Origin of the sequence: Bradyrhizobium sp. DOA9 (genome assembly GCF_000617845.2) — a bacterium.
GTDB lineage: Bacteria > Pseudomonadota > Alphaproteobacteria > Rhizobiales > Xanthobacteraceae > Bradyrhizobium.
In genome coordinates this window covers 2,029,181-2,083,569 of the sequence record NZ_DF820425.1, presented here as the reverse complement: position 1 = coordinate 2,083,569, position 54,389 = coordinate 2,029,181, and the positions used below count along the sequence as shown (strand labels likewise).

Genomic DNA, 54,389 nt, shown 5'->3' with positions numbered 1-54,389 from the left:
GCCACCGGGGTGTTGATGATGTCCTTCTCGGACGTGAACATCACCAGGCTCGACTTGATGTCAGCCTTGGGAAACGGGAAGTCGCGGCCCTTGTCGGCGCCGCGCGTCACCTGGAGATAGACGAGGCCGTTCACGAGCTTGTTGCGCGCGATCAGCTCCTTCTGCAGCTCGGTGATGCGCTCGATGGTCTCCGGCAGCTTCAAACTGATCTCGCCGACCGACCGCTCCAGCCGCGCCAGATGCGAGGCATTGTCGACCAGCTTGCCGTCCAGCACGGCCGAGACCTCGTAGATGCCGTCGGCGAACAGGAAGCCGCGATCGAGCACCGAGATCCTGGCTTCCGAGAGCGGGACGAATGAGCCGTTGACGTAGGCGAGCGGGTCCAAGGCAGGTCTCCTGGGGAGGAAAGAGATTTGGCGCGCTTATACGCCAGTTGGAGGGATGGATCACCCCCTCTATCCGTCATTCCGGGGAGGCGCGTAGCGACGAGCTTTGATGCGCAATTGCGCATCTGAGAATCCATAACCCCTGCTGGTGGTTATGGATTCCGGGCCCGCGCCAAGAGGCGCGTCCCGGAATGACAGAGGAGCTAATGCGACAGAATCTTCGACAAGAACTTCTGCGCGCGGTCGCTTCTCGGCTTGCCGAAGAAATCGTCCTTCGCCGCGTCCTCGACGATTTCGCCACGGTCCATGAAGATGACGCGGTTGGCGACCTTGCGGGCAAAACCCATCTCGTGGGTCACGACCATCATGGTCATGCCCTCGCGGGCGAGATCGACCATGACGTCGAGCACCTCGCTGACCATTTCCGGATCGAGCGCCGAGGTCGGCTCGTCGAACAGCATCACGATCGGATCCATGGCGAGCGCGCGCGCGATGGCGACGCGCTGCTGCTGGCCGCCGGAGAGCTGCGCCGGGAATTTCTGCGCCTGCTCCTTCAAGCCGACGCGCTCGAGCAGCTGCATGCCCTTGGCCTGCGCCTTGTCGTGCCCCCTGCCCAGCACCTTCTCTTGCGCCAGGCAGAGATTGTCGATGATCTTGAGGTGCGGAAACAGCTCGAAATGCTGGAACACCATGCCGACGCGCGAGCGCAGCTTCGGCAGATTGGTCTTGGGATCGTTGACCTTGGTGCCGTCGACCAGGATGTCGCCGCTCTGGAACGGCTCCAGCGCATTGACGCATTTGATCAGCGTCGACTTGCCCGAGCCGGAGGGGCCGCAGACCACGACCACCTCGCCCTTGGTGACATTGGTGGTGCAGTCGGTCAGCACCTGGAAGGTGGGGCTGTACCATTTGTTGACATGGCTGATTTCGATCATGTGTGTCTCAAGCCCTGCGGCAGACTGGGTTCACCTCTCCCATAGGGAGAGGTCGGCGCGTAGCGCCGGGTGAGGGGGTCAGGTCTATCGGTGGAGCAAAACCCCTCACCCGGATCGCTAACGCGATCCGACCTCTCCCTCTGGGAGAGATGAAGGGCACCACGTGTCGAGAGTTCAAATCCACATCGCACCTATCGAATGATGGCGATGCGCGCCTGCAGGCGGCGGACGCCGTAGGACGCGATACAGGAAATGGTGAAGTAGACGACCGCAGCGAACAGATACATTTCGACCAGGCGGCCGTCGCGCTGCGCCACCTTGCTCGCCGCGCCCAGGAAGTCGGTGATCGACAGGACGTAGACCAGCGAGGTGTCCTGGAACAGCACGATGGTCTGCGTGATCAGCACCGGCAGCATGTTGCGGAAGGCCTGCGGCAGCACGACGTAGCGCATGGTCTGGGCGTAGGTAAGCCCCAGCGCGCTGGCCGCGGCCGGCTGGCCGCGCGAGATGGACTGGATGCCGGCACGCATGATCTCGGAGAAATACGCGGCCTCGAACATGATGAAAGTAATCAGCGAGGAGGCGAAGGCGCCAACGCTGATCGGGCGCGAGGCACCGGTCACCCACTGCCCGATATAGGGCACCAGGAAGTAGAACCAGAAGATGACCAGCACCAGCGGCAGCGAGCGCATGAAGTCGACATAGATGCCGGCAATGCGTCCGAGAATCTTGAGGCCGGACAGGCGCATCAGGGCGAGCGCCGTGCCGAAGATGAGACCGCCGAGAGCTGCAAGGAAGGTCAGCGTCAGCGTGAACGTCATGCCCTCGTAGAACAGATAGGGCAGTGCGCGGCGGATGACGTCGAAATCGAGATTGCCGAACATCGCTTATTTCCCCGTGATGTAGCCGGGGATCGCGACCCAGCGCTCGAGGAAGCGCATCGCGGTCACGACGACGGCGTTGACGAGGAGATAGAGGATGGTCGCGGCGGTGAAGGCCTCGAACACCTGGAACGAGAATTCCTGCATCGAGCGCGCCTGTCCGGTCAGCTCGAGCAGACCGATGGTGATGGCGACCGCGGTGTTCTTGATGGTGTTGAGGAACTCGGACGTCAGCGGCGGCAGGATGATGCGGAACGCCATCGGCAGCAGCACGTAGCGATAGCCCTGCGCAGTGGTCAGGCCGAGCGCCGTTGCGGCCATCTTCTGCCCGCGCGGCAGCGAGGAGATGCCAGCCTGCAGTTGCACGGCGACACGCGCCGACATGAAGAAGCCGACGCCGATCGCAGCCGTCCAGAACGGCGCGTTCGGCAATTGCTTCAGCCAGGTACCGGCGCCTTTCGGCAGCAATTCCGGCAGCACGAAGAACCACAGGAAGAGCTGCACGAGCAGCGGCATGTTGCGGAAGAATTCGACATAGGCAAAGCCGAACCAGTTCGCCCCCTTCGACGGCAGCGTACGCATCACGCCGACGAGCGAGCCGGTGATCAGCGCGATCACCCAGGCCAGCGCCGCGGTCTTGAGGGTCAGCGCCAGCCCCGACAGCAGCATGTCGAGATAGGTGCCGGTCCCCATCGGGTTCGGCTGGAAGAAGATTCCCCAGTTCCAGTTATAGTTCACGTGTCCCCCGCGCGAACGCGCCAGCCATAGATGTCCTGGCGCCTATGCAAATGTCCGGCCATTCTCCCTCCAGAAAGGCCGAATGTACCGCCTCCCCCCGCAAGCGGGGAGAGGCGGATGGTGCATCTTACTTGTAATCGTCCGGGTTCGGCGAGTCCGTCGGCTTGGCGAACTCGTTCTTCAGCTCGGCCGAGATCGGCGTGTTGAGGTTCAGACCCTTCGGCGGGATCTTCTGGGTGAACCACTTGTTGTAGATCTTCTCGGCCTCGCCGGAGGTGTAGAGCGCAGCCGTGGCCGCATCGACGACCTTCTTGAACGCCGGGTCGTCCTTGCGCAGCATGATGCCGTAGGGCTCGGGCTTGGAGAACGCGTCCTTGGAGACCTCATAATCGCCCGGCGACTTCGAGCCGGCGACGAGGCTGGCCAGCAGGATGTCGTCCATGACGAAGGCGACCGCGCGATCGGTCTCGACCATCAGGAAGGCTTCGGCATGATCCTTGGCCGGGATGATGTTGGCGCCGAGGCCCTTGGCGACGTTGGCTTCGGTGAGCTGCTTGATGTTGGTGGTGCCGGCGGTCGAGACCACGGCCTTGCCCTTGAGGTCGTCGATCGACTTCAGGCCGCTCGACTTCTTGAAGACGTAGCGGCTGGCGGTCAGGAAGTGGGTGTTGGTGAAGGCGACCTGCTTCTGGCGCTCGGCATTGTTGGTGGTCGAGCCGCATTCGAGGTCGATGGTGCCGTTGGCCATCAGCGGAATACGCGTCGCCGAGGTCACCGGGTTGAGCTTGACCTCGAGCTTGTCGAGCTTGAGCTCCTTCTTCACGGCCTCCACGATCTTGTAGCAGATGTCCATCGCGAACCCGACGGGCTTCTGGTTGTCGTCGAGATAGGAGAACGGGATCGAGGAATCGCGGAAGCCGAGCGTGATCGCGCCGGTGTCCTTGATGTTCTTCAGCGTGCCGGTCAGCTCCTGCGCCCCGGCCTGGCTGACGACGAAGGTCGCGGCGAGCGCGAGCCCGATGTGACGGAAATGTTTCACGTTTTCTTCCCCTTTCGGATGATGCGGCCCGGATGCAAGCACAAATCGGGCCGGATTAGAATGTAACTTTCGGCTGGATTATGGGCTCAGGTTAACGGGCCTGTCAGTGGTTTTTCCAACTCGCCGAGATCCCAGAACAGCCCGGCCATCACCGTCAAGGCCTCTTCGGTCAATGGCAGCAGGATGTGCTCATTGGGCGCATGCTGGGAGCAGCCGGGATAGGAATGCGGCACCCAGATCGTCGGCAGGCCGAGGATCTCGGAGAACACGTCATTGGGCAGCGAGCCGCCGAAATTCGGCAGCACGGCCGGCGCCTTGCCGGTGGTCTCCTGCACCGAATCCGCCGCCCATTTGATCCACGGGCTGTCGAAATCGGTGCGCGATGCAGCAAAACTCTGCGCCGCGCGCACCTCGACCATCGGAAAGCCTTTTGCGACCAAGTGCGCACGGATCGCCTCGATCAGCCCCTCGACCTTCGTTCCTACCACGAAACGCAGTTGCAGCACGGCGTTGGCCTGGCCCGGAATGGCGTTGGCCGGCTTCTCGATATTGCCCGAGGACATCGCCAGCACCTCGAGCGTGTTCCAGGCGTAGAGCCGTTCGGCGGCCGAAAGGCCCTCCTCGCCCCAGTTCTCTGCAAGCGCAGGCTCGTCCGCGGTCGGCACCACCTCGACGTCGGCGAGATAAGAGCGGATCTGGTTGGTCAGCCGCGGCGGCTTCAAGGCATCGAGCTGGAGACGGCCATGGCCGTCGACCAGGGTGGAGATCGCGTTGACCAGGATGGTCGCGGGATTGGCAAGCACGCCGCCCCAATTGCCGGAATGGTGGCCGCCGTCGCGCAAGTTCACGTCGAAATGGATGCGGATGCCGCCCCGGCAGCCGAGAAACAGCGTCGGCCGATCGGCCGAGAGGCGCGGCCCGTCGGAGGCCATGAACAAATCGGCCTTGAGCGCGTCGCGATGGAGATCGCAGACCTTGCCGAGATCGGGCGAGCCGATCTCCTCGCCCATCTCGATGATGAACTTGGCATTGAAGCCGAGCTTGCCGCCGCGCGCCTCGCGCACCGCGCGGAGCGCCGCCATGTTGATGCTGTGCTGGCCCTTGTTGTCGGCGGTGCCGCGGCCGTAGAGCCGCGCCCCCGCAACATTGGTGCGCCAGGGGTCGCGGCCATCACGCCACTCGCCCTCCATACCGTCGACGACGTCGCCATGGCCGTAGACCAATACGGTGGGCGCGGACGCGCTCTCGTGATGCTCGGCGAACAGGAACGGCGCCTTGCCGCTCGGGGATTCGACGATGCGGCTGGAGAAATCGAGCGCAGCGAAAGCCGGCTGCATCTCCTGTTCCAGATAGGCACGCAGCTCGGCGCCGCGCGGCGGATTCTGGCTCTCGGTCTTGTAGGCGACGCGGCGGTCGAGTTCAGCGAGGAACGCGCCGGACGTGAAATCCTCACGGGCGCGGGCGATGGCGTCGGCTCTGGTCATACTTGCTTTTCGAGACTGTGAGACGAAGGACCTTACCCGAGGCGGGCTGGCCTTCGAAAGTGGCGGGGATTTGGATAGTTCTCGGACTTGTCTTGTAGCTCTCTCGGGGATTCGTTCTTGTTTCCTGGGATCGGCCTGCCAACCGCAGCTGCGACGCTGACTCTGGCCTTGCCAAGCGCAAGCCTTTCTATTCTTGGCCCTTGCCAAGGACCAATTATATGCAAGAAGTTCGCCAAGTTGGGGCGCACATCTATCATTCGAAGAGCGCTCAGTACAGGGCGCCGAGGGACCAGCATGGCCAAACAGATCAGGCTCAACGCCTTTGCGATGAATTGCGTCGCACACCAGTCACCGGGCCTGTGGACCCATCCGCGCGACCGCACCGCCGAGTATAACCGTCTGCCCTATTGGATCGATCTAGCCAAGACGCTGGAGCGCGGCCGGTTCGACGGGCTGTTCCTCGCCGACGTGCTCGGCGTCTACGACGTCTATGGCAACAGCCCTGACGCAGCTTTGCGCAATGCAGCGCAGACGCCGTCGAACGAGCCGCTGCTGCTGCTGTCGGCTATGGCCGCGGTGACGCAAAATCTCGGCTTCGGCGTCACCAGCAATCTCTCCTTCGAGCCGCCCTACCCGTTCGCACGGCGGATGTCGACGCTCGATCACCTCACCGAGGGGCGGATCGGCTGGAATGTGGTCACCGGCTATCTCGACAGCGCCGCGCGTGGCGCCGGCAAGGACAAGCAGACCGGGCATGACGACCGCTACGACATCGCCGACGAATATATGGAGGTGGTCTACAAGCTCTGGGAAGGCAGCTGGGAGGACGGCGCCGTGCTGCGCGACCGCGAGCGCGGCATCTTCACCGACCCGGCAAAGGTGCATCGCGTCAACCATGAGGGCGCGAATTACCGCATCAACAACACCATTCATCTCAGCGAGCCCTCGCCGCAGCGCACGCCCGTGCTGTACCAGGCCGGCACCTCGCCGCGCGGCCGGCAATTCGCGGCCAGGCATGCCGAGTGCGTGTTCATGTCGGGGCCATCGGCCAAGGTGATCGCGCCACGCGTCGCCGCGATCCGGCAGGAGGCCGCCGCACTCGGCCGCAACCCGGCCGAGATCCTGATGTTCTCGATGATGACGATCATCCTCGGACGGACGGAAGCCGAGGCGAAGGAGAAATACGCCGACTATCGCCGCCACATCAGCCCCGAAGGCGCGCTGGCGCTGATGTCGGGATGGACAGGCGTCGACTTCTCCGGCTACGACCTCGACCAGCAGGTCCGCCACGTCCAGAACGATGCCGGCCGCAGCGCGATGGACAACGTCACCCGGGCCGACCCGGACCGCGTCTGGACCGTGCGCGACGTCATCGAGCATGTCGGCATCGGCGGCGCCGGCCCGGTCGTAACAGGCACGCCCGAAAGCGTCGCCGACAAGATCGAGGACTGGTTCGAGAAGACCGATGTCGACGGCCTCAACGTCGCGTTCGCGATCTCGCCCGGCGATTTCGAGGACATCGCCGACATGCTGGTGCCGGAGCTGACCAAGCGCGGACGGTACAAGCCGGAATATGCGAAGGGCACGTTGCGCGAGAAGCTGTTCGGTGGCGGACGCGCCAGGCTGGATGCGCCGCATCCGGCGGCGGGGTACCGGGTGGGGAAGAAGGGGTAGACGCTCGTCATTGCGAGCGAAGCGAAGCAATCCAGAATCCCTCCGCGGGGACAGTCTGGATTGCTTCGTCGCACGGGCTCCTCGCAATGACGGTGGAAGCAGTTTGCCTCTACACCGTCCCGTCCACCATCACCTCGATCAGCTTCGTCCCCGGCCGGCCGAACGCCGACGCCAGCGTCGCCTTGAGTTCGCGGGGATCGCTGACCTTGATCGCCTCGCAGCCGAGCGCCTTGGCGACGCCGGCGAAATCCACGGGTGGATCGACGAAATCCATGCCGACGTAATTGTCGTCGCCGTGGAAGGCGAGCAGGCGCTGCTTGATGATGCGATAGCCACCATTGTTGACGATGACGACGTTGAGCGGCAGCTTGTGGTGAGCGGCAGTCCAGAGCGACTGGATCGAGTACATCGCGCTGCCATCACCGGAAAAACACACGACCGGACGATCCGGATTGGCAATGCTGGCGCCGACCGAGGCCGGCAGGCCCCAGCCGATGCCGCCGGAGGCGAGGCCGTGATAGCCGTAGCGGTCGCGATGCGGACGGAGCGCCGTGACCTGGCGGCTGGAGGTGAGACCTTCATCGACGAGAATGGCGTTGTCAGGCATGGCCTCGATCATTTGCAGTACGAGGAAGTCCGGATCGATCGGTGAACGGCCGGCGCTCTTGCCGATCTGCTCGACCAAAGCGGCGCGGCGCGCGGTCCAGTTCTTCGGCGCGAGCTCGGCAAGACGCAGCTTGGCGCGGCTCGCGAGGGTGGCGCCGCCCATCTCCTTCAGCACCGGCATCAACGCTCGCAGCGTTTCCTTCAAGTCAGCCTTCAGCGCGATCTCGGCGCCGTAGTTCTTGGCGATCTCCCAATCGACGAGGCCGACCTGCACGATGCCGAGGCCGTCGGGCAACGCGTCGACCTCGCTGTAGACCGACATCCGCAAGGGATCACCGCCGAGCGCGATCAAGAGATCGTACGGCGCCAGCGTATCGCGGGCGGTCTTCTGCACGCGCGCGAGCGTGCCGACGAAGCTCGGGCTCTCCGACAGGAAGTGCGCGCCGTACGGCGTCGAGGACTGATAGGCCGCGGCGCCGAGCAGCTCGGCCAGTTCAGCCGCCTCCTTCAGCGCATCGCTCTTGACCACCTCGTCCATGGTGACGATCACGGGACGCTCGGCCTTGAGCAGGCGTGCAGCAAAGGCCTTCAGCGCTTCGTCCGACGGTTTCGTGCGCGCATCGATGCGGGTGGAACGGCCGAGATCGATGCCGGCTTCGCTGTTGAGGATGTCGCCGGGCAGCGAGATGAACACCGGCCCGGTCGGCGGCGTGGTCGCCACCTTGGCGGCGCGGCGCACGATGCGCGGCAGGTCCTCCAGCCGTGTCACCTCGACCGCCCATTTCACCAGCGGCTCGGCCATGCGCACCAGCGGACCATAGAGCACCGGCTCCATCAGGCCGTGGCCCTGCTCCTGCTGGCCAGCGGTCAGGATCATCGGCGTGCCCGTGAACTGGGCGTTGTAGAGCGAGCCCATGGCGTTGCCGAGGCCGGGCGCGACGTGCACGTTGCAGGCGACGAGCTTGCCCGAAGCACGGCTGTAGCCGTCGGCGATCGCCACCACCAGGCTCTCCTGCATCGCCATCACATAGGTGAGATCGGGATGGTCCTTCAGCGCATGCATGATCGGCAGCTCGGTGGTGCCGGGATTGCCGAACAGATGCGTGATGCCCTCGTCCTTGAGCAGCGCGAGAAAGGCGGAGCGGCCGGTGATCTTGTTCTTCATGTTTCCTCCAGGAGCGGACAATAGCCGCAAGGACCGAAAGCATGATGGCCGAGATGTCGGCTGAGGCGCAAGGAAGCGCGGTCATGGCTGCGTTGCCCGGCCGCGGCGCTACATCTCCTCGCGCCCAAGCTCGAACGGGTCCTCGCCGCCAGCGCGCTTCTTCTTTTTCGAGCGCTGCCAGACCACGCCGGGAAAGCCCTTCAGCGGCACCAGGGGCTCACCGGCATAGGCCCATTCCTGCAGCTCCTCGATGGCGATGTGATAGAGCGGCTGGCGGCCGGTGCGCTCGTTGAACAACGCCCGCGGGATGTTGATCATGTGGGGGCCGCGCGGGCGCTCGTACATGACCGGCGTGCCGCAATGCGAGCAGAAGCTGCGCGCGGTCTTCGTCGCCTTGTCCTCGTAGCGGGTCAGCGCGGCCTTACCGGAGGTGATGCGGAAGCGCTTCTTCCAGCTTCCGACATAGGTCGCGTACGCCGCGCCGTGAGCGCGGCGGCTGGCGGCGGAATGATCGTGCCAGGCCCAACGCGCGGGCACGTCGATCTCGAAGGCGACCTTGCCGCAGAGGCATTGGCCGGTGGCGATCCCTGCGGCGGCTGCGGCTTTGGCCATGATAGGTCCCTCCGTCGTCATTGCGAGCGCAGCGAAGCAATCCAGAGTCTGTCCGTGGAGGCAGTCTGGATTGCTTCGCTGCGCTCGCAATGACGGAAGTTGTGGTGGCGGTCGCGCTACAAATCAAGCTCGTCATTCCGGGGCGATGCGAAGCATCGAGCTTTGATGCGCAATTGCGCATCAGAGAATCCATCCCACGTCTAGGTCATGCAGCCCGATGGATTCCGGGTTCGCGACCTCCCGGAATGACAGATCAGGCCAGCGTCAGCTCGTCATACACCGGATAATCCGTGTACCCCTTCTCCTCGCCGCCATAGAACGTCGCGCGGTTGTACGGCGTGATCGGGTAGCCGTGCTCGAGGCGCCGCGGCAGATCCGGATTGGAGATGAAGATGCGGCCGAAGGCGATGATGTCGGCGTGGCCTTCAGCGATCGCCGCGTTCGCGGTCTCGCCGGTGAAGCCGCCGGCCGTCATCAAGACGCCGCTGTAGAGCGGGCGGAACAGCACCATCGCGGACGGCACGTTCTCCCAGTGAACGTCGGCGCGGCCGGCACCGCTGGAGCGCGGCTCGATGAAGTGCAGATAGGCAAGACCGAGCTTGTCGAGCGCCTTCACCACGTGGGTATAGAGCGGCATCGGATCGGGCTCGCCGGAATCATTGGCGATGCCGTGGGGCGACAGCCGCACCGCGACGCGGTTTGCGCCCCAGACGTCGATCGCGGCCTGCGTGACTTCGAGCAGAAGGCGCGCGCGGTTCTCGATGGAGCCGCCATATTGATCGGTGCGCTGGTTGCTGCGCGATTGCAGGAACTGCTCGAGCAGATAGCCGTTGGCGCCGTGGATCTCGACGCCGTCGAAGCCGGCGGCGAGCGCGTTCTTCGCGCCCTGCCGGAACGCCTCGACGATGTCCTTGACCTCCTCGGTCTCCAGCGCGCGCGGCGTCTCGTAGTCGGCGATCTTGCCGTCGGCCGTCATCGCCTTCATGCCTTCGGCCTTGATCGGAATGGCCGAGGCCGAAACCGGCAGCTCACCGCCATGGAAGGAAGAATGCGAGACGCGGCCGACATGCCAGAGCTGGAGGAAGATGATGCCGCCCTTGGCGTGCACCGCGTCGACCACCTTGCGCCAGCCCGCGATCTGCGCCTCCGAATAGATGCCCGGCGTCGCCGGATTGCCGCGGCCGTGCGAGAGCACCGGCGAGGCTTCGGCGATGATCAGGCCGCCCTTGGTCGCACGCTGGCCGTAATACTCGGCGTTGAGCGGCCGCGGCGCAAAAGTGTCGCGCTCGGCCCGCATGCGCGTCAACGGCGCCATCGCAACGCGATGCGCGAGCTTGTAGGGACCGACCTGCAACGGCCGAAACAACGCTTCGAATTTCATGCTGGCCTCAACTGGAGCTTGGTAAGATGACGATCATATAGAGGGGGCGACACCCGGAAAAGGTGCCGCCCCACCAAGGAAATTCCTCCCCGCGAAACGCAGGAGGGACACTAGGCCGTCTTGATCCAGACGGCCTTTACGTTGAGATATTCCTCGACATGCTGCTTGCCGGATTCGCGGCCATAGCCGCTCATCTTGTAGCCGCCGAACGGCACAGCCGGATCCATCGCCTGGTAGCAATTGACCCACACCGAGCCGGCGCGCAGCGACTTCGCCACCGCATGGGCCTTGCTGACATCTCGCGTCCACAGCCCGGAGCCGAGGCCGAACGTGGTGTTGTTGGCGCGCTTGACCAGCTCGTCCATGTCCTTGAACGCGATCGCGGAGATGACGGGGCCAAAGATCTCCTCCTGCGCGATGCGCATGTTGTCCTCAACGCCCGCGAACACCGTCGGCGAGACGAAGAAGCCCTTCGACAACGCGCCTTCGGTGACGCGGCCGCCGCCGGCGAGCGCCTTGGCGCCTTCCTTCTGGCCGATATCGAGATAGCCGGTGACGCGCTCGAGCTGCTGCTCGGAGACCAGCGGGCCGATCTGCACGTTGGGATCGAGGCCGTTGCCGACCTGCAGCTTCTTGCCGAACTCGGCGACGCGGCCGACGAACTCCTCGTAGATCGACTGCTCTACGAACAAGCGCGTGCCGGCGCTGCAGATCTGCCCCGAATTGGCGAACACCGCCATCGCCGCGCCCGGCACGGCGGCATCGAGATCGGCATCGGCGAACACGATGTCCGGCGACTTGCCGCCGAGCTCGAGCGAGACGCGCTTGAGGTTGCCGGCGGAAGCACGGATGATCGATTGGCCCGTCACATGCGAGCCGGTGAAGGCGACCTTGTCGACGTCGTGATGCGAGGCGAGCGCCGCGCCCGCGGTCTCGCCATAGCCAGGAACGACGTTGACGACGCCGGGCGGCACGCCCGCTTCCATTGCGAGCTCGGCGATCCGCAGCGAGGTCAACGGCGCTTCTTCGGCCGGCTTGAGCACCACGGTGCAGCCGGTCGCGATCGCCGGGCCGATCTTCCAGATCGTCGCGGTCAGCGGACCGTTCCAGGGAATGATGGCGCCGACGACGCCGACCGGCTCCTTCAGCGTGTAGGAGAAGATCTCACCGGGCAGCGAGTTCTCGATGGTCTCGCCGTGAATCGCGGTGGTCTGGCCGGCGTAATAGCGCAGCATGCCGACGGCGCGCAGGCGGTAGGCACGAGTGCGGCTCAGCGGCGCGCCCATGTCGAGCGTGTCGAGCTGCGACAATTCGTCGAAATTCTTCTCGACGAGGTCGGCGAGCCTCAAAAGCAGGTTCTGCCGCTCGAACGGCTTGACCTTGCTCCACGGACCTTCGAAGGCGCGGCGCGCGGCCGCGACCGCACGATCGATGTCTTCCTTGTCGCCTTCGGCGACGGTTGCGAGCAGTTCGCCGGTGGCGGGATTGCGGGTCTCGAAGCGCTTGCCCGAGGCTGCATCGACCCACTTCCCGTCGATCAGCATCTGCTTGTAGGACCCGTTGGCGAACGGATGGCGCGCGATCGGAATAGCCTGCGACACAGCCATGGCTGCACTCCCTGTCAGGTGATTGGTTGGTTCGATCTGGGCGGGATCGTTGTGCAGAGGATACAGCCGTGCCTGATCAGCGTAAAGGCAGCGCGGAACGAAGACCTCCCATGCCGACTTGTGCAGGGTCGCATCACTGCCATGTTATAGCTCGACTGAGGGCCTTCCACGGAGACGATCCATGTCACATCCCGCCATCGTCAAGGACAATGTTGCCGTGATCACGGGTGGCGCAGCCGGCATCGGATTTGCCGCCGCCGCAGCCTTTGCGCGCGCTGGAATGAAGGTGTGTATCGCGGATGTCGACGAGACGCGCCTGGCAGAAGCTGCAACAAAACTGTCATCCCTCACGTCTGCCGCAAACGTGATGAGCTCGGTCGTCGATGTCAGCAGGATCGAGAGCGTGACGGAACTCGAGCGCGCCGTCCGGGAGCAGTTCGGCGGCACCGACGTCCTCATGAACAATGCCGGTATTCAGCCCGGCAGCACGTTGTTCGACGCGCCGGACAATTGGCAGCGCATCATCGCCGTCAACATGTGGGGCATCATCAACGGCTCGCGCATCTTCGCGCCCAACATGATCGCGCGCGGCAAATACGGCCTCATCATCAACACCGGCTCCAAGCAGGGCATCACCACGCCGCCGGGCGATCCCGCCTACAACGTCTCCAAAGCGGGCGTGAAAGCGTTCACCGAAGCGCTCCAGCACGAATTGCGCAACACGAAGGACTGTCGCGTCACGGCACACCTCTTGATCCCCGGCTTCGTCTTCACCGGCCTCACCGCGAAGGGCCGCACCGAGAAACCGGCCGGCGCCTGGACGCCGGAGCAGACGGTCGATTTCATGCTGGCGCGGCTGGAGGCCGGCGATTTCTACATTCTCTGCCCGGACAACGACGTGCCGCGCGCGCTCGACGAGAAGCGCATGCTGTGGGCAGCCGGCGACATCGTGGAGAACCGCCCGCCATTGTCGCGCTGGCACCCGGATTACGCCGATGCGTTCGCGAAGTTTGTGACGCGAGAGTAGGCCCGCACCGCTCTGTCGCTCGCCCCGGGTGAGGGAGGATCCCGGCCACCCGGCTGCGCCCCACCTTGACTCCCCCAAAATTCGTTATACAACATAACTATTCTGACAAGGACGCAAATGACACAGGGAAACGCCGAGACCGCGAACGCGGGCGCCTCCGGGCTTTTGAGCATCGAGCGGACGGACCGGGTTCTGACCGTGGGTCTGAACCGGCCGGCCAAGCGCAATGCGCTCAATGACGGCATCATCCTGGAAATCGGCGAGTGTTTTGCGAACCTGCCTGAGGATATCGGCGCGGTCGTCATCCACGGCATCGGCGACCATTTCTCCAGTGGCCTCGACCTCTCGGAACTGACCGAGCACGACGCCACCGGCGGGCTGCTGCACTCCCAGATGTGGCACCGGGTGTTCGACCGCATCCAGTACAGCCGCGTGCCCGTGATCGCAGCGCTCCGGGGCGCCGTGATCGGCGGCGGGCTGGAGCTTGCCTGCGCGGCCCATATCCGCGTCGCCGAGCCCTCGACCTATTTCGCGCTGCCGGAGGGGCAGCGCGGCATTTTCGTCGGCGGCGGCGGCTCGGTGCGGCTGCCACGGCTGATCGGCGTTGCCCGGATGATGGACATGATGCTGACGGGACGCGTCTACAGCGCGACTGAGGGCGCGTCCTACGGCTTCGCGCAATATCTGACGGAGGCCGGCAACGGGCTCGGCAAGGCGCTGGAGCTTGCGACCAAGGTGGCGTCAAACGCCCCGCTGACGAATTTCGCCGTGCTCCAGGCGCTGCCGATGATCGCGGAGGCCAATCCGCAGGCCGGCCTGTTGATGGAGTCGCTGATGGCCACCGTCGCGCAAAGCGACAAGGAGGCCAAGCGGCGGATCCGCGAATTCCTCGAGCATAAGACCGCGAAGGTGAAGCCCAAATCATGAGCCCAAAGTCATGAGCGCGCAGCCGTCCTCTTCCGGCATGGAGCGCGGCGCCGGCAATTTCCCGCTGCGGCCCATCTCGTTCGGCGATCCCGTCGTCAACATCGAGCGGCGCGACGACGGCACGATTTACCTGCGGCCGAAGCAGCCGCTCGGCGACTATCCGGTCCGCATCACCGACCGCCTGCATCACTGGGCAACGACGACGCCGGACCGCGTCTTCATGGCCGAGCGCGAGGCCGGCCGCGGCTGGCGCAAGATCACCTATGCCGAGCTGCTCACCGCGAGCCGGCACATCGCCTCGGCATTGATCCAGCGCGGCCTGTCGGCGGAGCGGCCGGTCGTCATCCTCTCGGGCAATTCGATCGACCACGCGCTGCTGGCGTTCGGCGCGTTCTACGCCGGCGTTCCGTTCTGCCCGGTCTCGCCGGCCTATTCGCTGGTGTCGAAGGATTACGGCAAGCTGTCCTATCTGATGAAGCTGCTGACGCCGGGCCTCGTCTTCGCCGACGATGCCGACAAGTTCGCCGATGCGCTCGCCGCCAACGTCTCGCTCGGCACCGAGATCGCCGCGTCCTATGGCCACGTGCCGGGCCGCGACATCACCCTGCTCGCCGATCTCATGGCGACGCCGATCCGTGGCGATCTCGACGACGTCCATGGCAGGATCGGCCCCGACACGATCGCAAAATTCCTGCTGACCTCGGGCTCGACCGGCAATCCCAAGGCCGTCATCAACACCCAGCGCATGATCTGCGCCAACCAGGTGATGCTGCGCGAGACCCTCGCTTTCCTGAAGGACGAGCCGCCGGTCATCATCGATTGGCTGCCGTGGAACCACACCTTTGGCGGCAATCACAATATCGGCCTGACGCTCTACAACGGCGGCTCGATGTATCTGGACGCCGGCAAGCCGGTGCCTGGAGGCATCGAGGAGACCGTGCGCAACTTGCGGGAAATTTCGCCGACGGTCTATTTCAACGTGCCCAAGGGCTACGAATCGCTGCTGCCCTATTTGCGCGACGACCAGGGCCTGCGCGCCAAGTTCTTCGACCGGCTGCATGCGATGTTCTTCTCCGGCGCGGCGCTGTCGCCGTTCGTCTGGAACAGCCTCGATGAGCTCGCGGCGAAGGAGAAGGGCTATCGCGTGCCGATGCTGACCGGTCTCGGCGCGACCGAGACCGCGCCGTTCTTCATGTCGGTCAATCCGCGCACCAGCCGCTCCGGCCATGTCGGCCTGCCCGTCTCCGGCAACGACGCCAAGCTGGTGCCGAACAACGGCAAGCTGGAGGTGCGCGCCAAGGGGCCGAACGTGATGCCCGGCTACTGGCGCCAGCCCGACATCACCGCAAAATCCTTCGACGAGGAAGGATTTTACATGATGGGCGACGCGCTCAAACCGGCCGACCCCGATGATCTCAATGCCGGCTTCGACTTCGACGGCCGGGTTGGCGAAGACTTCAAGCTCGCCAGCGGCACCTGGGTCAGCGTCGGCCCCTTGCGCGCGCGCCTCACCGCGGCCTGCGCGCCGCTGGTGCGCGACGTCGTCATCGCCGGCATCAACCGTGACGAGATCTCTGCCCTCGTCGTGCTCGATCTCGACGGCTGCCGGCTGATCAATCCGACGCTACCGACCGACGATCTCGTCGTCGCCACGCGCGACCGGCTGGTGCGCGAGGCGTTTCGCGAGCGCCTGACCCGTTTCCTCAGCCAGGCCACGGGCTCCTCGACACGGATCACGCGCGCGATCCTGATGGACATGCCGCTGTCGATCGACAAGGGCGAGGTCACCGACAAGGGCTCGATCAACCAGCGCGCCGTGCTGGAGCACCGCACCGAATTGATTGAGGAGCTCTACGCTGCCAATCCGTCGAACCGTGTGATATCGGTCGCCTAGAAAAATATCGCCAAAGGAGAACGCCATGTTGTTGAAGGATCAGGCAGCCATCGTCACCGGCGGTGCATCGGGACTTGGCGCGGCTACCGCAAGAAAGCTGGCGGCGCAGGGCGCCAAGATCGCGGTGTGCGACCTCAACACCAAGCTTGCGGAATCCGTTGCCGCCGAGATCAAGGGCGTCGCCGTGACCTGCGACGTGTCGGATGCCGCCTCCGCTGAAGCCGCGATCGCGCAGGCGACCAAGGCCCATGGCCCGGCGCGCGTCCTGGTCAATTGCGCCGGCATCGGCGTTGCCAAGCGCGTGGTCGGCCGCGACGGCCCGATGGCGCTCGCCGATTTCGACAAGGTGATCAAGGTCAACCTGATCGGCACCTTCAACATGCTGCGCCTTGCCGCCACCGAGATGTCCAAGCTGGAGCCGCAGGCGACCGGCGAGCGCGGCGTCATCATCAACACCGCCTCCGTTGCCGCCTATGACGGCCAGATCGGCCAATCCGCCTATTCGGCCTCCAAGGGCGGCATCGTCGGCATGACGCTGCCGATCGCGCGCGAGCTGGCGCAGTTCGGCGTCCGCGTGCTGACGATTGCGCCCGGCCTGTTCCTGACGCCGCTGCTGGCCAACCTGCCGCAGGAGGCCCAGGACTCGCTCGCCGCCGCCATCCCCTTCCCGCGCCGGCTCGGCCAGGCCGACGAGTTCGCCGCGCTCGCGCTGCACATGGTCGAGAATGCCTACCTGAACGGCGAAGTCGTGCGCCTCGACGGCTCGCTGCGCATGGCGCCGAAGTAAGGCGCCGCCCATGTTCGTGAACCGGCGCGAGGTCCAGATCCAGTGGGGCGATTGCGACCCCGCCAACATCGTCTATTACCCGCGCTATTTCGCGATGTTCGACGATTCGACCTCGACCCTGTTCGAGGTCGCCGGCTTCTCCAAGCAGGACCTGGTCCGCAAATACGGCCTGGTGGGCATCCCCATGGTCGACACGCGGGCCAAGTTCTACATTCCCTCGACCTATGGCGACTGGATCACCATCGAGACCAGGATCGAGAGCATCAAGCGCTCGAGCTTCGAGGTGAAGCACGACGTCTACAAGGGCGAGGCGCTCGCGATCGAGGGTTTCGAGACCCGCGTCCTGGTCGGCCGCGATCCCGATAACCACGACAAGCTGAAATCCGCACCATTCCCGGCGGAAATGGTAGCCAAGTTCACGGGGAGCTAAGTTCGGAGCTAAATCGCCCCATCACCAAAAGAGGGGGCTGAATTACCCCGCGATTTCTGCTTTCAAATAAACACGTCAAGGGAGGAATAGATGAAACGCTTTTATTTGACCGCTGCCATCACTGCGGCTGCGCTGGCCCTGCCGGTGCTGCCCGCGCTGGCCCAGACCAGCGAAGTCACCATCGGCATCACCACCACCACGACCGGCCCAGGCGCGGCACTCGGCATTCCCGAGCGCAACGCGCTGGAATTCGTGCCGAAGGAGATCGGCGGCGTGCCGCTGAAGGTGATCGTGCTCGACGACGGCGGCGACCCCACCACCGCCACCACCAACGCCCGCCGCTTCGTCACCGAATCCAAGGCCGACATCATCATGGGCTCGGCGCTGACGCCGCCGACCATCGCGGTCTCCAACGTCGCCAATGAGGCCGGTATCCCGCACTTCGGTCTGGCGCCGTTCCCGATCACGCCGGAGCGCATGAAGTGGTCGGTGGCGATGCCGCAGCCGATTCCGATCGTCGGCAAGGTGCTGTACGACCACATGAAGGCCAAGGGCGTGAAGACGCTCGGTTACATCGGCTATTCCGATTCCTACGGCGACCTGTGGTTCAACGACCTGAAGGCGCAGGCCGTGCCAATGGGCATGACCATCGTCGACGAGGAGCGCTTCGCCCGTCCCGACACCTCGGTGACCGGCCAGGTGCTGAAGCTCGTCGCCGCCAATCCCGACGCCATCCTGGTCGGCGCCTCCGGCACCGCGGCCGCGCTGCCGCAGACCGAGCTGCGCGAACGCGGCTACAAGGGCCTGATCTACCAGACCCACGGCGCGGCCAGCATGGACTTCATCCGCATTGCCGGCAAAGCGGCGGAAGGCGTGCTGATGGCCTCGGGTCCCGTCATGGCCCCCGAGGAACAGCCGGACAGCGCGCTGACCAAGAAGCCGGGCCTCGCGCTGAACTCCGCCTACGAGGCCAAGTACGGCCCCAACAGCCGCAGCCAGTTCGCCGGCCATTCCTTTGATGCGTTCGAGATCCTCAAGCGCGTCATTCCGGCGGCGTTGAAGACGGCCAAGCCCGGCACGCCGGAATTCCGCGAAGCCATCCGCCAGGCGCTGCTGACGGAGAAGGAGCTGGCGGCGAGCCAGGGCGTCTACAACTTCACCGAAAAGGATCGCTACGGCCTCGACGACCGCTCGCGCATCCTGCTCACGGTGAAGGACGGCAAGTACACGCTGGTGAAGTAAGCGTCGTCAAGATTTGAGACGACGAGAGCCGGCCCGATGGGCCGGCTCTTTTGCTTCTAGGCTTGCACTGAGATCGTCATGGCCGGGCTTGTCCCGGCCATCCACGCCTTGTCACGCGACGCGAAGAACGTGGATGCCCGGGACAAGCCCGGGCATGACGAAGCGGATGCGTCGCGCCTCAAGCCGCCTGCCGCAGCGGGGTCCAGGCGAACTCGGGATAATAGTCGTCCATCATGCGGTCGACATAGGCTGTGAGGTTCGGAAATCCCTCGGCGCGCTCGCGCAAGGCGGATTCGAAGAACGGCGAGAGAACGCCGGCGAGCATGCCGAAGGCCGTCGCGTCGACGCCGCAGGGCCTGTTGCCCATCAGGTACGCCTTGTCGCCGAGCTGCACCGACAATGCGAACAGCGAACGCACGGCGAGATCGACGTCGTCATCCGGCGCATGGCGGCCGAGGCCGGAGAGCAGATAGTTCTCGGCGACGCGAAACTGCGCATCCTCGCGCAGTTTCTCGCGATTGTGCTCCGGCGCGCCGTCGAAGAAATGCGCGGGCCCCTTGGCGAAATTGACCGGATCGACCCAGCGCGCGCCGACCAGCGCCCAATAGACGTGATGCTCGATCATGCGCTCGAAGGCCCAGGCCTGCGCGCGCTCGGCCAGGGAGAGGCCGGCGTCGAAATCGAAGCCGTAGCGGCGCTCGATATGGGCCCGGATGAAGGTGGAATCGGCCACCGCTTCGCCGCCATCGTCGATGAAGGGCAGCTGTCCCTTGGGCGAGGCCGGCGGCATCGCCCGCTCTTTCCGGTAAGGCAGTCCCGACATCTTGAGCTGCACCTCGGTCTTGGTGACGAAGGGGCTGATTTCCGGCAGGCCGAAGCCGGCGCCGAAGCCGTAAAGCGTGATCATGCAAGCTCTCCTGAACCTGTCGAACGAGTGGAAGGAACCTAGCGGCCGGCTGCTGCCACCATGGTGGCAGCAGCCGTGATATCTTCTGCGAAGCGGGCCCCGCGCCAGGCGCGGCCCATCACATGGCGGACCAGCGCATCCGCGGCATGGACCAGCGAGCGCGTCGCGGCGGTCGCGAGCGCAAGGCGGAGGTCGACAATTGTCGTGGCATCAAGCGAGACGAGGCGGCTGAATGCCCAGGCCTGCCATGCCTGGACGTGGAATGGCTGGCTCCGCCACAACGGGCCGGCCTGGCCGAAATGGGTTGGAATGATCATGGACAAATCCTCTTCAGTCGATGTGTTGTCCCGGTATAGAACCCCCCTGCTGCCAACATCCTGTCAGCAGCCGCGCGCCGATTTCTGATCCATCGTTCGAGAAGAGAATTGTCATGAGACGCGCCGACCGGCTGTTTCAAATCATCCAGGTGCTGAGACGCACGCGTAAGCCTCTGACGGCGGACGCGATCGCGGCCGAGCTGGAGACTTCGAAGCGCACCATCTATCGCGACATCGCGACCCTAATCGGCCAGCGCGTGCCGATCCGCGGCGAAGCCGGCATGGGCTACATCCTGGAAAAGGGTTTCGACCTGCCGCCCCTGATGCTGACGCCCGACGAGATCGAGGCAGCCGTGCTGGGCGCGCAATGGGTCGCGGGGCACGCCGATTCCGCGCTGGCCCGCGCGGCCGAAGACTTGATGGCCAAGATCGCCGACACCGTGCCGGAGCGCCTGCGCCCCTTCGTGCTGGAGCCGGCGAGCCGGGCCCGGCCGAGCTGGAACCGGGAACCGGACCGCCTGGACATGGCGCGCACCCGCACCCAGATCCACGAAGGCAAGAAGATCATGCTGCGCTATCGCGACGAGCAGGGCCGCCCCAGCGAACGCATGATCTGGCCGATCTCGGTCGGCTATCTCGAAGCGGTCCGGCTGCTGGCGGCCTGGTGCGAGCTGCGCGGCGACTTCCGCAGCTTCCGTACCGACCGCGTGGTCGAGGCGACTTATCTCGACGAGAAATATCCTGAAAGGCGCGACGTGCTGCGCGCGAGATGGCGGCAGAGCCTGGTCTGGGGTCCGCCAAAGGACACGTGAGGACGATGGACGAGAGCGAGCTGTCGAGCTGTTGCCAGGGCTGCGGTGCCTGCTGCGGCTATTCGCAGAACTGGCCGCGCTTCTCGATCGAGAGCGAGGCGGAGCTTGCGCTGATCCCGGCGACGCTCGTCAACGACCGGCAGTCGGGCATGCGCTGCGAGGGCGATCGCTGCGCGGCGTTGCAAGGCGAGATCGGAAAGATGACGGCCTGCGGCATCTACGACGTGCGGCCGGAGGTGTGCCGCACCTGCATGCCGGGCGACGCCGAATGCGCGATGGCGCGGCGGAAGTTCGGCCTGCCCGTTATCGAGATCTCTTAGGCCGGAACCGCTTCGCCAATCTCGTCGTCGAGCTCGTCATCGAGCGGTGCGAGCACCGAGAGCGGCTTGGTCGACAGCGTGATCGGCTTGCGCCCACCGGTCAGCGACGTCGAAGCTTTCGCGGTGCCTTCGCGCGACAGCGCGAAGAGCGTCGAGCCGACCCGGCCGCCGTGCTCGATCAGGTCGCGCTCGCTGCAGCTCGCTGCGATCGCGACCGCCAGCGAGTGCAAATGGCTGCGGCGGTAGCAGAACAGCGCCAGCCTGGCGCGTGCGTCAGGGGAAACACTCTCAACCAGCCTCGGCAGGCCACTCTCACTGGCGCGATACATCTCGCCAAGGAGCTCGTCGCGGACCGGGCAGAAATCGCTTTCAAAGGCGTCGCGGCTTGAAAACATTGCAGTTCTCCCTCGTGTGCGGAAGATGCAGCGCAATTCTCTAACGAAAGGTTAACCACGCCGGGCGGTAGTCACCCGGGGTGGTTGCGCGTCGGCCGCGAACGGAGGGGACGCAGTGGAGCGCAGCGCAAACGCCACCACAGCGTCATGGCCGGGCTTGTCCCGGCCATCCACGCCTCGCCGCGCGGCATGAAGAACGTGGATGCCCGGGACAAGCCCACGGCTGTCCGGTTTAAACTTGGCATAGTCTTAGGCTCATCTGGCGGTCATTTTTGATAATTGGGGGCGGTGGGTCGAGAAGGTGATCGATCCGCCGCCGCTGCATGAGATTTTGAGCGACCAGGCGGGTGAAGATCAGAAGGTTCTCGACGCTTTGTTGTGCTTTGTGGGCCGCACGCAAGAGCAGGAAGGCGATCAGCGCGATGGCGATCTGGATGCGCACGGCTTTCTCGGACGTGCCGAAGAAGTGACGGATTTTGAGAGTGTGCTTGACCCAGCGGAAGAACAGCTCGATCTGCCAGCGCCTCTTGTAGAGTTCAGCAATCTCGTCGGCCGGGGCATCGAGATCATTGGTCACGATGCGCAGGATCTTGCCGGTCTCGGTGCGAACCGTGATCTCGCGCACCGGATCCCTGAAGGGGTTTTTGCGGGACTTTGCTTGCCGTGCAGGCAACAGACCTATGCGGTCGGAGAGCGCGCAGGAGCCTTCAGGCAGCTTGTTCTCGATCGTGTCGCTCAGGGGCGTGTTGACCTTGAGCCGTGTCACCAGGCGGCATCCCGCAGCGTCGAGCTCAGCCCACCAGCCATAATCGTAGTAGCCGAGGTCGAAGATATAGGTGGCCCCGGGGCGGATCGGCATGGCCTTGGCGACGGTGATGTCGTTGACGTTGGCGGGCGTCAGTTCGGCGAAGCTCGGACGCTCACTGTCGGGATTGTAGACGATATGCAGCTTGACCCCATGCACGCCGGAGCAAAACCGCGCCCAATCGGAACTCAGAGAGTTCAGCCGAAAGCCGGTCGAATCGACCAGATACACCGCTTCGGCCAGTTTATCGGCAAGATCACGTTCGCAGCGGCCCATCAGCACCGCCAACAGTTCGGCAAAGACCGCGCTGGACCGCCTGGCGTTGGCGTCAGCCAAGGTCGAGCGCGACAGCTCTTTGGTTCCGAGATGGTAGAGCCGTGCGGCATGGCTCTCGAAGGATGCTTCGATCGATCGGAGGCTCTGGGCGTCCGAAAGCTGCGCGTACAGCATCGCAACAAACTGATCCTGTGTGCTGAGCCGCCGCACCCGCTTATTGGCCTGGTACCTGTCCACAAGCCGGTCCAGAACACCCCACGGCACCAAGTTCAGAATGCCGTGAAATACTGTATTGTGGTGGCGCATGGCGGGACTCTCCTGGCGTGTCTCGAACATTTGGCGATGCTCAAGACCGTAGAAGAATCCACGCCATGCGCCCTGTCCACGAAAATTAAACCGGACAGCCGTGGGACAAGCCCGGGCATGACGAGCGTTTTGTACCGACGCTGATTGCCCTGCACTGGGCCGCAGCAGTCAGTTCGCCGCCATGAAGATGGAGAGACCGAAGCCGGTCAGGTGATGCAGCGCCTGGTCGACGCCGATCAGGGTCCAGAACCAGGGATGGGCGAGGTCGACGCCGAAATTGGCCGAGACGAATCCCTTGGCGCGGTCGATCGTGATGTGGATCACGAAGTCGATGAAGGCGACGAACCAGAATCTCGGCGCCACGATCACGATCAGCGGCAGCGCGACGGCCAGGTGGACCAGGCAGTGCACCAGGAGCGGCAGGGCCCAGCCATGCTTCTGGTCCTTGCCGTGCGCCATCCAGGCGGTCTGAAGAACGAAATCGGCGATGACGTGCTTGAAGGTGAGCAGCAACATCCAGCCAATGAGCGCTTCGACCGGAATCGCCGATGACATGGATGGGAACGACAAGCTGACGCCTCATTGACGTGACGAGAAGAATTGGAGCGTTCAGCGCAACTTCTTCTTGGACCGGTCAAATCGCCGGGACGCGTGATTTATGACATCTCCCGCGACGGAATGCAGCCGGGTGGAACCGGAAAATCGCCAAGTGTGGCTAACTGGTGATAGGATGACCAATCGCCGCGTCCGGATCGAGTAACGTTACCTCCGGCTCGAAATTTGCATTCCGCTGCCTCCGCGCTATCATCGGCCATCGAGAATATCGTTATTTTTTCAGGCGTTTACGAATTGCCGGGCCCGCTGCGCCTCCAAGCACGCGCCGCCGCCAGCCAAAGGCCAGAGTGCCATGAGTACTGAAGGCCCCATTGCATCGCCGACCGGGCCGCCGCCCCGGCGCCCCAAGGTGATCAAGACCAACCAGCAGCAGGTTCTGCTCTACGTCGTGCTGACCCTGCTGCTGTCGCTTGCCACCGTCTGGGCCGGGCGCACGCTGGTGCACAATTCGGAGACGCTGACCTTTGCCGTCGGCGGCCCCAACAGCGACGAGGCGCTGTTCGCGGCCAAGCTCGCCGCCCTCCTGAAGAACAACGCATCGCGCTTCCGGATCAACATCGTCAGCAACCCCGACAATGCCAAGGCGCTCGCGCAGTTCGACCGCAAGCAGGCCGACCTCGCCGTGCTGCGCACCGACGCAAAGGTGCCGCTGCGGGCGCGCACGCTCGCGATCCTCGAGCGCGATCTCGTGCTCCTGCTCGGTCCCGGCAACAGGAAGATCAAGTCGCTGGCCGAATTGAAGAAGAAGAAAGTCGCTGTCGTCGCCGACAACGAAGCCTCGCTCGCCTTCGTGCGCAGCATCCTCGACGTCCCCGAGGGCCCCGAGGCTGCGAAAATCCAGATGGCGCCGCAGGGCGCAACGCTCGACAAGCTGTTCGCCCCGGCAAACGGCTTCAGCGCGGTGATCGCGATCGTCCACACCTCGAAGGCGATCCGCGACAAGTCCTATGAGCAAGCCGCCAAGCGCGGCGGCTTCACGCTGAACGCCATCGAGGAAGCCAAGACGCTGGCGCGCAGATTTCCCGGCATTTCCGACGAGACCGTGACCGCGGGCTCGATATCGACATCCCCGCAGATTCCCGACGACGATCTCGACACGATCGGTCTCGAATGGCTGCTGGTCGCGCAATCCCGGATGTCCCCGACCACGGCCGGCGAGCTCGCCCGCATCCTCTACGAGAACAAGTCGGCGCTCGGACTCGACAACGGCTTTGCCACCAGGATCGAGCCGGCCTCGGTGGAGAAGGACGCCTTCGTGATCGCGCATCGGGGCGCCGCCGACTACATCAACGACGACACCAAGTCGTTCATGGATAAGTACAGCGACCTGATGTATCTGGGCGCCGTAGCGCTCAGCGTCATCGGCTCGATCTTCGCCGCGATCTACGCCAAGATAACCCGCATCGCGCCGGAGAAGGCGAGCGAGCTCTCGACCGCCATCCTCGACATCGGCGAGCGGATCGAGCACGCCCACTCGCTGGATCAACTCGAATGTCTCCAGGATGAGCTGGAGACCATCTTGCGCGGTGCCGTCATCGGCCTCAGGGACGGCACGATCAGTACCGACGGGCTCGACACCTTCAAGCTCGGCTACGAATTCGTCCGCGACGAGATCGGCATGCGCCGCGACTATCTGAAACGTCATGCCGGCGAGGCTGACAAGACGGTGCGCGATGCCGTCCCGGCCCCGCCGGACGACAGCAATGTCGTGGTGGTGAAGACCGCCCAGAGCGCCTGATCCGCGGGATTGGGCAACGAGAAACTTTCGTGTTCCGGACAAGCTGCAATGCCGAAGTCCTTGCAGCACCGAGCCGGGGACCCAGGAACCGACCACGGTATCTGTTGCCACATGGGCCCCGGCTCTGCGGCGCATCACCATAGCGCGTCGAAGACGCGCGTAAACGCGCTTGTGGTGCTGCGCCGCGTCCGGGGGACGACAAGAAGGCCTTCGAATCGCCGGCTGGCCGTCTGGAACCACCGCGAGCTGCAACCGTTGGTTTCCGGTTGCAACCGGAGAACGCGGCATGCGTGCACTCCTCATTATTCTCCTTCTGGCAATGCTCGGCGCGGCCGGGTACTTCGCCTATTCCGCAATGGCGGTCGAAGGTGAGCCGATCCCGACGGAAGGCTATGTGGCATTGGCGCTCGGCGCGGGGTTTTCCGTCATCGTCGGCGTCGGGCTGATGGTGCTGCTGTTCTTCAGCAGCCGCCGCGGCTACGACGAGCCGCCACATTTCAGGTAGCAGCCGGCCGGCGGCGGCGGCAATGACGACAGGCCCGGCGCACCGGCGCCGGCGAAGCGGCCTGCGGCGTCGTTGACGACCTCCGCCCGGGCGGGCACTTTGGCGCCGACAATGGAGACCAGAATGTCGGACACAGCCGAGGCAGCATCCAGCCCCGTGCTCGAAATCACAGGCGCCCGCGCCACCATCCGCCTCAACCGGCCGAAGCATCTCAACCGGCTGCAGGCTGAGGATCTCGACGAGCTCGTCAGACTGTTCGACCGGGTCGAGACCGATCCCGATGTTCGCGTGCTGGTGCTGACCGGAACCGGGCACGCCTTCTCCGCCGGCTACGATCTCAATTCAGTGGCGGAACGCGCGGTCAGCGCGAGCGAGCAGCAGAGCGCGGGCTCGGCCTTCGAGGCGGTGGTCAACCGGCTCGAGGATCTCGGCGTGCCGACGATCTGCCGGCTCAATGGCGGCGTCTATGGCGGCTCGACCGACCTCGCACTCGCCTGCGATTTCCGCATCGGCGTCGATACCGCGGAAATGTTCATGCCGGCGGCGCGGCTGGGGCTGCATTACTACCCGAGCGGCATCAAGCGCTACGTGACCCGCCTCGGCGTCGACAATGCGAAGAGGCTGTTCCTGACCGCCACGAGGATCAGCGCGCCGGAGATGCTGCGCATCGGCTATCTCACCGCGATGGTGCCGGTGGACTTCCTGGACGAGGAGGTCGACAAGCTCGCCGGCGTCCTCGCCGGCAACGCGCCGCAGGCGATGCGCGGCATGAAGCGCGCGATCAACGAGTTCGCCCGCGGCGAGCTCGATGAGGCCGCCGCCGACCGGCGCCACCGCGACAGCATGCGCGGCGACGAGATCAAGGAGGGCATCAAGGCGTTCGCGGAGAAGCGGGCACCGCGGTTTTAAGGCGCCCTCTCATCCACCCGCCGCAGCCGCATGCTGCGCCGCCATCTCGGCGTCGGCGGCATTGATGCGCTGGAACGCCGGACGCGCCGTCATGCGCTCGGCATAGCGGACGAAGACGTCCTTCTTCGGCACGATGCCGAACATCATGGTCCAGCTGAAGGCGACACCCCACAATATGTCGGCCGCCGTCATGCGCTCGCCGAGCAGATAGGGTCCCTTCGCCAGCTGGGCCTCGAGCGCGCCCAGCATCGTATCGTAATCGGCATAGGGCGATTGCGTGATCGGCGCCGGCTCACGCCCCATGAACTTGTCGATCAAGGCCGGCTCGAACGACGACCCGTAATAAGCGATCCAGCGCAGATAAGGCCCGCGCGTCGGATCGTTCAGGCCTGGCGTCAGCCCCGCCTTCGGGAACAGATCGGCGAGATAGATGGTGATCGCGACCTGCTCGGTCACCAGCGCCTCGCCGTGACGAATCGCCGGCACCTTGCCGAGCGGGTTGATGGCGAGATAAGCAGGCTGGCGCTGATCTCCGGCCTTCATGTTGAGGACATGGAGATCGTAAGGTGCCCCCAGCTCCTCCAGCAGCACCCGCGTGCCGGTGGCGCGCGTCTGGGGCGAATAATACAGCGTGATGCGGTTCGAATCGGTCATGGCCGGTCTCCTTGGTACCGTCTGGCGATGGCGCCGCTTGTAGACGACCATACCTGACATCTTGTGTCAGGTATGGTTTAAGGGATCATGCGCGCGAGCCGGATGCTGTCGATCCTCACCACCCTCCAGGCCAGGGGACAGGTCACCGCGCCCGAGCTCGCGGAGGCCTGCGAGGTGTCGGTGCGCACGATCTATCGCGACATCGACGCGCTCGCGGCGTCGGGCGTTCCCGTTTACGCCGACCGCGGTGCGGAAGGCGGCTATCGCCTGCTCGACGGCTATCGCGTGCGGCTGAACGGGCTGTCGCAGAGCGAGGCCGGCGCGCTGTTCCTGGCGGGATTGCCGGGCCCGGCCGCGGCGCTCGGGCTCGATGCCGCGATGATCGCCGCCCAAAACAAGCTGATGGCGGCCCTGCCTCCGAATTTGCGCAAGGATGCCGGCCGGATGCAGGAGCGTTTCCACCTGGACGCGCCCGGTTGGTTCGGCGAAGCGGAAGACCCGAAGCACCTGCGCACCATCGCCGGCGCGGTGCTGCGCGGGACGCTGATCGGGATTCGGTACCGGAGTTGGCGTGCCGAGAAGCAGCGCCGCGTCGCTCCGCTCGGCCTCGTGCTGAAGGGCGGCAGCTGGTATCTCGCAGGGCAAGTCGACGGCAGCGTGCGCACCTATCGCGTCGCACGCGTGCTCGACTGCACGTCGCTCGATGACCGCTTCAACCGCCCCGCCGATTTCGATCTCGCTGCTTACTGGCACGCTGCGACACTTCGTCTCGAAGCCGAGATGCATCCCAATGTCGCGATCGTCCGGCTGTCGCCGTTCGGCGTCAAGCTGCTCGACGCGCTGAGCCAACCCTACGTCAAAGCGCGCACGCAGCTCGAGGAGACGACCGATGCGGAGGGTTGGCGCATTGCGCGCGTGCCGGTCGGCAAGACATCCTGGCACGCAGCGGCCGAACTGCTGCGGCTGGGCCCGGAGGCCGAAGTGCTGGAACCGGCCGATCTCCGCGACAAGATGGCCGAGCTGACGCAGGCGATGGCTGTGCGCTATCGCGCGGCGCGCAAAGCCTGATCGCGGCACATTGTGCCGCAGCCCACGAAACAATCCTGAAACACGATTCTTCCCGCTCGCCATGAACGCGATCGCGTCTCGTCTCGACCGAAATGCAGGGACGCAACAATGGCCCTAGCGCCGAATGGAGAATGAAGATGTTTCGTAAGCTTGCACTTGGTCTGATTGCCGCCGGTACACTCGGCGTTGCCGCTCTCGCCCCCACCGCCGCTTCGGCCGGCGGCTTCCATCATCACCACTGGGGTCATCACTGGGGTCCCGGCTTTGGCTTCGGCGGCGTCTACGTCAACACCGGCGTCAGCAATTGCTACCAGGAGCGCCTGGTCCGGACCCGTCACGGCCTGCGCGTGCGCGTCGTGAACGTCTGCGCCTACGGGATCTACTGATATCTCGCCTGGACGACAAAGCTCCGGTCGCATCGCGGCCGGAGTTTTGCGTTGAGCTGGAGCATGATCCGGAAAAGTGCGTAGCGGTCTTCCGAAAAGACCATACTCAAAAAAATAGCCTAAAGCGCGATGACGATTCATCCTGATCGCATCGCGCTTTAGTCCGCCCGGAGCTGCCGGCGAAACCAGGCCCAGGTCTCGCGCGTCGTTCTGATGTAGCCGCGGCCGCGATAGACGATCTCGCCATCGACGATCGCGTTGAGCTTCGGAAGGGCGTGAAAGGGGATCGAGGGATAAGCGTGGTGCTCGACGTGATAGGGCATGTTCCACGCGAACCATTTGACGATGGCGCCGGTGTAAGTGGTGCGGGTGTTCTGAAAGGCGCTGCGGGTGCGGTCGCAGCCGGTGTGCTCGGCGTAGAGATAAGGTCGCAGGAAGAACTGCCCGATGATCAGCGGCACAATCCAGACCCAGAGCAGCAGCGCTGAAGAGAACCACAGCGACAGCGCGAGCAGCAGGGCGTAGAGCGCGACATAGGCGCGCGCCTCGGCCACGATAGTGCTGCGCTTGCCCTCGGGAATCCATGGCACGACGACCTTGCCGGTGACCGCATGGCCGAGCATCAGCCGCAGACGGCCGGCAACCTGGAGCAAGCCGCTATAGGCGAGCGCAAGCTGCGCATCGGACGTCGGCTTCACGCCAACGATCAGCTCGGGATCCCTTTCCGGATCCTGCGTGTAGCGATGATGGTCCCAGTGAAACAGGCAGTAATATTCGTAAGGCAGCCCGATGATGAACGCCGAGAGATAGCCGACACCGAGATTGAGGCCCCGGCTCCTGAACGCGGTCTTGTGCGCGGTCTCATGCACCGCCATGAACAGGAAGGCGACGACATAGCCCTGCACCACCATCAGCGGCAGTGCCCAGAGCACGCCCCAGCGCGAGGAAACGAGCCAGATCAGCGTGCCCACCAGCACGATCACGCCGTAATGGCCGAGGCTTTGCATCGCCCCGCTGAGGTCGGAGCGAGCCGACAATTCGCGCAGCATGGCCGGCGTCAAGGGCTTAAGGCGATGTCCGGTGTCTGAAACGGTTGCGTCGCTCATGATCTGTTGCGTGCCCTACTTGCGGAGAAGGTCGGCGACCTCGGCCTTGATGAAGGCCTGGTCGCGCGGATTGTTGACCGGGTTGCCGGCGCGATGGCCATGCAGCGACGGGATCGGATGCAGCACTGCCGATCTCGCATTGACGAGCTTGCCGAGCTCGTCCTCGTTATCGCGGAAGTCGAAATAGCGGTCGGTCGCGCCCGGCATCAGCAGCATGTGGGCCGTGATCGCCGCCAGCGCGCGATCGAGATCGCCGCCGAATGCCGCACACCGCCCGATGTCGCCACGCTGCCAGATACCGATCTGCGTCAGGAGATCGTTGGCATCGCGCCGCGCGAAGGTCGCATCCCAGGCGCGGACGAGATAATCTTCCAGCGAGGTGAAGCCGGCCTCGCGCCAGAGCTCGTCGCGATAGAAGCCGTGCGACATCGCCCAGCCGGCATAGACGCGCCCCATGGCACGATAGCCGGCGACAGGTTTTTCCACGAAACGGCCGCCGCGGAAAGCGGGATCGGCCGTGAGCGCGGCCTTCACGCTTTCGAGGAAAACATAGTTATAGGGTGCGCAGCGAGCGCTGCCGCAGACGATCGCGGCGCGCTCGACCATGTCGGGATGCAGCGCCGCCCAGTGATAGGCCTGCATGCCGCCCATCGACCAGCCATAGACCAGCGCAAGCTTCGTGATGCCGAAGCGCTCCGCGAGCAGCCGGTGCTGGACCGCGATGGCATCGTGATAGCTCACCTCGGGGAAGGGCGCGGGCGTGTTCGAGGGTGACGACGAAAGGCCGTTGCCGAACAGGTTCGGGATGATGATGAAGTAACGCGTGGGATCGAGCACGCCGTCGGGACCGATCAACCATTCAATGTCGGTGTGCTGGGCGCTGAACGAAGTCGGATAGAGGATGACATTGTCCTTGGCCGCACTCAACGTGCCAAAGGTCTTGTAGGCGAGCTTCAGCGCGGAAAACACGGTCCCGGACTGAAGCGTGACATCGCCGGCCTCGAAAATCTCGTCATCGCGCTGCGCCGTCATGCACCCAGCTCCCGCTCACGGAGACCTTCTCGGCGTCCGCGATGCATCGATCATGCCGGCTTTGGCAGACGCGTCCGCCGTCATATAATGTACTTATAATACAGTTATTCGACGTCGGCAAGATAGATCATCCAGCTCAGGCGATGACCGCGAGATAGCGCGCCACCGACGCAGCAAACGCCGCCTTGGCACTGCTGGCGATGTTGCGGCCCCACCAGGCGCCGTAGATCCGGTCGAAGGCGAGCGGCTCGACGGCCGATGCAATCCGCCGCACCGCGGCGGCATTGAGCGGAATGTAATTCGGATAGGAATACATGAAGCTGACGAAGCGCCGGTCCATCGTCACCTGCGCGATATCCCCCGTGAGCAGCGCGCCCTTGCCGTCCGCCCCACGCGCATGATGCAGCACGGTGGCCCCGGCGAAGTGGCCGCCGGTGCGCAGCAGCAGCACGTCGTCGGAGAGGCGATGGCTTTCGCCGGTCCAGTGCACGATCGCCGGATGTGGCCGCGTGACGAAGGCGCGATCGTCGGCGTGCAGATAGATCGGCACGCCGCCGAACGTGTCGCTCCAATCGGCGACTGCGCCATAGTAATGCGGATGCGAGATCGCGATGGCCTTGAGGCCGCCGAATGCTGCGACGTGAAGGACGGCCTCGTCGGTCGCGAGCGGAATGCAATCCCACATCACGCAGCCGTCGCCGTCAGGCACCAATAGTGCGCGCTGGCCAATGGCAAAGCTCGGCTCCATCCCGATCCCGGTCAGGCCGAGATCGTCGCGCACCACCAGCCGGTGCTTGCGCGCGAGCTCCTCGCGCGTGAGGAAGGCTTGACCGTCCCAGCCGACGAACTGGCGCTCGTCCTCGCAGATCGGACAGGCCGCAGGGGGTTTTCCGCTATCCGGGAATTGAGCGCCGCAGGTTGCGCAGGTCCAGAGGGGCATCGCGGTGATCCATCATGGGTCCATTCTGCAAGACATGACGTCGCAGCCGCCCGATCGCAAGAGCAGCCGGAACCAACGCGATGAGCACAGGTTAGGTTCTGGTCCGCCCCGGGCACCCGCAGCGCCCGCCGAGCCCGTCTCATGCGAGTCGATTCGATCGGCAGCATCAAGTTCAGCGTCTCGATGACATCGCGCCCTTCAACGTCTCGCATCTGGCCCCTGTACGCGCTCAACTTCTTCATGGCCGACATGCAGTCGGGCATTGGGCCGTTCGTCGGGGTATTCCTCCAGGAGCGCGGCTGGGCCAGCGGGCTGATCGGCACCGCGATGACCATCGGCAACGTCGCGGGCATGCTGATCACCACGCCGATCGGCGGCATCATCGATTCCAGCCGCAACAAGCGGCTGTGGGTGGTCATTCCCGGTATCTGCGTGGTGGCGGCATCCGCGATCATCCTGATCTCGCAAAACTTCTGGGCGGTGACGTTCTCGCAAGTCGCGCAATCGCTGGCGAGCGCCGCGATCATGCCGGCGGTCATGGGCATCACGCTCGGCATCGCCAAGCAGAAGGGCTTCAATGCACTCAACGGCCGCAACCAGGCTTTCAACCATGCCGGCAACATGGTCGGCGCCGCATTGTCGGGCTATCTCGGCTACAAGTTCGGCTACGTCGCCGTGTTCGCGCTGGCGGCCGTGTTCGGTGCCATCGCCATCGCCTGCGTGCTGATGATTCCCGCCAAGGCGATCGACGATCGCGCCGCGCGCGGCAGCAAGGAGGACGATTCCAAGGCGCCGCCGGATGCGATGACGATGCTGCTGAGGCACAAGGCGCTGCTCGTGCTGGCTCTCGCCCTTGCACTGTTCCATCTCGGCAATGCCGCGATCGTGCCGCTGTACGGACTTGCCGCGGTCGCCGAGGGACAGGCCAACGGCCCGAGCTTCGTCGCAACCACCGTGGTGATCGCACAAGGCGTGATGATCGTGACGTCGCTGATTGCGATGAAGGCCGCGAGCAAGCGCAATTACTGGCCGGTGATCCTGGTGTCCTTCATGTTCCTGCCCATCCGCGGCGTGCTCGCCTTCTTCGTCACGGGATGGTGGGGCGTGGTGCCGATGCAGGTGCTCGACGGCATCGGCACCGGACTGCAAACGGTCGCCGTCCCCGGCATGGTCGCGCGCTCGCTCAACGGCACCGGGCGCGTCAATCTCGGCCAGGGCGCCGTGATCACGGTGCAGGGCGTCGGCGCGAGCCTCAGTCCCGCCCTCGGCGGCTGGATCGCGCAATGGATCGGCTATGGGCCGACCTTCCTGCTGCTGGGCGGCTTTGGCCTGGCGTCGATCGCGCTATGGCTGGCCTTCGGCGCGACGGTGAAGAAGTATTGAGCCAGAGCGCCGTACAGCGGTCGCGGCGCAAGGTACCCGCCTTCGATCTGCCCAATAAGCAGGCTGCGGCACCTGGTCGCTGGCTCCGCGCGTAGTTGCGAGTGGTTTTTCGCGCAATCTGGCACTTTTTGAGTTGCCGCATCCCCGGCGCGCCTACGAAAGTATGTACCGCAATGAATCGGCAATAGGCGTTCCAGCGATCGATGACCCAGCCGCAGCTCTCATTCAGCGGCGATCCGACGGGACCGGCCTATGAGGGCTGGCGCGAACAGTTCTGCCGGCAGGTGATGGGGACCGATTTCGTCCCGATCGGAGACGGCCCAGTGCACCGGACCATCAGGCCCGCCATCCTTCCGCGCGTGAGGCTGTCCGCCTCCCACGGTACGCCGATGAGCTTCGTGTCCATGGGTACCAACGACGAATTGGTGGTCGTCATGTCGCCCAATTCGGCGCTGAGCGGGGCCATGGGAAGGCGCCCGCTGGAGGTCGCCGCCGGAGACATCACGATCGGTGACCCCTCGATCAAGGGTGCATGCATCACCCAGATCGCGCACGGCAATTTTCAGACCGCGTTGCTGCCGCGCAAGGCGCTGCTGCGCGCGTGCCCGAACGCCGAGGACCTGATTGCACGGGCGATCCCTGGCGCCAGCCCGATCACGTCGATGTTCCTGCGGTATTACGACCTCGCGCATGCGCACGCGGACAAGCTCGCGCCGGCAGAGCTGGATGCGGTCTCGCAGCACCTGTTCGACCTCGCCGTGCTGATGATCGGAGCGCGCGGCGATGTCGCCGAGGAGGCGCGACTGCGCGGCCTCGCGGCAGCGCGCTTCGAAGCCATCAAGGCCGACATCCTGGCGCAGCTGGACAGCGCCGCATTGTCGCTGTCCGACCTTGCAGCCACACACAGAATCAGCGCGCGCACGATCCAGTTGCTGTTCGAGAAGGCCGGCATCACCTTTAGCGGCTTCGTTCTGGAGCAACGATTAGTGCGCGCCGAACGGTTGCTTCGGAACCCGAGCCTGCGCTCGCGCAAGATCATCGAGATCGCGCACCTCGCTGGATTTCACGACGTCTCCTACTTCCATCGCGCGTTTCGCCGCCGTTTCGGAGCGACGCCCGACGATGTCAGGAAGCTGGCTGGCGAGGCCGAGTAGGCGAGTTCCGCCGCGACGGCGCCGGAACGGCGCTTGCTACGTCCCAAAGCTCTTCTGCACCGCCTTGTCGAGCGTTTCGCCGCCGACGAAGCGCTGGCGCAGCTCGCGCTTGAGCAGCTTGCCGCTCGGATTCTTCGGCAGGGCGTCCACGAAGATCACGCGCTTGGGCACCTTGAAATGGGCCATATGGCCGGCGCAATGCCTGATGACGGTGTCTTCGTCGAGCTTTGCCCCGGTCTTGACCACGACGATGGCGGTCACCGCCTCGATCCAGCGCGGATCGGGCAGGCCGACCACCGCGACCTCCGAGACGGCGGGGATGCGGTAGACCATCTCCTCGACCTCGCGGCTCGCGACGTTCTCGCCGCCGGTCTTGATCATGTCCTTGACGCGGTCGACCACGGTGATGTGGCCTTCCTCGTCGACGGTGGCGAGATCGCCGGAATGAAACCAGCCGCCGGAGAACGCCGCCGCGGTCTTGACCGGATCGTTGTAATAGCCGGAGAGCAGATGCGGCGAGCGATGCACGATCTCGCCGACTTCACCGACCTCGACGTCCTCCATCGCCGTATTGACGACCCGCGTCTCGACATTGATCACGGGCTTGCCGGCGGAGCCGGCCTTGCGCAGCTGATCCTCGGGGCGCAGCACGGTCGCGAGCGGCGCGATCTCGGTCTGGCCGTAGAAATTCCAGAACTTCACGGCAGGCAGCCGGCGCTGCAATTCGAGCAGCACCTCCACCGGCATGATCGAGGCGCCGTAATAGCCCTTCTGCAACGTCGACAGATCGGTCTTGTCGAAGTTCGGCGAGCGCAGCATCGCGATCCAGATCGTCGGCGGTGCGAAGAACGAGGTGATCCTGTGCGCCTGGATCAGCGCCAGGATGTTGTCGGCGGTCGGCTTGCCGGTGATGACACCGGAGGCGCCGAGATACACCTGCGGCCCCAGGAACACATCCAGCTGGGCGCAATGATAGAGCGGCAAAGCGTGCAGGACCTTGTCGTCCACACTCATGCCGCCGTCGATGATGCAGCTGACATACTGCCACATCACGGCTTCATGGGTCAGCATCGCGCCCTTGGGCAGCGATTCCGTGCCTGAGGTGTAGACGATCTGCGCGAGATCGCGGCTATCGACCGAGGCGTCCAGGAACGAGCCGTCGGGATGCAGGAGATCGTCGAAGCTGGTGAGGCCTGCGGGCGGCGCGGCTGGATCCTCGCCCGGCAGCCAGATCATCTTCTCGACCGCGCAATCCTTCGCGCTCGCCGCGCGTGCCGGCTCGACGAAGTCGGGACCGGTCGCGAGCAGCTTGGCGCCGGAGCTCTTCAGGATGAAATTGATCTCGTCCGGATTGAGCATGAAGTTGATCGGCACCAGCACCGCGCCGATCCGCGCCGCCGCGAAGCGCAGCGCCGCGAAGGCGTGCGAGTTGCGCGAGAGCACGGCGAGACGGTCGCCCTTGTTCACGCCGAGCCCGAGCAGGCCGCGGCCGAGCCGGTTGCAGATCGCGTCCATCTCGGCAAAGCTCCAGCTGACTTCGCCGCAGCTCACCGCGAGCTTGTTCGGCTCGCGGCCTGCGGAGCGGCGCAGGAGATCGCCGATGGAATGCTCGCGCGCTTTCGAGATGGTGACGGCGGTGTCGACGGTCATTTCTTCCCCGTGGAATTTTCGCTCGCCACAAAGGCTGCGCTCTTTCGTGTTCCGCGGAGCGTAATCGGCGCTGTCAGCGCCGTCAAATTGCACGCGGCAGGCTCAGGGCTTGCGCCCCTTCTGCCGGAGCGACTCGATCAGGCGCAGCTTCAAGTCGTCGGCGACCTTCTGGCTGACGTCCTGACCGACCTGCGCGCTCGCCTGCGCCAGCGCATCCGACTTCGCCAGGAATTTCTGCCCCGCGGGCTGGGCATAGAACGCCTCGATCTGGCGCAGCTCGTCGACGCTGAAGCTCGCAGCATAGAGCGCGGCGATCTGGTCGGTGATCGCCGCAAGGGCCGGGGCGTAAATCTCGGAGCCGGCGGCCGTCATCGCGTCATAGTCGCGCTCGATCTCCGGCCGGTCCTGCGCAACCACCGGGCGAAGCTTGAGCACCAGCTGCGGCAATAGCGCGCGATAGGGGTCCGCGATCTTCAAGGTGACCACGAGCTTGCGGGCCGCGTCCATTGCCTCCGGCGAGGGGGTCTGTGCCGTTGCAGCGCAGGTGAGGAGCAGCAGGACGCCGGCTATGGTCAACGCACGTCTCGACATGAATCTCTCCTTCGCCCCATGGAAGCCGGGTGCGCGATGTTTCAACGAGCCGCAGGCACTGCCGCGGCCGTCGCCGCCGGCGAGCTCTCCAATGCCGCCTCCTCGACCTCCGTCACCTTCACGAACAGGTCCGGCACCTGCTTGGCCCGGTCGAGCAGCCAGGCCGCGCCAATCATGATGAGGATGCCGGCGATGGAGACGGCAAGCTGCTCCCAGACTCCCTTGTTGTACTGGGTCAGGATCCAGTGCGCCGAGAACGACAGGAACACGCCCAGGCAGAAGATCGGCAGCGAATGCTGGCCGCAGAGGATCACCGGGCGCAGCCAGCCGCGATACAGCGGCCGCCATTTGCGCGAGACGAAGTAGGTCACCCAGATCGCCAGCGCCAGGAAATGGGTGAAGCGCAGCATGTCGAGGTCGGTCTTGTCGATCGGGTAGATCGCCTTGATCATCCATCTCGGGATCAGGGCTTCGAGCGCGTGGACGTGCCAGGTCATCACGATCAAAAGCGCGAAGACGAGCCAGGCCGCGGCCAGCGCCATCGCTGGCTTCGACCATACCCATCGGGCGATCTTGTCGATCTGGCCGATGCCGCACCAGGCCGCGAACACGAACATCAGCTGCCAGCAGAACGGATTGAAGTACCAGTGGCTGCCGGGCGGATAGGACGCCACGTTCCAGTCGAACCAGCGCGACAGAATGTAGAGCACCACCGAGCCGGCGAGCGTCAGGTTCGGCCGCCGCACCAGGCACCACACGATGAAGGGCGCGGCCAACACCAGCGTGATGTAGAGCGGCAGCACGTCGAGATTGACCGGCTTGTATTTCAGCAGGATCGCCTGCCCGATCAGCTCGTCCGGATGCGCCAGGAAATTGAACACGTTGAACTCGTGCGCGTACATCGGATTGTCGAAACGGCGCGCGGTGCGGGCGATCTGCGCAGTGAACAGCAGGAACAGCATGATGTGGGCGACGTACATCTCCGCCGCGCGGCGCCACAGCCGCTTGAGCGCGGCGAGGAACCAGCCGCCGGCGACGATCGGCCCGTAGATCCAGCCGACGAGATAGCCGGAGATGAAGAGGAAGAACTCGGCGGTATCGCTGAAGCCGAAATTGCGCAGCGTCAACCAGGCCACGACATCGTGCGGGATGTGGTCGAGGAAGATCATCCACAAGCCGATGCCGCGGAAGAGATCGAGCCGCAAATCGCGCTCGACCGGCGCCAACAATGCCGACTGGTCCCGTGTGATCATGGCCCCGCCTCGTTCGCTGGGCGTCGCGCCAAAAGCGGCGCCGAACAATCGGATGCTAAAAAACGTGAATCAAAACGTCGACTGCCGCAATGGCTAGCCCCGCAACGGTAGCCGACCCCGGGAGGCACGCAAGGGACTTGTGGGGCAGCAAACCGCGCCTTCGCGCTGCAACAGGCGGGCCCGACCTCAAAACTCGCGAAAACAACCCCATGCACAGTAGACGATGGTTGCAATATCAATGGGTTAGGTGGGCGGCGGGATGAGGTGCGGGTCGGGCAGGAATTCAAGAGCCAAAAAGCCGGGAGATCGTGGTCTGAATCGCCTGTCCGGCTCGCCCACGCGAGCCGAAGAGAATTGGCCGCGATCGTTGCCGCCCATTCCGAAAGACGTCTCCCGTGATTTGCTTTGTCGGGCAGAACAGGAGCATAGTGGCATCATCGCAGCAGGTCGGACAGGCCGGGGTCTGGCTGCGCCTTTCGGCGGCGAGCGACTTGCGCGGTCGAGGCTCGTCAGGACTTTTGTTTTCTCCGGCGGTGGCCGATGCACGGTCGGAGTTTGGTGCGGTCCAGCACCGTCACCGTAATGCGCGCCGACCAAGCCCCACGATCACGATTATCGATCAGGTCGCGGGGTTGGCACTCCCACCTCAATTGCCCCGCTTGACCAGCGGGCATTCACTGTCAGCCAAGGAGGCGTAGACTTCGCCGCTTGGGATTTTCTCGAGCACGTTATAGTACTCCCAGGGCGCCTTGACCTCGGACGGATCCTTCACCTGCACGAGGTAGAAGTCGTGCACGAGCTTGCCGTCCTCGCGCAATCTCGCGCCGCGTGCGTAGAAATCGTCGACGGGCGTCGCACGCATCTTCTCCAGCACTGGATCCGTTGCATCCGTGCCTACGGCAGCGATGGCTTTCAGATAATGGCTGACGCCGGAATAGACGGCGGCCTGCGGCGCCGTGGGCATGGCGTTACGAAGCTTGAAGAAGCGCTGGCCGAACGCCCTGCTCTCGTCATCCAAGGCCCAGTACCATGCCGTCAGCGTGGTCAGCCCCATGGCGGTTTTCGGCCCCATGGCATGAACATCGGTGTCGAACATCAGCTCGGCCACGGGCTTCTGGCTTCCCGTGTTCATGCCGAACTCGTTCCACTGCTTCATCAGGTTGACCAGCTGGTCGCCGGCATTGGCGAAGGCGATCGCCTTCGCGCCAGAGGCCTTCGCCTGCAGGATGAACGAGCTGTAGTCCGCGTTGCCGATCGGGTGATACACCGCGCCGAGCGACTTGCCGCCGGCCGCCGCCAGCACGCGCTGCGATTCCGACACCATGTTCTTGCCGAACGCGTAATCGGCCGCGATGAAGAACCAGGTGTCGTAACCCTGGCTGACCAGGGTGCGGATCGGTCCCGACACCAGATTGTAGGAATCGTGCAGCCAGGCCAGGCCGTTTCGCGAACATTGCTTGCCCGTCAGCTCGGTGGTCGCCACCGCCGAATAGACCGCGATCCTGTTCTTGTCGCGCGCCAGCGACTGGATCGCCAGCCCCACCGCCGAATTGGAGATGTCGGCGACCATGTCGACGCCGTCGACGTCGAACCATTTCCGCACAATGCCGACGCCGATATCGGGCTTGTTCTGGTGGTCGGCGGCCAAGATCTCGACCTTGATCGACGGCACCAATTTCTGAAAATCTTCCGCCGCCATCTTGGCTGCCGCAACGGAGCCCGATCCCGACAGGTCGGACAATGGCCCGGTCTGGTCGTTGATGATGCCGATCCGGACCACGCTGCCGGAGAGCTCGGCGGCGCGCGTGGGCGGACAAGATGCAATGAAGGTCCCAACGACGAGAAGGGTAGCGATGCGGCCGTGCCAGTTCATGCGAACACCTTTCTAACAGCGTGTGTGGCCTTCCTCCCTGTTGCGAACGAGCTTAAGCCGCCGTCGCTTTCGCCTTGAGCTTGGAAACCGCCTTCTGCACCGCGGCTGCGCGCTTTTGCAGCCAGGGTTCGGCCTCGCGGCGCATGCGGGAAATCAGCTCAGGCGGCGCATTCTGCACGGTGATGTCGAACGGCGGCTGCGGCTGATATTCCAGCATCAGCTGGAGGTTTTTCGCAACGTCTTCGCCGCAGAGCTCGGCGGCGACCTGAAAACCGAAATCGATGCCGGCAGTGACACCGCCACCGGAAATGCGGTTGCGGTCGACCACGACGCGTTCGTCGACGGCGATGGCGCCAAAGGCGGCAAGCTGGTCGCTCATCAGCCAATGGCAGGCTGACCTGTATCCATCGATGAGGCCCGCGGCGCCGAGGATCAGGCAGCCGGCGCAAACCGAGGTGATGTAGCGCGCCGATCCACCCTTGTCGCGAACGAACGCAATCACCTCGTCATCGTCCATGGTGGCGACCTGTCCCGGGCCGCCGCCGATGCAGAACACGTCCAGATCCGGGCAGTCGGCGAACGTCGTGGTTGGCAGCAGCGGCAGACCGACGTCGCTGACGACAGGCTCGATCCGCTTCCACAACAGGTGCATGCGGACGTTCGGCAGACGGGCAAACACTTCGAAAGGTCCGGTGACGTCCAGTTGCGTCATCCCGGGATAGTACAGAATTCCGATTTCGATCCGCTTGCCGGACATGGAGCCCTCCACCGATGGATAAGCCATGTTGACAGCGGAGGGCATTTGCCGAAATGTCATAACACACGCAATTCCTGCCAAGCCGTCCCTGGTAAAGGCGCTGCCAATGGCCCGTTCCGCCCCCCGCCGCGTGGTCTTCGTGCTGTTCGACGACTGCCTCTTGCTCGACTTCGCCGGGCCGCTCCAAGCCTTCGAGCTGGCCTGCGAAACGTCCAAGGCGGGGCAAGCGCCCTATGTCTGGCAGATCTGCTCGTTGAAGGGCGGGCCGGTCAAAACCTCGTCCGGTCTGGAGGTGATGACGACCGCCCTCGCCGATTGCGACCACAAGACCATCGACACCCTCATGGTGGGTGGCGGCCCCGGCGTCCATCGCGCCGCCGCAGAAGCTGCGCTGGTCGATTGGTTTCGCCTGGCAGCGCCGAAGGCAAGGCGCGTCTGCTCGGTCTGCACGGGCACATTCATCCTGGCCGCAGCCGGGCTGCTGCGCGGGCGGCGCGCGGTCACCCATTGGGGCTCCTGTGACCTGCTGCGCGCAAAACATCCCGACGTTTCGGTTCAGGTCGATCCGGTGTTCGTGCATGACGGCGGCATCTGGACATCAGCAGGCGTGACGGCCGGCATCGATCTGGCGCTCACGCTGCTGGAAGACGATCTCGGCCATCGCGAGGCCATGCGCATCGCGCGCCGGCTCGTCGTTTTCCTCAAGCGGCCGGGCGGGCAGGCGCAATTCAGCGTGCCGCTGTCAATGCAGGCCTCGGAAGACCGGGCTTTCGAAAAGATTTCGAGCTGGATGCAGGACAATCTCGGCCGCGATTTGCGCGTCGAAAGTCTCGCCGAGCGAGCGGGCATGAGCCCGCGCACCTTCGCGCGCGTGTTTCGCCAGAAGACCGGCCGCACCCCCGCCAAGGCGGTGGAAGAGCTTCGCGTCGAGGCAGCCCGACGCGCGCTGGAAGAGTCCGCCTCTCCCATCAAGGAGATCGCCGCGCGCGCAGGCTTCCAAAGCGAGGAGCATCTGCGCCGCGCGTTCCGCCGCCGCCTGAACGTGCTGCCGCATGACTACCGGGTTCGATTCCACCAGGGGTAAAGATAATCAGCGACAGGGGGGTTAGCTCGACGTTTCCGCGATTACCTCGGGTGGGTCTTTATCTGGGCAGTCATTGGTGGGTCTTTATCTGGGCAGTCATTAAGCTGCCAGCGCGCTAAGTCTGTGAACCCGTGCACCTACAGTACTCATTTCTCCGGCGGCCCCAGTTCAGCCAGCAGCGCCGTTGCGCGCTCGCGCAATGACGGCAGCATCGTTGTGACGATCTCCCACACCCGACCGTCGTCGATCACCGCCTAGCCGTGGATCAGCAGATTGCGGAAGGCAATGATCTTCCGCACGTCGGGCACTCGGCTTGCGACTTCCGGCGCCTCCTTCGATAGTCGGTTCAGCGCCTCGCCAATGATCTCGAATTGCCGTTCCACTGCCGAACGGATCAACGGGCTCGCCCGATAGCCTGCGGCATCGAAGCCAGCCGTGAACTCGGTGATCGCCGCGGCAGCCTGCTGCACGTCCCAGAGACAGGCGCGCGGATCACGCTGCATAAATGAGCTCTCTCGACCGTTCGATCGTTGCGCGCACGTACGGGTTCTTGACGGCCGAAGCTTCCACGAGATCGACTGGCCGTCCGAGCAGCCGCTGCAACGCTTCGGAGAAGCCGAGAAATTGGTCGAACGCCGAGAGGCCACTGTCTTCGCCGAACGCGACGAGGAAATCGGCATCGCTTGTTGCAGGATCGAAATCGGCGCCGCGTGCGGCCGAACCGAACAGTTCGAGCCGCACCACGCGGTAGCGCTGACACAGCGCCTTCAGTGCTTTCCGGTGCTTTTCGATCTCCGTGTGCATGCCAATCTCCCGTCGGCGCGGAGAATACACGTTACAAATCCTCGCACCAAGCCTTCGATGAGAATTCGCGAGCGCGGGGCGCCCCCGGGGGCAACACCCGTCGGTTGCGAAATTACAGCGACAGGCGATGCGGTGACAGTGTTGGACTGTCACTTAGTTGATTGCCGCCCAACGCGCGCCTCCAAACCTACCCCTCCAAAATCGCGACCGCCCGCGTCCATCCCGCCGAGGCTCGCTCGATCTTTACCGGGAAGCATGACACCTTGAAGCCTGACGGCGGCAGCTGTTCGAGATTGTGCAGCTTCTCGAGATGGCAATAGCCGATATGGCGTCCGGCCTTGTGGCCTTCCCAGATCAGGCTGGCGTCTTTGGTCTCGGCGTATTTCTTCGCGGTGTGGACGAACGGGGCGTCCCAGCTCCAGCCGTCGGTGCCGGTCAGGCGTACGCCGCGCTCGAGCAGGTACATGGTGGCTTCATAACCCATGCCGCAGCCGGAGGTGACGTAGTCCTGCCGGCCGTATTTGGCGCCGGCGCTGGTGTTGACCACGACGATCTCGAGCGGCTTCAGCTCATGGCCGATGCGCTTGAGCTCGGTCTCGACGTCCTTGGCCGTTGCGACATAGCCGTCCGGCAGGTGCCGGAAGTCGAGCTTCACGCCTGATTGAAAGCACCATTCCAGCGGCACCTCGTCGATGGTCCATGACCGCTCGCCGCGATTCATGGTCGGGTGAAAATGCCAGGGCGCATCGAGATGCGTGCCGTTGTGGGTGGAGAGACTGACCTGCTCCACCGCCCAGCCCTGGCCATCCGGCAGATCCTCGGCCTTCAGCCCGTCGAAGAACTGCAGCATGCGCGGCAGGCCCTGCTGGTGATCGATATACTGGATGGTCGGATGATTGCCGGGCGGATCGGCTGGCACGTCGTTCTGGAGGGGGACGGAGATGTCGATCAGCTTGCTCGTCATGGCGCTTCCTCGTTGTTGTTTTATTTGGCAGCCGTCAGGCTTCACTTCAGATGTCTTGCCGCTCGACGCGGTTCTTCAAGATGCCGATCTTCTCGACCTCGAGCTCGATCGTATCGCCATGCTCGAGAAACCAGCCGAGCTCGAGGCCGCAGCCATTGCCGACCGTGCCGGAGCCGATGAATTCGCCGGGCATCAGCGTCTCGTCCTGGGTGACGTGGGCGATGATCTCCTCGAAGGAGAACAGCATGCCCTCGGAGACGCCCTTCGAGCGGGTCTCGCCGTTGACGCGCGCTTCCATCTTCAAACGATAAGGATCGCCGATCTCGTCCGGCGTCACGATCCAGGGCCCCATCACGTTGCCGCCGTCAAAACTCTTGCCCTTGGCCGGGCCGAGCCGTCCCTCCATCTCGATGCGCTGGGCGTCGCGCGCGGAGAAATCGTTGAAGATGGTGTAGCCGAAGATGTGATCCCCGGCTTTCGCAGGCGTGATGTTGGCGCCCTTGTTCTTGGTGATGATCCCGAATTCGAGCTCGTAGTCCATCACCTTGCTGTAGCGCGGCCATGTCACCGTGGTGTTGGTGCCGCGGACGCTGAAGCGGTTGGTGATGTAGAAGATCGGCTGCTTGCGATAGACCTCGGGCAATTCGCCGAGCGGCTCGGCGTCGATGCGCGCCAGTTCGGCCAGGTCGCCCTTGGCGCGCGCTACGAGCTTTTGCTGCCCGCGCGGCGCCTGCAGGATGTGCAGGGGAAACGACATGCCGTCGCGCATTTGCCGGGGCTCCGGCACCGGTGCGAGAATGTCGACGGCGCCGACCGGCGCCGACAGCGTCGCGTCCTGGGCGTGCTTGTCCAGCAGAGCCCGAGCCCGATCCAGCGCGCGGGGCCCTGCGTCGATCAGCGCCAGCATCGAGCCGAAAGCCGGATCGGCGCCGCCGTCCCGCGCGGCCGCCGCGGCGAGGTCGAAAACCTGGCTGTCATTGCTGTGGACGGCGCCGATCTTCTCCTGACCGGCCGATCTGAATGTCGCGAGCTTCACCTTGGGCACCCCTTGCTATCGTTTCGAATATATGATCAGATAAAATATCGATAAACAAGCCAGAAAAATATAAACGAGGGAGAACGCGGTGAGGCGAACGCAGATAAGGAGCGTGCTGGCAGGTCTGACGCTCGGCGTCGGGGTGTCGGTTGCCTTGACGGCGACAGCGCTGGCGCAGGCCAAGATCCAGATCGGCTGCACGGCGACGTCCGATTGCGCCTCGGCCATGGTCGCGGTCGACGAAGGCATTTTCAGAAAGCACGGGCTGGACGTCGAGATGACGCCGATCGCGATCAACTCCAACATCCCGGCGGCGATCCTGTCGAATTCGATTCAGGTCGGCGGCCCCACCTCCACCGTCTTCCTGCAGGCCGTCGACGGCGGCCTCGACCTCGTCGCGATCGCCGGCGCCTCGGTCATGAGCCCGACCTCGAACACCGCGATCGCCGCCTTCGTCCGCAACGGCATCACCATCAAGGAGCCCAAGGATTTCATCGGCAAGAAGGTCGGCGCACCCGGCCTGAACGCCTTTCTCCACGTGCTGTTCGTGAAATGGCTGGTCGAAAAGGGCGTCGATCCCAAAAGCGTCAATTTCGTCGAAGTCACCTTCCCGACCATGGCCGACATCATCAAGTCAGGCGGCGTCGATGCCGTGCTCACGGCCGAGCCGTTCGTTACGCGCATGATCAATGCCGGGATCGGCTCGGTCGGCGTGCGCTACGGCGCCGAGCTCGGCCGCACCGATCCGATCATCTTCTATGCCGCATCGCGCGATTGGGCGGAGAAGAATGCCGCGATCGTGAAGAAATTCCGCGAGGCCATCGCGGAGGCCGCAATCATCGTCAACATCGACCGCGAGAAGGCCTCGGCCTCGATCGCCAAGTTCACCAAGCAGCCGCTCGAGCTCGTCAAGGCGACGCCGCCGAACCAGTCCGAGCCGAACCTCAAGCCGCAAAACCTCGGTTGGTGGATCGAGGTGATGTCGTCGCAGAAGATGCTGCAATCGAAGCTCGACACCACCAAACTGGTGCTGAACTAGAGGATATCGACGATGCCTGCTCCCGAGCGCACTCTCGAACGCCCGCCGGCTGAGGCCGGAACCCTGAGCGAGCGCGCAGCAAGCCTGATCGAGCAGGACATCCTGGCCGGACATCTCGCGCCGGGATCGCGGCTCGGCATCGTCGATCTCGTGCAGCGCTACGAGATCGGCGCTACCCCCTTGCGTGAAGGCCTGTCGCGGCTGATGTCGCGCGGCCTGATCGTCGGCATCGGCCAGCGCGGCTTTCGCGTCGCCGAGGTCAGTCGCGAAGATCTCGCCGACATCACCTGCATGCGGACCGCGGTCGAGATCGAGGCGGTCAGGCTCGCAATCCTGCACGGCGATGCCGCCTGGGAGGCCGGCATCATCAGCGCGCTGCATCAGATGCGCCGGCACATCGAACGCACCGGCGATGAATTCCGCGAGGGCGCTGCGGAGTTCGACCGGCTGCACAAGGGCTTTCACACCGCGCTGCTCGCCGCCTGCGGCTCGCGGCGCATGCTGGCCGCCCATTCCGACCTCTACGACCAGGCCTACCGCTATCGCCGCGTGATGATGGGCGCCATCGACAGCGGCGAAAGGTTCATCCGCAGTCACCAGATGCTTGCCGACCTCGTGCTCGCCCGCGACCTGCCCGCCGCGCAGAAGATGCTGGCGGCGCATCTGCACTCGACCATCAATTTCGTCTATCCGCAGATGCGCGGGGAGCAATCATGAGCGTTGTTGCCAAGCTCGATGAGGCGCGCGCCGCGCGGCGGCAGAAAACGCTGATCGCGTTCAACGCCGCGACGCTGCGGCTCGGCGGCAAGACCATCATCGAGAATCTCGATCTTCAGGTGCGGCCGGGCGAATTCCTCTGCATCGTCGGCGCCTCCGGCTGCGGCAAGACCACGGCGCTGCGGCTCGCCGCCGGCCTCTATCGCCCCACGAGCGGCGCGGTGACGTTCGACGGCGAAGAGATCACCGAGCCGCGGCGCGAGGTCGCGATCGTGTTCCAGGATTACGGCAAGGCGCTGTTGCCGTGGCGGACCGCGGCCGGAAACATCTCGCTGGCGCTGGAAGCCTCGCGAGTCCCGGCACGCGAACGCGGCGCGCGCATCGAGGCGCTGCTGCGCAAGGTCGGATTGCCCGGCCATGCCGACAAATACCCCACGGAAATGTCGGGGGGCATGCAGCAGCGCCTGCAGATCGCGCGCTGCCTTGCGCAGGAGCCGACCACGCTCTTGATGGACGAGCCGTTCGGCGCGCTGGATGCGATGACGCGGCAGGGCTTGCAGGACGAGGTGCTGTCGCTGACAGAGGCGAGCCAGACCACCGTGATCTTCGTGACCCACGACCTCGACGAGGCGATCTATCTCGGCGACCGCGTCATCGGCCTGTTGCCGCATCCGGGCCGGATCGGGATCGAGCTCGACGTCGATCTGCCGCGTCCGCGCGACCAGCTCGCCACCCGCGAGCATCCGGAATTCCTGCGGCTGCGCCGGCAATTGTTCGACTTCATCAAGGCGACCGAGCATTGAGCCTGGACCGCACGAAGCCCTTGCTGCTGCCGCTGGCGCTGATGCTGGCGTTCGAGCTGTGGGCGCGCCTCATCCATCTGCAAAGCGACAGCCTGGCACCGCCGAGCGCAATCCTCGCGGCGCTGGCCACGGCGCTCGCCGATCTCTCGATTCCGATCGCGACCCGCGACACGCTGTTCGCCGCCTTTGCGGGTCTCGCCATCGGCAGCGCCATCGGGCTCGCGCTCGGCATCGCCTTCGGCATTTCGCGCCCCCTCGACCGGCTGATGGAGGTGACGGTCGAGGCGATCCGCCCGATTCCCTCGATCGCGCTGCTGCCGATTGCGCTGATCGCGCTCGGCTTCGGCTACCGCATGGAGATCGTGATCGTGGCGTTCGCCTGCGTCTGGCCGATGCTGATCATGACGCGCAGCGCGGTGCGCAGCATCGAACCGCGATTGATGGAGGTGTCGCGCGCCCTGCGGCTGAGCGCGCCGCAACGGATCGCGAAGATCGTGATCCCGGCCGCGCTGCCGCGGATCTTCGTCGCCTTCCGCCTGTCGGCCGGCATCGCCCTGATCGTCGCCGTCACCGTCGAGATCGCCATCAACCCGATCGGCCTGGGTGCCGGCATCATGCTCGCGCAGCAGGCGCTGCGCGCCGACCTGATGCTGGCCTATCTCGTCTGGATCGGCGCGATCGGCTACGCGCTGAACATCCTGTTGATCGCGGCCCAGCGCCGCCTGTTCGGCCGCGCCGCGCTCGCCGGAGACCATCCATGAACCGCACTGCGATCCTCTGGCGTGTCGCAAGCGTCCTCGTCGCAGCCAGCTTCATCGCGGCGTGGCAGCTCGTCGCCGACCTGCGCCTGGTGTCGCCGGTGTTCCTGCCCGGTCCGGACCGCGCCTGGGCCGCTTTGGTGCGCGGCTTTTCCAGCGGCGATCTCGCGGGCAAGCTCATCGGCACGCTGGAGCACATGGCCTATGGCTGGCTCGCCGCCTCGATCGCCGGCATTGCGCTCGGCGCGCTGATCGGTTCGTCCAGGACGATGCGAGCCTATGTCGCGCCGTCGCTGGAATTCTTGCGGCCCCTGCCGGTCTCGGCGATCATCCCGGTCGCGATCGCGATGCTCGGGCTGACGCAAGGCATGGCGCTGTTCGTGATCGCCTTCGGCGCGATCTGGCCCATCATGCTCGCAACCGTTCACGGCTTTGCCGCAGTCGAGCCGCGGCTCTACGAGGTCGCCCGCTCGCTGCAGATGTCGCGCGCCGCAATCATCGGCAAGATCGCCCTGCCATCTGCATTGCCGGATATCCTCGCGGGCATGCGGCTCAGCCTGACCGTCGCGCTGATCCTCTCGGTGGTCTGCGAGATCCTGGCCGGCCTCGACGGCCTCGGTCACTGGGTGCTGCTCTCGGCGCGCGCGTTCCGATCCGCCGACCTCTTCGCCGGCGTCATCCTGCTCGGTGCGACCGGATATGTGACGTCGATTGCGATGTCACTGGTCGAGCAGCGGCTGCTCGCCTGGCAGACCGCGGCGAGGTAGCGCGGCGGTCCCATCGCCAAACAAAAACGGCCCGCATCAAGCGGGCCGTTGTCGTCTCGGATCCGGTCAATCCGAATTTGGTTGCGGGGATAGGATTTGAACCTATGACCTTCAGGTTATGAGCCTGACGAGCTACCGGGCTGCTCCACCCCGCGTTAAACCTTTGCGCGCCTTCGGTCACGTCCTGGGACGGTCGGTTGAGGCCGGCGCTGGGCGCGCTGGCTTTTCGCTTCCGTCCCAAAGACTTCCTTGGAAGGCAACCCCGGGGCAATGCCCGTTGGGTGCGGGGGGTATGTATCAAGGCGGGGTGCCTTTGGAAAGGGCTGCGGGAACGTTTTTTTCGACTTTGTGACAGGGGGATGGACGAATTCCGCACCGTTCTGCGCGCTCTTGTCAGAAGTTCCACAAAGGGCCAGCTTGCGGCAACAAGATAAGGCTGAAAGGCCGGGGGTCATTCCGGGTTTGCGCTTCGCGCGCCCCGGAATGACGAGAAAAAGGGGGGGAAACCACATTGCCCGATGCATTCGATTTCGTCGTCGTGGGCGCGGGCTCGGGCGGCTGCACAATAGCGGGGCGGCTGTCGGAGGATCCGGGGACATCCGTCGCGCTGCTCGATGCGGGGGGACGGAACGATACCTGGCGGATCACGACGCCATTCGGGCTCGCGTTGCCCTACGCCGCAGCCAACTGGGCCTTCGATACCGTGCCGCAAAAGGGGTTGAACGGCCGCATCGGCTATCAACCGCGCGGCAAGGGCCTCGGCGGCTCCTCGGCGATCAATGCCATGGTCTATATCCGCGGCCACAAATGGGATTACGACCACTGGGCCGCGCTCGGCAACGCCGGCTGGTCGTATGCGGACGTGCTGCCCTATTTCAAGCGGTCGGAGAACAACGCCGATTTCGACGGCGAATATCACGGCAAGGGCGGCCCGCTGCATGTCAACAGGCTGCGCTCGGACAATCCGATTCACGACGTCTTCCACCAGGCCGCACGCGAGGCGCAATTCCGCATCCGCGAGGACTTCAATGAAGAGGACCAGGAAGGGCTCGGCAGCTACCAGGTGACCCAGCGGGGCGGCGAGCGCTGGAGCGCGGCGCGCGCTTATCTGGATCCCCATCTGGGCAAGCGGCCGAATCTGCGGGTCGAGACCGGGGCCCAGGCAACGAAGATCCTGTTCGAAGGTGGGCGCGCGGTCGGCATCGAATATGTGCAGGGCAACCAGAAGAAGCAGCTGCGCGCCCGCCGCGAGGTGATCCTCGCCGCCGGCGCCTTCCAGTCGCCGCAGCTCCTGATGCTGTCGGGAGTAGGCGACGCCGATGCGCTTGCCGCGCACGGCATCGGCGTCGTGCATCACCTGCCGGGCGTCGGGCGCAATCTGCAGGACCATCCGGATTTCGTGTTCGTCTATGCCTCCGATTATCCGCACTTCGTTCACGCCTCGCTCGGTCGGCTGCCCTCCCTGCTGCGCGGTATCCAACGCTATCGCCGCGAGCGGCGCGGCATGATGACCACCAATTTCGCCGAGTGCGGCGGCTTCCTGAAAACCCGGCCCGATCTCGACGTACCTGACATCCAGCTCCACTTCGTCATCGCGATGCTCGACGACCACGGCCGCAAGAAGCACAAGGAGGCAGGCTTTTCCTGCCATGTCTGTCTGCTCAGACCGAAGAGCCGCGGCAGCATCTGGTTGAGAAGCGCCGATCCGCTGGCAGCACCGATGATCGACCCGAATTTCCTCGGCGAGGACGAGGATGTCGAGAGGATGGTGGCGGGCTTCAAGACGACGCGCCGCTTGATGGAGACGCCGGCGCTGCGCGCATTGCAGAAGAAGGACATGTTCACATCCGACGTGAGAACGGATGACGACATCCGCGCCATTTTGCGCGCGCGGGTCGACACGGTCTATCATCCGGTCGGCACCTGCAAGATGGGCACGGATGCGATGGCCGTGGTCGATCCGGCGTTGAAGGTGCATGGCGTCGCGGGATTGCGCGTCGTCGACGCCTCGATCATGCCGACGCTGATCGGCGGCAACACCAACGCGCCGACCATCATGATCGGAGAGAAGGCGGCGGATATGATCCGGGCGGAGATGCGGTAGTTGTTCTCCCGTCATTGCGAGCGCAGCGAAGCGATCCAGAGTCTTTCCGCGGAGGGATTCTGGATTGCTTCGCTGCGCTCGCAATGACGATGTGGATAGGGCGGGGAATGCCGCTCAACTCAGCAAGAACCCGCCGTCCACGGTCACGACGCTCCCCGTCATGTAGCGCGACGCGTTCGACGCCAGCAGCATAATCGCGCCGTCGAGATCGGACTCGGCGCCGACGCGGCGTTGCGGGATGCGCTTGGCGAGGCGTTCGCCTGCCGGCGTCGACCAGAAGGCGTGGTTCATCTCGGTGTCGATATAGCCGGGCGCGAGCGCGTTGATGCGGATGTTCTGGCCCGCGAGCTCGAGCGCCATCGCTCTCGTCGCCTGGATGATGCCGGCCTTTGAGATCGCGTAAGGCGAGAGCGCCTTCAAGACGCCGGTGCCGAGCACCGAGGCGATGTTGACGATGTTGCCGGGCTGCTTGCGCGTGATCATGCGGCGCGCCACTTCGGTCGCGAGGAAATAGGCGCCCTTGAGATTGGCGCCGATCACCGCATCCCAATCCGCCTCGGTCTGCTCGGTCGCGAGCTTCTCGATGGCGATGCCGGCATTGTTGATCAGCACGGTGACGGGGCCGAGCGCGGCCTCGGCAGCATCGACCGCCTTGGCGATCGAGGCGGTGTCGGTGACGTCGAGCGCGACCGCAACGGCGCGGCCGCCCTTGCCGCGGATCTCCTCTTCCAGGCTCCTCAATTTGTCGGTCTGCCGCGCAGCGAGCGCGACGGCCGCACCATGCGCCGCCAGCACACGGGCAAACTGCCGGCCCAGCCCCTGGCTCGCACCCGTGACGAAGATGGTTTCCTGACTGACGTCGAATAGGTCTGACATGACGCGTTCCTTGCGCGGTTCCCTTGAGCTTTGGAGACACCAATACAGACGATTTTAACGATCTGAAACCGGAATGATCGGACTTGCGTTCACTTGCTCCATCAAGGCAAGGTTGTGCGCATGAACAGTTTCGATTTCGCCGTCTACGCCGCACTCGCCGTCGCGGTCGGCTTCGGCTTCCGGACCGGGCTGCTGCGCAGCGCCATGACCATCCTCGCCTATCTGCTCGCGGCGCCGATCGCGGTGGCGCTGATGCCGCTGATCGCACCGCAGATCGCCGGCAATCCGAACTCGCCGCTGCTGCAGAACTGGATCTGGTTCTTCGCCATCTTCGTGGTCGTCGGCGTGCTGTTCGGCCACATCGGCCGTATCGCGCTGAACGACACGATCGGCGAGGCCGGCATCGGCGACCGGCTCGGCGGCGCCGCGCTCGGCGCCGCCAGGGTCGGCCTCGTCGCCACCACCCTGGTGCTGGTGTTCGACCAGATCGTGCCGACGAACCGCCAGCCGCCCTTCCTCGCCGGCTCGCATCTGCGGCCGCTGTTCTCGACCGTGGGCCAGATGGGCTTCAAGTCGCTGCCGCCGGAAGCCGCCGCCGCGATCGACCGCCTCAAGCACGAGCGGCGGATCTGATCTGGCGCATTTGCATCGCTAGCCGCGAGGCGCATGCATTTTGGTGCGGGCCGATCCCTTATCAGCGGCATCACAGTTGGCTAAGGTAGCCGCCGTCCAAAACCTACCTGACAGTTACGGGAGTGAAACAGTGGATCTTGGGATCAAAGGTCGCCGCGCCATCGTCTGCGCATCCAGCAAGGGCTTGGGGCGCGCCTGCGCCATCTCGCTGGCCGAGGCCGGCGTTCACGTCACGCTGACCGCGCGCGGCACTGATGCCCTGAAGAAGACCGCCGATGAGATCCGCAAGGCCTATCCCGATGTGACGGTCACCGAGATCGTCGGCGACATCACGACGCCGGCGGGCCGCGAGGCAGTGCTGAAGGCCTGCCCCGAGCCCGACATCCTGATCAACAATGCCGGCGGCCCGCCGCCGGGCGATTTCCGCAACTGGACCCGCGACGACTGGATCAAGGCGATCGACGCCAACATGCTAACCCCGATCGAGCTGATCAAGGCGACGGTGGATGGCATGATGGCCCGCAAGTTCGGCCGCATCGTCAACATCACCTCGGCCGCCGTGAAGGCGCCGATCGACATCCTCGGCCTCTCCAACGGTGCCCGCGCCGGCCTCACCGGCTTCATCGCCGGCCTGTCGCGCAAGACCGTGATCAACAACGTCACCATCAACGGTCTGCTGCCGGGCCCGTTCGAGACCGATCGCCTGACCAGCACCGCAAAGGGCGAAGCCGACAAGCGCGGTGTCACACCGCAGCAGATCCTGGCCGAGCGCGCCAAGCTCAACCCCGCCGGCCGCTTCGGCCAGCCCGACGAGTTCGGCTATGCCTGCGCCTTCCTGTGCGGCGCCAAGGCCGGCTTCATCACCGGGCAGAACATTCTGCTGGATGGCGGTGCGTTCCCGGGGACGCTGTAAGCAGTCCTCTCCCTCTCCCCGTTCTTGCGGGGAGAGGGAGACATAGTCACCGCTGCCTGGTCGGCTCGTCCTCGTCCTGCTGGCTCGGGGCGGAGGAATCGGCGGTCGTGCGCTCATCGGTCCAGTCGACGCCGAATTCGTCGAGCCCGTTCGCGAGCAGGTCGCCCAGCATGGGCTCGCCGAGCAGATAGTGCACGGTTTCGCGGCGCGGGCTGCCATACTCACGCCGCGCCTCCACCGCGCGGGCGCGCAGATCGTCCCATTCATCGATCGAGCCGTCGCCGCGGCCGAGCCAGGTCAGCGCGACGAGATCGAGCTGCTCGTCCTCATTCAGCGCGATCATGAAGCTGCCGAGCTCCTGGACGACGGGGTCAGAGCCGTCGTCGTCGAGGACGTCCATCATATCGTCATCGGCCGCGTTCGAGCCGGAATCGGGATCGGAAGCCCCCTCCTTGACGTCGAATTCGCGCGCCTTCTCGATGATGAAGGCGACCTTCTCCGCGGAAATCGCAAGCTCTGGCATGGCTTCCTCGTCGGCGTCTGTCTCAGGTTCCGGCAATAACGCCGCACCGCGTCAGATGATCCATTGCGCCCGATGGCAGAAGATGGGCATGTTCCAGCGCAAGAGCAAGAACACAGGGAGGCGCCGGATGCAGTGGAAGGTCGGCAAGGTCAAGATCACGAAATTCGTCGAAATGGAGACGGTCGGCTCGACCCGCTTCATCCTGCCGGCAGCCACCAACGACGAGATCCGGAAGCTGCCCTGGCTGATCCCGCATTTCGCCACCGAAGAAGGCCGGCTGAAAATGTCGATCCACTCGCTGGTGGTGGAGACGCCGTCGCGCCGCATCGTGGTGGATACCGGCCTCGGCAACGACAAGCAGGGCCGCGGCGTACCGACCTGGAACAACCGCAGCTCGCCGTTCCTGGAGACCATGATTGCGGCGGGTTTTCCGCCCGACAGTATCGACACCGTGCTGTGCACCCATCTTCACGTCGACCATGTCGGCTGGAATACGCGACTGGTCGACGGCCGATGGGTGCCGACCTTCCCGAAGGCGCGCTATGTCTTCGGCAAGACCGAATATGAGCATTGGCGTGATGACACGGCCGAGCCGGACAAGGTTGCGGTGTTCAACGATTCCGTGAAGCCGGTGGTCGATGCCGGCCGGGCCGAGCTGGTCCCGAGCGACCACCGGCTCTGCGAGGAGATCGGGCTGATCCCGACCCCCGGTCACAGCCCGGGGCATATGAGCGTCCTGATCGAATCCGACGGCGAGCAGGCGCTTCTGACCGGCGACGTCGCCCATCATCCCTGCCAGAT

At 64.7% G+C, this 54,389-nt stretch carries 57 protein-coding genes and 1 tRNA gene (2 of these 58 running past the window's edge); 26 read left to right on the top strand and 32 right to left on the bottom strand.

The window, feature by feature from the left end; genetic code table 11:
- From BDOA9_RS09635 to BDOA9_RS09610, 6 genes are all read right to left on the bottom strand, one after another.
- Nucleotides 1-386, bottom strand: the 5' portion of a protein-coding gene (locus BDOA9_RS09635; RefSeq protein WP_025033727.1) for a D-amino-acid transaminase. The gene continues 475 nt to the left of window position 1, outside the view; the window shows 386 of its 861 coding nt (coding positions 1-386); the start codon lies at nucleotides 384-386; the stop codon falls past the left edge of the window.
- A 203-nt stretch (nucleotides 387-589) separates the two neighbouring features.
- Entirely contained in the window at nucleotides 590-1,321 is a 732-nt protein-coding gene (locus BDOA9_RS09630; protein ID WP_025033726.1) for an amino acid ABC transporter ATP-binding protein, read from the bottom strand.
- Between the two features lie 191 nt (nucleotides 1,322-1,512).
- Entirely contained in the window at nucleotides 1,513-2,205 is a 693-nt protein-coding gene (locus BDOA9_RS09625) for an amino acid ABC transporter permease (RefSeq protein WP_025033725.1), read from the bottom strand.
- Nucleotides 2,206-2,208: 3 nt separating this feature from the next.
- The gene (locus tag BDOA9_RS09620; RefSeq protein WP_008544007.1) at nucleotides 2,209-2,940 is read right to left on the bottom strand and encodes an amino acid ABC transporter permease; all 732 of its coding nucleotides are present in this window, start codon (nucleotides 2,938-2,940) and stop codon (nucleotides 2,209-2,211) included.
- A 127-nt stretch (nucleotides 2,941-3,067) separates the two neighbouring features.
- Entirely contained in the window at nucleotides 3,068-3,979 is a 912-nt protein-coding gene (locus BDOA9_RS09615) for an amino acid ABC transporter substrate-binding protein (protein WP_025033724.1), read from the bottom strand.
- 86 nt (nucleotides 3,980-4,065) lie between these two features.
- Entirely contained in the window at nucleotides 4,066-5,463 is a 1,398-nt protein-coding gene (locus BDOA9_RS09610; protein WP_025033723.1) for a M20 family metallopeptidase, read from the bottom strand.
- Between the two features lie 294 nt (nucleotides 5,464-5,757).
- Between BDOA9_RS09610 and BDOA9_RS09605 the strand changes: the two genes are divergently transcribed.
- Entirely contained in the window at nucleotides 5,758-7,137 is a 1,380-nt protein-coding gene (locus BDOA9_RS09605) for an LLM class flavin-dependent oxidoreductase (RefSeq protein WP_025033722.1), read from the top strand.
- Nucleotides 7,138-7,246: 109 nt separating this feature from the next.
- Here the strand turns inward: BDOA9_RS09605 and BDOA9_RS09600 are convergent, their stop codons facing one another.
- From BDOA9_RS09600 to BDOA9_RS09585, 4 genes are all read right to left on the bottom strand, one after another.
- Nucleotides 7,247-8,908, bottom strand: coding sequence for a thiamine pyrophosphate-binding protein (locus BDOA9_RS09600; protein WP_025033721.1), 1,662 nt, complete (start codon nucleotides 8,906-8,908; stop codon nucleotides 7,247-7,249).
- A gap of 108 nt (nucleotides 8,909-9,016) precedes the next feature.
- Nucleotides 9,017-9,520: a GFA family protein gene (locus BDOA9_RS09595; protein ID WP_025033720.1), complete on the bottom strand. Its 504-nt coding sequence runs from the start codon at nucleotides 9,518-9,520 to the stop codon at nucleotides 9,017-9,019.
- Between the two features lie 253 nt (nucleotides 9,521-9,773).
- A complete protein-coding gene (locus BDOA9_RS09590; protein WP_025033719.1) occupies nucleotides 9,774-10,901 on the bottom strand; it encodes an alkene reductase in 1,128 nt (375 codons plus the stop codon).
- Nucleotides 10,902-11,011: 110 nt separating this feature from the next.
- Entirely contained in the window at nucleotides 11,012-12,508 is a 1,497-nt protein-coding gene (locus tag BDOA9_RS09585) for an aldehyde dehydrogenase family protein (protein ID WP_025033718.1), read from the bottom strand.
- Between the two features lie 181 nt (nucleotides 12,509-12,689).
- Between BDOA9_RS09585 and BDOA9_RS09580 the strand changes: the two genes are divergently transcribed.
- The 6 genes from BDOA9_RS09580 (at nucleotide 12,690) to BDOA9_RS09555 (ending at nucleotide 18,815) form a co-directional block, all read left to right on the top strand.
- Nucleotides 12,690-13,535: an SDR family NAD(P)-dependent oxidoreductase gene (locus BDOA9_RS09580; RefSeq protein ID WP_025033717.1), complete on the top strand. Its 846-nt coding sequence runs from the start codon at nucleotides 12,690-12,692 to the stop codon at nucleotides 13,533-13,535.
- A gap of 117 nt (nucleotides 13,536-13,652) precedes the next feature.
- Complete coding sequence (locus tag BDOA9_RS09575) at nucleotides 13,653-14,462, top strand: crotonase/enoyl-CoA hydratase family protein (RefSeq protein ID WP_025033716.1); 810 nt, start codon at nucleotides 13,653-13,655, stop codon at nucleotides 14,460-14,462.
- 10 nt (nucleotides 14,463-14,472) lie between these two features.
- Nucleotides 14,473-16,356, top strand: coding sequence for a feruloyl-CoA synthase (locus BDOA9_RS09570; RefSeq protein WP_025033715.1), 1,884 nt, complete (start codon nucleotides 14,473-14,475; stop codon nucleotides 16,354-16,356).
- 25 nt (nucleotides 16,357-16,381) lie between these two features.
- Nucleotides 16,382-17,143: an SDR family NAD(P)-dependent oxidoreductase gene (locus tag BDOA9_RS09565; protein WP_025033714.1), complete on the top strand. Its 762-nt coding sequence runs from the start codon at nucleotides 16,382-16,384 to the stop codon at nucleotides 17,141-17,143.
- Between the two features lie 10 nt (nucleotides 17,144-17,153).
- Entirely contained in the window at nucleotides 17,154-17,573 is a 420-nt protein-coding gene (locus BDOA9_RS09560) for an acyl-CoA thioesterase (protein ID WP_025033713.1), read from the top strand.
- Nucleotides 17,574-17,663: 90 nt separating this feature from the next.
- Nucleotides 17,664-18,815 (top strand): ABC transporter substrate-binding protein, encoded by a 1,152-nt coding sequence (locus BDOA9_RS09555; protein WP_025033712.1) that lies wholly within the window; start codon nucleotides 17,664-17,666, stop codon nucleotides 18,813-18,815.
- 178 nt (nucleotides 18,816-18,993) lie between these two features.
- On the opposite strand, the gene BDOA9_RS09550 is transcribed toward BDOA9_RS09555, so the two are convergent.
- Nucleotides 18,994-19,722 (bottom strand): glutathione S-transferase family protein, encoded by a 729-nt coding sequence (locus BDOA9_RS09550; RefSeq protein ID WP_025033711.1) that lies wholly within the window; start codon nucleotides 19,720-19,722, stop codon nucleotides 18,994-18,996.
- Nucleotides 19,723-19,760: 38 nt separating this feature from the next.
- Nucleotides 19,761-20,039 (bottom strand): hypothetical protein, encoded by a 279-nt coding sequence (locus BDOA9_RS09545; RefSeq protein WP_025033710.1) that lies wholly within the window; start codon nucleotides 20,037-20,039, stop codon nucleotides 19,761-19,763.
- A 113-nt stretch (nucleotides 20,040-20,152) separates the two neighbouring features.
- Between BDOA9_RS09545 and BDOA9_RS09540 the strand changes: the two genes are divergently transcribed.
- Together BDOA9_RS09540 and BDOA9_RS09535 are read left to right on the top strand one after the other, a co-directional pair.
- The gene (locus BDOA9_RS09540) at nucleotides 20,153-20,851 is read left to right on the top strand and encodes a helix-turn-helix transcriptional regulator (protein WP_025033709.1); all 699 of its coding nucleotides are present in this window, start codon (nucleotides 20,153-20,155) and stop codon (nucleotides 20,849-20,851) included.
- 5 nt (nucleotides 20,852-20,856) lie between these two features.
- On the top strand, nucleotides 20,857-21,171 hold the full coding sequence (locus BDOA9_RS09535; RefSeq protein ID WP_025033708.1) for a YkgJ family cysteine cluster protein: 315 nt from the start codon (nucleotides 20,857-20,859) through the stop codon (nucleotides 21,169-21,171).
- Here BDOA9_RS09535 and BDOA9_RS38755 read toward each other — a convergent pair.
- From BDOA9_RS38755 to BDOA9_RS09520, 3 genes are all read right to left on the bottom strand, one after another.
- The gene (locus BDOA9_RS38755) at nucleotides 21,168-21,566 is read right to left on the bottom strand and encodes a hypothetical protein (protein ID WP_025033707.1); all 399 of its coding nucleotides are present in this window, start codon (nucleotides 21,564-21,566) and stop codon (nucleotides 21,168-21,170) included. The genes BDOA9_RS09535 and BDOA9_RS38755 overlap by 4 nt on opposite strands.
- A 232-nt stretch (nucleotides 21,567-21,798) precedes the next feature.
- Entirely contained in the window at nucleotides 21,799-22,953 is a 1,155-nt protein-coding gene (locus BDOA9_RS09525; RefSeq protein ID WP_025033706.1) for an IS4 family transposase, read from the bottom strand.
- Nucleotides 22,954-23,121: 168 nt separating this feature from the next.
- Nucleotides 23,122-23,469, bottom strand: coding sequence for a DUF3307 domain-containing protein (locus BDOA9_RS09520; protein WP_042336451.1), 348 nt, complete (start codon nucleotides 23,467-23,469; stop codon nucleotides 23,122-23,124).
- Between the two features lie 391 nt (nucleotides 23,470-23,860).
- Between BDOA9_RS09520 and BDOA9_RS09515 the strand changes: the two genes are divergently transcribed.
- Nucleotides 23,861-25,306, top strand: a complete 1,446-nt coding sequence (locus tag BDOA9_RS09515) for a TAXI family TRAP transporter solute-binding subunit (RefSeq protein ID WP_025033704.1) — start codon at nucleotides 23,861-23,863, stop codon at nucleotides 25,304-25,306.
- 286 nt (nucleotides 25,307-25,592) lie between these two features.
- Nucleotides 25,593-25,811 carry a hypothetical protein gene (locus BDOA9_RS09510; protein WP_025033703.1) on the top strand — a complete coding sequence of 73 codons (219 nt, stop codon included), beginning with the start codon at nucleotides 25,593-25,595 and terminating at the stop codon, nucleotides 25,809-25,811.
- Here the strand turns inward: BDOA9_RS09510 and BDOA9_RS38750 are convergent.
- Nucleotides 25,784-25,945 (bottom strand): hypothetical protein, encoded by a 162-nt coding sequence (locus BDOA9_RS38750; protein ID WP_192859549.1) that lies wholly within the window; start codon nucleotides 25,943-25,945, stop codon nucleotides 25,784-25,786. The genes BDOA9_RS09510 and BDOA9_RS38750 overlap by 28 nt on opposite strands.
- Between BDOA9_RS38750 and BDOA9_RS09505 the strand changes: the two genes are divergently transcribed.
- Nucleotides 25,935-26,720: an enoyl-CoA hydratase/isomerase family protein gene (locus tag BDOA9_RS09505; protein WP_025033702.1), complete on the top strand. Its 786-nt coding sequence runs from the start codon at nucleotides 25,935-25,937 to the stop codon at nucleotides 26,718-26,720. The genes BDOA9_RS38750 and BDOA9_RS09505 overlap by 11 nt on opposite strands.
- Before the next feature lie 9 nt (nucleotides 26,721-26,729).
- Here BDOA9_RS09505 and BDOA9_RS09500 read toward each other — a convergent pair whose 3' ends face one another.
- On the bottom strand, nucleotides 26,730-27,374 hold the full coding sequence (locus BDOA9_RS09500) for a glutathione S-transferase family protein (protein ID WP_025033701.1): 645 nt from the start codon (nucleotides 27,372-27,374) through the stop codon (nucleotides 26,730-26,732).
- Between the two features lie 87 nt (nucleotides 27,375-27,461).
- Between BDOA9_RS09500 and BDOA9_RS09495 the strand changes: the two genes are divergently transcribed.
- Complete coding sequence (locus BDOA9_RS09495) at nucleotides 27,462-28,442, top strand: helix-turn-helix transcriptional regulator (RefSeq protein ID WP_025033700.1); 981 nt, start codon at nucleotides 27,462-27,464, stop codon at nucleotides 28,440-28,442.
- 137 nt (nucleotides 28,443-28,579) lie between these two features.
- A complete protein-coding gene (locus BDOA9_RS09490; RefSeq protein WP_025033699.1) occupies nucleotides 28,580-28,828 on the top strand; it encodes a hypothetical protein in 249 nt (82 codons plus the stop codon).
- A 158-nt stretch (nucleotides 28,829-28,986) separates the two neighbouring features.
- Here BDOA9_RS09490 and BDOA9_RS09485 read toward each other — a convergent pair whose 3' ends face one another.
- The 3 genes from BDOA9_RS09485 to BDOA9_RS09475 all read right to left on the bottom strand — a co-directional run bounded on the left by BDOA9_RS09485 (nucleotide 28,987) and on the right by BDOA9_RS09475 (nucleotide 31,906).
- Nucleotides 28,987-29,934, bottom strand: coding sequence for a fatty acid desaturase (locus BDOA9_RS09485; RefSeq protein WP_025033698.1), 948 nt, complete (start codon nucleotides 29,932-29,934; stop codon nucleotides 28,987-28,989).
- A gap of 15 nt (nucleotides 29,935-29,949) precedes the next feature.
- Nucleotides 29,950-30,966, bottom strand: coding sequence for an alpha/beta fold hydrolase (locus BDOA9_RS09480; protein ID WP_025033697.1), 1,017 nt, complete (start codon nucleotides 30,964-30,966; stop codon nucleotides 29,950-29,952).
- Between the two features lie 136 nt (nucleotides 30,967-31,102).
- Nucleotides 31,103-31,906 (bottom strand): MBL fold metallo-hydrolase, encoded by an 804-nt coding sequence (locus tag BDOA9_RS09475; protein ID WP_025033696.1) that lies wholly within the window; start codon nucleotides 31,904-31,906, stop codon nucleotides 31,103-31,105.
- A 183-nt stretch (nucleotides 31,907-32,089) separates the two neighbouring features.
- On the opposite strand from BDOA9_RS09475, the gene BDOA9_RS09470 reads away from it, so the two are divergent.
- Both BDOA9_RS09470 and BDOA9_RS09465 read left to right on the top strand, forming a co-directional pair.
- Nucleotides 32,090-33,289 (top strand): MFS transporter, encoded by a 1,200-nt coding sequence (locus BDOA9_RS09470; RefSeq protein WP_025033695.1) that lies wholly within the window; start codon nucleotides 32,090-32,092, stop codon nucleotides 33,287-33,289.
- 203 nt (nucleotides 33,290-33,492) lie between these two features.
- The gene (locus BDOA9_RS09465; protein ID WP_025033694.1) at nucleotides 33,493-34,443 is read left to right on the top strand and encodes an AraC family transcriptional regulator; all 951 of its coding nucleotides are present in this window, start codon (nucleotides 33,493-33,495) and stop codon (nucleotides 34,441-34,443) included.
- A 36-nt stretch (nucleotides 34,444-34,479) separates the two neighbouring features.
- On the opposite strand, the gene BDOA9_RS09460 is transcribed toward BDOA9_RS09465, so the two are convergent.
- From BDOA9_RS09460 to BDOA9_RS09440, 5 genes are all read right to left on the bottom strand, one after another.
- Entirely contained in the window at nucleotides 34,480-36,093 is a 1,614-nt protein-coding gene (locus tag BDOA9_RS09460) for an acyl-CoA synthetase (protein WP_025033693.1), read from the bottom strand.
- 102 nt (nucleotides 36,094-36,195) lie between these two features.
- Nucleotides 36,196-36,684 carry a DUF2059 domain-containing protein gene (locus tag BDOA9_RS09455; protein WP_025033692.1) on the bottom strand — a complete coding sequence of 163 codons (489 nt, stop codon included), beginning with the start codon at nucleotides 36,682-36,684 and terminating at the stop codon, nucleotides 36,196-36,198.
- A gap of 41 nt (nucleotides 36,685-36,725) precedes the next feature.
- A complete protein-coding gene (locus tag BDOA9_RS09450) occupies nucleotides 36,726-37,937 on the bottom strand; it encodes an OpgC domain-containing protein (RefSeq protein WP_025033691.1) in 1,212 nt (403 codons plus the stop codon).
- Nucleotides 37,938-38,583: 646 nt separating this feature from the next.
- Nucleotides 38,584-39,810 carry an ABC transporter substrate-binding protein gene (locus tag BDOA9_RS09445; protein WP_025033690.1) on the bottom strand — a complete coding sequence of 409 codons (1,227 nt, stop codon included), beginning with the start codon at nucleotides 39,808-39,810 and terminating at the stop codon, nucleotides 38,584-38,586.
- 52 nt (nucleotides 39,811-39,862) lie between these two features.
- Complete coding sequence (locus BDOA9_RS09440) at nucleotides 39,863-40,567, bottom strand: DJ-1/PfpI family protein (RefSeq protein ID WP_025033689.1); 705 nt, start codon at nucleotides 40,565-40,567, stop codon at nucleotides 39,863-39,865.
- Nucleotides 40,568-40,673: 106 nt separating this feature from the next.
- Here BDOA9_RS09440 and BDOA9_RS09435 point away from each other — a divergent pair, with 106 nt between their 5' ends.
- The gene (locus tag BDOA9_RS09435) at nucleotides 40,674-41,651 is read left to right on the top strand and encodes a GlxA family transcriptional regulator (protein ID WP_025033688.1); all 978 of its coding nucleotides are present in this window, start codon (nucleotides 40,674-40,676) and stop codon (nucleotides 41,649-41,651) included.
- A gap of 254 nt (nucleotides 41,652-41,905) precedes the next feature.
- On the opposite strand, the gene BDOA9_RS09430 is transcribed toward BDOA9_RS09435, so the two are convergent.
- The 4 genes from BDOA9_RS09430 to BDOA9_RS09415 all read right to left on the bottom strand — a co-directional run bounded on the left by BDOA9_RS09430 (nucleotide 41,906) and on the right by BDOA9_RS09415 (nucleotide 44,455).
- Nucleotides 41,906-42,154, bottom strand: coding sequence for a HepT-like ribonuclease domain-containing protein (locus tag BDOA9_RS09430; RefSeq protein ID WP_152033198.1), 249 nt, complete (start codon nucleotides 42,152-42,154; stop codon nucleotides 41,906-41,908).
- Nucleotides 42,144-42,455, bottom strand: coding sequence for a nucleotidyltransferase family protein (locus BDOA9_RS09425; protein WP_025033687.1), 312 nt, complete (start codon nucleotides 42,453-42,455; stop codon nucleotides 42,144-42,146). The genes BDOA9_RS09430 and BDOA9_RS09425 overlap by 11 nt, the downstream gene beginning before the upstream one ends.
- Before the next feature lie 187 nt (nucleotides 42,456-42,642).
- Nucleotides 42,643-43,419, bottom strand: a complete 777-nt coding sequence (locus tag BDOA9_RS09420) for a cyclase family protein (protein ID WP_025033686.1) — start codon at nucleotides 43,417-43,419, stop codon at nucleotides 42,643-42,645.
- 46 nt (nucleotides 43,420-43,465) lie between these two features.
- Nucleotides 43,466-44,455 carry a fumarylacetoacetate hydrolase family protein gene (locus BDOA9_RS09415; protein WP_025033685.1) on the bottom strand — a complete coding sequence of 330 codons (990 nt, stop codon included), beginning with the start codon at nucleotides 44,453-44,455 and terminating at the stop codon, nucleotides 43,466-43,468.
- An 88-nt stretch (nucleotides 44,456-44,543) separates the two neighbouring features.
- On the opposite strand from BDOA9_RS09415, the gene BDOA9_RS09410 reads away from it, so the two are divergent.
- The 5 genes from BDOA9_RS09410 to BDOA9_RS09390 are packed head-to-tail and all read left to right on the top strand — an operon-like array spanning nucleotide 44,544 to nucleotide 48,539.
- Nucleotides 44,544-45,494, top strand: coding sequence for an ABC transporter substrate-binding protein (locus BDOA9_RS09410; protein ID WP_244521460.1), 951 nt, complete (start codon nucleotides 44,544-44,546; stop codon nucleotides 45,492-45,494).
- Nucleotides 45,495-45,506: 12 nt separating this feature from the next.
- Nucleotides 45,507-46,211 (top strand): GntR family transcriptional regulator, encoded by a 705-nt coding sequence (locus tag BDOA9_RS09405; RefSeq protein ID WP_025033683.1) that lies wholly within the window; start codon nucleotides 45,507-45,509, stop codon nucleotides 46,209-46,211.
- Complete coding sequence (locus BDOA9_RS09400) at nucleotides 46,208-47,014, top strand: ABC transporter ATP-binding protein (RefSeq protein WP_025033682.1); 807 nt, start codon at nucleotides 46,208-46,210, stop codon at nucleotides 47,012-47,014. The genes BDOA9_RS09405 and BDOA9_RS09400 overlap by 4 nt, the downstream gene beginning before the upstream one ends.
- Nucleotides 47,011-47,775, top strand: coding sequence for an ABC transporter permease (locus BDOA9_RS09395; RefSeq protein ID WP_025033681.1), 765 nt, complete (start codon nucleotides 47,011-47,013; stop codon nucleotides 47,773-47,775). The genes BDOA9_RS09400 and BDOA9_RS09395 overlap by 4 nt, the downstream gene beginning before the upstream one ends.
- A complete protein-coding gene (locus tag BDOA9_RS09390) occupies nucleotides 47,772-48,539 on the top strand; it encodes an ABC transporter permease (protein ID WP_025033680.1) in 768 nt (255 codons plus the stop codon). The genes BDOA9_RS09395 and BDOA9_RS09390 overlap by 4 nt, the downstream gene beginning before the upstream one ends.
- Before the next feature lie 78 nt (nucleotides 48,540-48,617).
- Here the strand turns inward: BDOA9_RS09390 and BDOA9_RS09385 are convergent.
- Nucleotides 48,618-48,694: transfer RNA gene (locus BDOA9_RS09385), tRNA-Met, on the bottom strand.
- Between the two features lie 356 nt (nucleotides 48,695-49,050).
- Here BDOA9_RS09385 and BDOA9_RS09380 point away from each other — a divergent pair.
- Nucleotides 49,051-50,643, top strand: coding sequence for a GMC family oxidoreductase (locus BDOA9_RS09380; protein WP_025033679.1), 1,593 nt, complete (start codon nucleotides 49,051-49,053; stop codon nucleotides 50,641-50,643).
- 114 nt (nucleotides 50,644-50,757) lie between these two features.
- On the opposite strand, the gene BDOA9_RS09375 is transcribed toward BDOA9_RS09380, so the two are convergent.
- Nucleotides 50,758-51,519 (bottom strand): SDR family oxidoreductase, encoded by a 762-nt coding sequence (locus BDOA9_RS09375; protein WP_025033678.1) that lies wholly within the window; start codon nucleotides 51,517-51,519, stop codon nucleotides 50,758-50,760.
- Between the two features lie 120 nt (nucleotides 51,520-51,639).
- Between BDOA9_RS09375 and BDOA9_RS09370 the strand changes: the two genes are divergently transcribed.
- Together BDOA9_RS09370 and BDOA9_RS09365 are read left to right on the top strand one after the other, a co-directional pair.
- Entirely contained in the window at nucleotides 51,640-52,152 is a 513-nt protein-coding gene (locus BDOA9_RS09370; protein ID WP_025033677.1) for a CvpA family protein, read from the top strand.
- 130 nt (nucleotides 52,153-52,282) lie between these two features.
- A complete protein-coding gene (locus BDOA9_RS09365; protein WP_025033676.1) occupies nucleotides 52,283-53,065 on the top strand; it encodes an SDR family oxidoreductase in 783 nt (260 codons plus the stop codon).
- 46 nt (nucleotides 53,066-53,111) lie between these two features.
- Here the strand turns inward: BDOA9_RS09365 and BDOA9_RS09360 are convergent, their stop codons facing one another.
- Nucleotides 53,112-53,588, bottom strand: coding sequence for a DUF3775 domain-containing protein (locus BDOA9_RS09360; RefSeq protein WP_025033675.1), 477 nt, complete (start codon nucleotides 53,586-53,588; stop codon nucleotides 53,112-53,114).
- A gap of 127 nt (nucleotides 53,589-53,715) precedes the next feature.
- On the opposite strand from BDOA9_RS09360, the gene BDOA9_RS09355 reads away from it, so the two are divergent.
- Nucleotides 53,716-54,389, top strand: partial view of an MBL fold metallo-hydrolase gene (locus BDOA9_RS09355; protein ID WP_025033674.1) — the 5' portion only. 175 nt of this gene lie beyond the right edge of the window; 674 of the gene's 849 nt are visible here — the first part of the coding sequence; the start codon lies at nucleotides 53,716-53,718; its stop codon lies off the right edge, out of view.

What these genes read in the sequence shown, in the direction of transcription:
- BDOA9_RS09630 (WP_025033726.1), bottom strand. Translation starts at nt 1,321, where the DNA reads ATGATCGAAATCAGCCATGTCAACAAATGGTACAGCCCCACCTTCCAG.
- BDOA9_RS09625 (WP_025033725.1), bottom strand. Translation starts at nt 2,205, where the DNA reads ATGTTCGGCAATCTCGATTTCGACGTCATCCGCCGCGCACTGCCCTAT.
- BDOA9_RS09610 (WP_025033723.1), bottom strand. Translation starts at nt 5,463, where the DNA reads ATGACCAGAGCCGACGCCATCGCCCGCGCCCGTGAGGATTTCACGTCC.
- BDOA9_RS09605 (WP_025033722.1), top strand. Translation starts at nt 5,758, where the DNA reads ATGGCCAAACAGATCAGGCTCAACGCCTTTGCGATGAATTGCGTCGCA.
- BDOA9_RS09600 (WP_025033721.1), bottom strand. Translation starts at nt 8,908, where the DNA reads ATGAAGAACAAGATCACCGGCCGCTCCGCCTTTCTCGCGCTGCTCAAG.
- BDOA9_RS09595 (WP_025033720.1), bottom strand. Translation starts at nt 9,520, where the DNA reads ATGGCCAAAGCCGCAGCCGCCGCAGGGATCGCCACCGGCCAATGCCTC.
- BDOA9_RS09590 (WP_025033719.1), bottom strand. Translation starts at nt 10,901, where the DNA reads ATGAAATTCGAAGCGTTGTTTCGGCCGTTGCAGGTCGGTCCCTACAAG.
- BDOA9_RS09585 (WP_025033718.1), bottom strand. Translation starts at nt 12,508, where the DNA reads ATGGCTGTGTCGCAGGCTATTCCGATCGCGCGCCATCCGTTCGCCAAC.
- BDOA9_RS09580 (WP_025033717.1), top strand. Translation starts at nt 12,690, where the DNA reads ATGTCACATCCCGCCATCGTCAAGGACAATGTTGCCGTGATCACGGGT.
- BDOA9_RS09575 (WP_025033716.1), top strand. Translation starts at nt 13,653, where the DNA reads ATGACACAGGGAAACGCCGAGACCGCGAACGCGGGCGCCTCCGGGCTT.
- BDOA9_RS09570 (WP_025033715.1), top strand. Translation starts at nt 14,473, where the DNA reads ATGAGCGCGCAGCCGTCCTCTTCCGGCATGGAGCGCGGCGCCGGCAAT.
- BDOA9_RS09565 (WP_025033714.1), top strand. Translation starts at nt 16,382, where the DNA reads ATGTTGTTGAAGGATCAGGCAGCCATCGTCACCGGCGGTGCATCGGGA.
- BDOA9_RS09560 (WP_025033713.1), top strand. Translation starts at nt 17,154, where the DNA reads ATGTTCGTGAACCGGCGCGAGGTCCAGATCCAGTGGGGCGATTGCGAC.
- BDOA9_RS09555 (WP_025033712.1), top strand. Translation starts at nt 17,664, where the DNA reads ATGAAACGCTTTTATTTGACCGCTGCCATCACTGCGGCTGCGCTGGCC.
- BDOA9_RS09550 (WP_025033711.1), bottom strand. Translation starts at nt 19,722, where the DNA reads ATGATCACGCTTTACGGCTTCGGCGCCGGCTTCGGCCTGCCGGAAATC.
- BDOA9_RS09545 (WP_025033710.1), bottom strand. Translation starts at nt 20,039, where the DNA reads ATGATCATTCCAACCCATTTCGGCCAGGCCGGCCCGTTGTGGCGGAGC.
- BDOA9_RS09540 (WP_025033709.1), top strand. Translation starts at nt 20,153, where the DNA reads ATGAGACGCGCCGACCGGCTGTTTCAAATCATCCAGGTGCTGAGACGC.
- BDOA9_RS09535 (WP_025033708.1), top strand. Translation starts at nt 20,857, where the DNA reads ATGGACGAGAGCGAGCTGTCGAGCTGTTGCCAGGGCTGCGGTGCCTGC.
- BDOA9_RS38755 (WP_025033707.1), bottom strand. Translation starts at nt 21,566, where the DNA reads ATGTTTTCAAGCCGCGACGCCTTTGAAAGCGATTTCTGCCCGGTCCGC.
- BDOA9_RS09525 (WP_025033706.1), bottom strand. Translation starts at nt 22,953, where the DNA reads ATGCGCCACCACAATACAGTATTTCACGGCATTCTGAACTTGGTGCCG.
- BDOA9_RS09520 (WP_042336451.1), bottom strand. Translation starts at nt 23,469, where the DNA reads ATGTTGCTGCTCACCTTCAAGCACGTCATCGCCGATTTCGTTCTTCAG.
- BDOA9_RS09515 (WP_025033704.1), top strand. Translation starts at nt 23,861, where the DNA reads ATGAGTACTGAAGGCCCCATTGCATCGCCGACCGGGCCGCCGCCCCGG.
- BDOA9_RS09510 (WP_025033703.1), top strand. Translation starts at nt 25,593, where the DNA reads ATGCGTGCACTCCTCATTATTCTCCTTCTGGCAATGCTCGGCGCGGCC.
- BDOA9_RS09505 (WP_025033702.1), top strand. Translation starts at nt 25,935, where the DNA reads ATGTCGGACACAGCCGAGGCAGCATCCAGCCCCGTGCTCGAAATCACA.
- BDOA9_RS09500 (WP_025033701.1), bottom strand. Translation starts at nt 27,374, where the DNA reads ATGACCGATTCGAACCGCATCACGCTGTATTATTCGCCCCAGACGCGC.
- BDOA9_RS09495 (WP_025033700.1), top strand. Translation starts at nt 27,462, where the DNA reads ATGCGCGCGAGCCGGATGCTGTCGATCCTCACCACCCTCCAGGCCAGG.
- BDOA9_RS09490 (WP_025033699.1), top strand. Translation starts at nt 28,580, where the DNA reads ATGTTTCGTAAGCTTGCACTTGGTCTGATTGCCGCCGGTACACTCGGC.
- BDOA9_RS09485 (WP_025033698.1), bottom strand. Translation starts at nt 29,934, where the DNA reads ATGAGCGACGCAACCGTTTCAGACACCGGACATCGCCTTAAGCCCTTG.
- BDOA9_RS09480 (WP_025033697.1), bottom strand. Translation starts at nt 30,966, where the DNA reads ATGACGGCGCAGCGCGATGACGAGATTTTCGAGGCCGGCGATGTCACG.
- BDOA9_RS09475 (WP_025033696.1), bottom strand. Translation starts at nt 31,906, where the DNA reads ATGCCCCTCTGGACCTGCGCAACCTGCGGCGCTCAATTCCCGGATAGC.
- BDOA9_RS09470 (WP_025033695.1), top strand. Translation starts at nt 32,090, where the DNA reads ATGACATCGCGCCCTTCAACGTCTCGCATCTGGCCCCTGTACGCGCTC.
- BDOA9_RS09465 (WP_025033694.1), top strand. Translation starts at nt 33,493, where the DNA reads ATGACCCAGCCGCAGCTCTCATTCAGCGGCGATCCGACGGGACCGGCC.
- BDOA9_RS09460 (WP_025033693.1), bottom strand. Translation starts at nt 36,093, where the DNA reads ATGACCGTCGACACCGCCGTCACCATCTCGAAAGCGCGCGAGCATTCC.
- BDOA9_RS09455 (WP_025033692.1), bottom strand. Translation starts at nt 36,684, where the DNA reads ATGTCGAGACGTGCGTTGACCATAGCCGGCGTCCTGCTGCTCCTCACC.
- BDOA9_RS09450 (WP_025033691.1), bottom strand. Translation starts at nt 37,937, where the DNA reads ATGATCACACGGGACCAGTCGGCATTGTTGGCGCCGGTCGAGCGCGAT.
- BDOA9_RS09445 (WP_025033690.1), bottom strand. Translation starts at nt 39,810, where the DNA reads ATGAACTGGCACGGCCGCATCGCTACCCTTCTCGTCGTTGGGACCTTC.
- BDOA9_RS09440 (WP_025033689.1), bottom strand. Translation starts at nt 40,567, where the DNA reads ATGTCCGGCAAGCGGATCGAAATCGGAATTCTGTACTATCCCGGGATG.
- BDOA9_RS09435 (WP_025033688.1), top strand. Translation starts at nt 40,674, where the DNA reads ATGGCCCGTTCCGCCCCCCGCCGCGTGGTCTTCGTGCTGTTCGACGAC.
- BDOA9_RS09430 (WP_152033198.1), bottom strand. Translation starts at nt 42,154, where the DNA reads ATGCAGCGTGATCCGCGCGCCTGTCTCTGGGACGTGCAGCAGGCTGCC.
- BDOA9_RS09425 (WP_025033687.1), bottom strand. Translation starts at nt 42,455, where the DNA reads ATGCACACGGAGATCGAAAAGCACCGGAAAGCACTGAAGGCGCTGTGT.
- BDOA9_RS09420 (WP_025033686.1), bottom strand. Translation starts at nt 43,419, where the DNA reads ATGACGAGCAAGCTGATCGACATCTCCGTCCCCCTCCAGAACGACGTG.
- BDOA9_RS09405 (WP_025033683.1), top strand. Translation starts at nt 45,507, where the DNA reads ATGCCTGCTCCCGAGCGCACTCTCGAACGCCCGCCGGCTGAGGCCGGA.
- BDOA9_RS09400 (WP_025033682.1), top strand. Translation starts at nt 46,208, where the DNA reads ATGAGCGTTGTTGCCAAGCTCGATGAGGCGCGCGCCGCGCGGCGGCAG.
- BDOA9_RS09390 (WP_025033680.1), top strand. Translation starts at nt 47,772, where the DNA reads ATGAACCGCACTGCGATCCTCTGGCGTGTCGCAAGCGTCCTCGTCGCA.
- BDOA9_RS09375 (WP_025033678.1), bottom strand. Translation starts at nt 51,519, where the DNA reads ATGTCAGACCTATTCGACGTCAGTCAGGAAACCATCTTCGTCACGGGT.
- BDOA9_RS09370 (WP_025033677.1), top strand. Translation starts at nt 51,640, where the DNA reads ATGAACAGTTTCGATTTCGCCGTCTACGCCGCACTCGCCGTCGCGGTC.
- BDOA9_RS09360 (WP_025033675.1), bottom strand. Translation starts at nt 53,588, where the DNA reads ATGCCAGAGCTTGCGATTTCCGCGGAGAAGGTCGCCTTCATCATCGAG.